Annotated in this window: 34 protein-coding genes and 5 tRNA genes; 29 read left to right on the top strand and 10 right to left on the bottom strand. The window is 61.5% G+C overall.

Annotated elements, in window-relative coordinates:
• Positions 1-29 precede the first annotated feature (29 nt).
• The 6 genes from cas2 to TQ39_RS16405 form a co-directional block, all read right to left on the bottom strand.
• A complete protein-coding gene (gene cas2, locus TQ39_RS16380) occupies positions 30-350 on the bottom strand; it encodes a CRISPR-associated endonuclease Cas2 (RefSeq protein ID WP_082052317.1) in 321 nt (106 codons plus the stop codon).
• A complete protein-coding gene (gene cas1, locus TQ39_RS16385) occupies positions 343-1,239 on the bottom strand; it encodes a type II CRISPR-associated endonuclease Cas1 (RefSeq protein WP_050006337.1) in 897 nt (298 codons plus the stop codon). The genes cas2 and cas1 overlap by 8 nt, the downstream gene beginning before the upstream one ends.
• Positions 1,240-1,261: 22 nt before the next feature.
• Positions 1,262-4,516: a type II CRISPR RNA-guided endonuclease Cas9 gene (gene cas9, locus TQ39_RS16390; RefSeq protein ID WP_050006338.1), complete on the bottom strand. Its 3,255-nt coding sequence runs from the start codon at positions 4,514-4,516 to the stop codon at positions 1,262-1,264.
• Positions 4,517-4,958: 442 nt separating this feature from the next.
• Positions 4,959-5,034: transfer RNA gene (locus TQ39_RS16395), tRNA-Gln, on the bottom strand.
• Between the two features lie 51 nt (positions 5,035-5,085).
• Positions 5,086-5,161, bottom strand: a tRNA-His gene (locus TQ39_RS16400).
• A 6-nt stretch (positions 5,162-5,167) separates the two neighbouring features.
• Positions 5,168-5,244 (bottom strand) — tRNA-Arg (locus TQ39_RS16405).
• 184 nt (positions 5,245-5,428) lie between these two features.
• Between TQ39_RS16405 and TQ39_RS16410 the strand changes: the two genes are divergently transcribed.
• The 16 genes from TQ39_RS16410 (at position 5,429) to trxA (ending at position 26,784) form a co-directional block, all read left to right on the top strand.
• Positions 5,429-6,247, top strand: coding sequence for a transketolase (locus tag TQ39_RS16410; protein ID WP_050006339.1), 819 nt, complete (start codon positions 5,429-5,431; stop codon positions 6,245-6,247).
• Positions 6,240-7,172 (top strand): transketolase family protein, encoded by a 933-nt coding sequence (locus TQ39_RS16415; protein ID WP_009324330.1) that lies wholly within the window; start codon positions 6,240-6,242, stop codon positions 7,170-7,172. The genes TQ39_RS16410 and TQ39_RS16415 overlap by 8 nt, the downstream gene beginning before the upstream one ends.
• An 885-nt stretch (positions 7,173-8,057) precedes the next feature.
• Positions 8,058-8,501 carry a division/cell wall cluster transcriptional repressor MraZ gene (gene mraZ / locus TQ39_RS16430; RefSeq protein ID WP_242853528.1) on the top strand — a complete coding sequence of 148 codons (444 nt, stop codon included), beginning with the start codon at positions 8,058-8,060 and terminating at the stop codon, positions 8,499-8,501.
• 3 nt (positions 8,502-8,504) lie between these two features.
• On the top strand, positions 8,505-9,428 hold the full coding sequence (gene rsmH / locus TQ39_RS16435; protein WP_009324334.1) for a 16S rRNA (cytosine(1402)-N(4))-methyltransferase RsmH: 924 nt from the start codon (positions 8,505-8,507) through the stop codon (positions 9,426-9,428).
• 231 nt (positions 9,429-9,659) lie between these two features.
• On the top strand, positions 9,660-10,133 hold the full coding sequence (locus tag TQ39_RS16440) for a cell division protein FtsL (RefSeq protein WP_009324335.1): 474 nt from the start codon (positions 9,660-9,662) through the stop codon (positions 10,131-10,133).
• Positions 10,134-10,278: 145 nt separating this feature from the next.
• Entirely contained in the window at positions 10,279-12,627 is a 2,349-nt protein-coding gene (locus TQ39_RS16445) for a penicillin-binding transpeptidase domain-containing protein (RefSeq protein ID WP_050006341.1), read from the top strand.
• 55 nt (positions 12,628-12,682) lie between these two features.
• Positions 12,683-14,131, top strand: a complete 1,449-nt coding sequence (locus TQ39_RS16450; RefSeq protein WP_050006342.1) for a UDP-N-acetylmuramoyl-L-alanyl-D-glutamate--2,6-diaminopimelate ligase — start codon at positions 12,683-12,685, stop codon at positions 14,129-14,131.
• 38 nt (positions 14,132-14,169) lie between these two features.
• Entirely contained in the window at positions 14,170-15,540 is a 1,371-nt protein-coding gene (locus tag TQ39_RS16455; protein ID WP_009324338.1) for a UDP-N-acetylmuramoyl-tripeptide--D-alanyl-D-alanine ligase, read from the top strand.
• Between the two features lie 271 nt (positions 15,541-15,811).
• Entirely contained in the window at positions 15,812-16,825 is a 1,014-nt protein-coding gene (mraY, locus tag TQ39_RS16465) for a phospho-N-acetylmuramoyl-pentapeptide-transferase (RefSeq protein ID WP_009324339.1), read from the top strand.
• Positions 16,826-16,891: 66 nt separating this feature from the next.
• Entirely contained in the window at positions 16,892-18,058 is a 1,167-nt protein-coding gene (gene ftsW / locus TQ39_RS16470) for a putative lipid II flippase FtsW (RefSeq protein ID WP_050006344.1), read from the top strand.
• Positions 18,059-18,186: 128 nt separating this feature from the next.
• Positions 18,187-19,311: an undecaprenyldiphospho-muramoylpentapeptide beta-N-acetylglucosaminyltransferase gene (gene murG, locus TQ39_RS16475; protein WP_009324341.1), complete on the top strand. Its 1,125-nt coding sequence runs from the start codon at positions 18,187-18,189 to the stop codon at positions 19,309-19,311.
• A gap of 92 nt (positions 19,312-19,403) precedes the next feature.
• Positions 19,404-20,711 carry a UDP-N-acetylglucosamine 1-carboxyvinyltransferase gene (gene murA, locus TQ39_RS16480; protein WP_050006345.1) on the top strand — a complete coding sequence of 436 codons (1,308 nt, stop codon included), beginning with the start codon at positions 19,404-19,406 and terminating at the stop codon, positions 20,709-20,711.
• Positions 20,712-20,858: 147 nt separating this feature from the next.
• On the top strand, positions 20,859-22,277 hold the full coding sequence (locus TQ39_RS16485) for an FtsQ-type POTRA domain-containing protein (protein WP_156146379.1): 1,419 nt from the start codon (positions 20,859-20,861) through the stop codon (positions 22,275-22,277).
• A 131-nt stretch (positions 22,278-22,408) separates the two neighbouring features.
• Positions 22,409-23,587: a cell division protein FtsZ gene (gene ftsZ, locus TQ39_RS16490; protein ID WP_050006347.1), complete on the top strand. Its 1,179-nt coding sequence runs from the start codon at positions 22,409-22,411 to the stop codon at positions 23,585-23,587.
• 96 nt (positions 23,588-23,683) lie between these two features.
• Positions 23,684-25,960: a coiled-coil domain-containing protein gene (locus tag TQ39_RS16495; protein WP_050006348.1), complete on the top strand. Its 2,277-nt coding sequence runs from the start codon at positions 23,684-23,686 to the stop codon at positions 25,958-25,960.
• Positions 25,961-26,475: 515 nt separating this feature from the next.
• Complete coding sequence (trxA, locus tag TQ39_RS16505; protein WP_009324346.1) at positions 26,476-26,784, top strand: thioredoxin; 309 nt, start codon at positions 26,476-26,478, stop codon at positions 26,782-26,784.
• 125 nt (positions 26,785-26,909) lie between these two features.
• On the opposite strand, the gene TQ39_RS16510 is transcribed toward trxA, so the two are convergent.
• Positions 26,910-27,494 carry a hypothetical protein gene (locus TQ39_RS16510; protein ID WP_009324347.1) on the bottom strand — a complete coding sequence of 195 codons (585 nt, stop codon included), beginning with the start codon at positions 27,492-27,494 and terminating at the stop codon, positions 26,910-26,912.
• A 4-nt stretch (positions 27,495-27,498) separates the two neighbouring features.
• Complete coding sequence (locus TQ39_RS16515) at positions 27,499-27,720, bottom strand: YdbC family protein (protein WP_009324348.1); 222 nt, start codon at positions 27,718-27,720, stop codon at positions 27,499-27,501.
• A gap of 233 nt (positions 27,721-27,953) precedes the next feature.
• On the opposite strand from TQ39_RS16515, the gene TQ39_RS16520 reads away from it, so the two are divergent.
• From TQ39_RS16520 to TQ39_RS16535, 4 genes are all read left to right on the top strand, one after another.
• Positions 27,954-28,625, top strand: coding sequence for a helix-turn-helix transcriptional regulator (locus tag TQ39_RS16520; protein ID WP_009324349.1), 672 nt, complete (start codon positions 27,954-27,956; stop codon positions 28,623-28,625).
• Positions 28,626-28,964: 339 nt separating this feature from the next.
• On the top strand, positions 28,965-29,339 hold the full coding sequence (locus tag TQ39_RS16525; RefSeq protein WP_050006350.1) for a RidA family protein: 375 nt from the start codon (positions 28,965-28,967) through the stop codon (positions 29,337-29,339).
• A 42-nt stretch (positions 29,340-29,381) separates the two neighbouring features.
• Positions 29,382-30,605, top strand: coding sequence for a pyridoxal phosphate-dependent aminotransferase (locus TQ39_RS16530; protein WP_050006351.1), 1,224 nt, complete (start codon positions 29,382-29,384; stop codon positions 30,603-30,605).
• Between the two features lie 58 nt (positions 30,606-30,663).
• Positions 30,664-32,100, top strand: a complete 1,437-nt coding sequence (locus TQ39_RS16535; RefSeq protein ID WP_009324352.1) for a Na+/H+ antiporter NhaC family protein — start codon at positions 30,664-30,666, stop codon at positions 32,098-32,100.
• A 249-nt stretch (positions 32,101-32,349) separates the two neighbouring features.
• Here TQ39_RS16535 and TQ39_RS16540 read toward each other — a convergent pair.
• A tRNA-Pro gene (locus TQ39_RS16540) sits at positions 32,350-32,425 on the bottom strand.
• Positions 32,426-32,453: 28 nt separating this feature from the next.
• Positions 32,454-32,527 (bottom strand) — tRNA-Gln (locus tag TQ39_RS16545).
• Between the two features lie 347 nt (positions 32,528-32,874).
• Between TQ39_RS16545 and TQ39_RS16550 the strand changes: the two genes are divergently transcribed.
• The 9 genes from TQ39_RS16550 (at position 32,875) to TQ39_RS16590 (ending at position 41,754) form a co-directional block, all read left to right on the top strand.
• Positions 32,875-33,801, top strand: coding sequence for an AEC family transporter (locus tag TQ39_RS16550; protein WP_050006352.1), 927 nt, complete (start codon positions 32,875-32,877; stop codon positions 33,799-33,801).
• An 88-nt stretch (positions 33,802-33,889) separates the two neighbouring features.
• On the top strand, positions 33,890-34,132 hold the full coding sequence (locus tag TQ39_RS16555; RefSeq protein ID WP_040910165.1) for a GlsB/YeaQ/YmgE family stress response membrane protein: 243 nt from the start codon (positions 33,890-33,892) through the stop codon (positions 34,130-34,132).
• Between the two features lie 50 nt (positions 34,133-34,182).
• On the top strand, positions 34,183-35,259 hold the full coding sequence (locus TQ39_RS16560; RefSeq protein ID WP_009324355.1) for a 6-phosphofructokinase: 1,077 nt from the start codon (positions 34,183-34,185) through the stop codon (positions 35,257-35,259).
• Positions 35,260-35,622: 363 nt separating this feature from the next.
• Positions 35,623-38,244 carry a valine--tRNA ligase gene (locus TQ39_RS16565; RefSeq protein WP_050006353.1) on the top strand — a complete coding sequence of 874 codons (2,622 nt, stop codon included), beginning with the start codon at positions 35,623-35,625 and terminating at the stop codon, positions 38,242-38,244.
• 33 nt (positions 38,245-38,277) lie between these two features.
• Positions 38,278-38,787 carry a GNAT family N-acetyltransferase gene (locus TQ39_RS16570; RefSeq protein ID WP_050006354.1) on the top strand — a complete coding sequence of 170 codons (510 nt, stop codon included), beginning with the start codon at positions 38,278-38,280 and terminating at the stop codon, positions 38,785-38,787.
• Positions 38,788-38,875: 88 nt separating this feature from the next.
• A complete protein-coding gene (locus TQ39_RS16575) occupies positions 38,876-40,144 on the top strand; it encodes a bifunctional folylpolyglutamate synthase/dihydrofolate synthase (RefSeq protein ID WP_009324358.1) in 1,269 nt (422 codons plus the stop codon).
• A 133-nt stretch (positions 40,145-40,277) separates the two neighbouring features.
• Positions 40,278-40,577: an anti-sigma factor antagonist gene (locus TQ39_RS16580; RefSeq protein WP_009324359.1), complete on the top strand. Its 300-nt coding sequence runs from the start codon at positions 40,278-40,280 to the stop codon at positions 40,575-40,577.
• Between the two features lie 28 nt (positions 40,578-40,605).
• On the top strand, positions 40,606-41,034 hold the full coding sequence (spoIIAB, locus tag TQ39_RS16585; RefSeq protein WP_009324360.1) for an anti-sigma F factor: 429 nt from the start codon (positions 40,606-40,608) through the stop codon (positions 41,032-41,034).
• A gap of 39 nt (positions 41,035-41,073) precedes the next feature.
• Complete coding sequence (locus tag TQ39_RS16590) at positions 41,074-41,754, top strand: sigma-70 family RNA polymerase sigma factor (protein ID WP_009324361.1); 681 nt, start codon at positions 41,074-41,076, stop codon at positions 41,752-41,754.
• Positions 41,755-41,896 lie beyond the last annotated feature (142 nt).

The following is a 41,896-nucleotide window of genomic DNA, read 5'->3' on the forward strand; positions in this document are numbered from 1 at the left end:
CTAGAGCGCTTTTTGTTCTTTCCGAAAAATCAAAACAGCGTAAGCTGTTCACATGCAAAGGGTGTGTCCGCCGGGGAAAATGGGCCGAGCAATATCTCAATCGACTGATACTGCTTTTCCGTTACCACCAACAGGCGCACAGCGCCATTGGCCGGCAGCTGCCCTGTCAGCCGCGCCCGGTGTTTTGTCACGGCATCGTTGCCGTTGCATACGCGGGCGTAAACCGAGTATTGAAGCATGTGATACCCATCCTTTATCAAAAAGTTGCGAAAAGCAGTGGCTTCCCGCCGCTGCTTTTTTGTTTGGACGGGCAGGTCAAAAAATACAAGCATTCTCATAAATCTACTCATAACCGTGGGGCTGCCATGCCAGCAGCTTCGGCAGCGCCAAAGCGCCGCCCTTTTCCATGCCGGTGCGCAGGCTTTGCACCAGCCGTTCCATGGCGTAAGCCACGCTGTGGTGCTGTCCGCCGGAAAGAATGTCAGCGTTCATCAGCCCGAACAGCGCGTGCTTGAGCGCGGGGGCGAGCGTGCTTGCCTCGTCCACATTGGCGGCTACATATAAATCCACAACCGGGCGGAACGGCTCCATAAGGTCGTCCGCCAGATTGTATTGGTTCAGCTGGCTGCAATGGTGCAGCCCCTCCCACGGCAAAAGCCCGTAAACTGCGGCGCAGCGGGCGGCATAGCCGCGCAGGATGGCATAGCCGTAATTGAGCGCGGCGTTGCGGCCATCGTCGGCGCTGCGGGTAAAGCCTGTGCCGAACAGGGCGGGGAAGTAATACGCGGCGGCTGCTGCCTCCAGATTGTCCTTATCGCCGCTTGTCACGGCGCGTGCGCGGGAATGCAAAAAGGCCGCTTCTTGTGTTTTGCCGCACAGCGCCAGACATTCCGCCTGGTTGCCGATTTTGGCGGTGACGAGCTGCTGCCAGAAGCGTTTTTTGGCGGGCAGCGTCAGCGAAAGCTGCGCGCGTGCCGCGGCAAGCTGGCGGCTGTGCTGCGCGTATGGCAGCAGCACGCCGCAGGGTAAATGCTTTTCGTCGCACACGAACACCGCCGTTCCGTTTTGCGCCAAAGCGGAGAGCGCGGCAGCCGAAAACGTGGCGCGGCGGCTTTCCAGCATCAGCGCGCTGATGTCCTCGATGGGCACGGTGTGGCGCTCGTCCGTTTCCACAACAAGCTGTTCGCTGCGCGTGCTGATGTGCGCGGGATTGCTGACGATCACGCATCGGTAGGACATAACCGCCTCCTTTTTTGATGAATCAGCGGAATTTCTGCCGCGTTTCCTTGTGAACGGGGAAGACGTTGCCCAGAACATCTACCTGGTATTTGTGGAAAGTTTTCAGTGTTTTGACGCCAAGGCTTGGGATGCCATAGGCATTGTCGTGCGTGCGGATGGTGATAGAAGCTGTAGAAATGCTTCCGCCCACAAAATATACAAATGCGCTCGTTTGCGTCCGCGTTTTCTCCAGCGTGCTGTCCGCATTCTGCAAAGTAAACTTCAGCCCGCTTTTATGCTCCACATACACAAGGTCATTTGGATACAGCGAAAAAATAAAATCCTCCTCGCGCATTTCTTTCCACTCGCTGTACGGCTTGCCTTGCACTACTGCCCGATTGGGCAACTCCGGTTTCAGCGTGTCCGCCGTATACACCGGCACCCAGTAATACCCGTCCCCGGGTACAAGGAACACATCGACGCGCACCATCGTGTCGTTGCTGGCCGCGCCGCCGTGCACAGGTACGGTGAGCGTGGCTTTTTCGGTTGTCTTCACCTTGCGCACCAGCGGGCCGGGCGTGCCGTCCGCTTTCGGCTTGTAAAACGGTTCCGCAAAGGCCTTTTTACTGTCGCCGCCAAAGCGGCGCAGCTGCGCCTTGAGCGCCTCGTACAGCAGCGTATCGCTGGAGGGCATATAGTAGTCTTTGATTTCTCCGTCTTTGTCCAGTTTCAGCTCTGTCAGGGCCTTGCGCACCGTCAAGAGGCCTTCGTCTGCCGCGGCGGCGCCCTTGATGGTTTCCTTGTGGCCCGGGCCGGTCACCTTGCGGCGCGGCATGCGGGAAACAAACACCGGGCGGATATGCTCTGTGCCATATTCGCAGTAAAATTCCGGGTTGATGTCCAGAAGATGTTCGCCGGGCTGCTCGGAGAGCCGTACGATCAGCTCGTCGCGGAAGCGCGGCCAGGGCGCGGGAAAGCGCTCCTTTGTGCGGGCGTGCTGCGAACCGGCGCCGTCGGCGTCCTGAAGATATTCGCCCTCAATGTGCCCGTAATAGCCGGAGATCCGGCGGATCATGCCGTCTGTTGTGCAGGCGATGACGGCGGCGTCCAGCGCGTGGTGCAAATCGCCGTCCGCGCGCACCTTGGAAAGCCCCCAGCGTTTGCGCAGATGCGACGTTACCGCGCCGCTGACGGCGAAAACGCGCTTTTTGCCAAGCGCTTCGGACTGCGCAAATGCAAGATGGTCGGAAATGTAGTTGTACAAAAAGCGCGCCATGTGCTGTGTGTCCTGCAGATTGCGCTGCCGGAAGCCCTCGGCTTCGTCCCCGGAGAGCTTTTCGCGCAAAAGATTCTGTCGCTTGCGGTAGTCGCGCACGCTGCTGTTTGTCCAGACGATAAAGTCTTCGCGCCGTTTGCCCTGCAGGTATTGCAGCGGCAGACGGTTGCCCTTTTGCCGGTTTTCGGAGGAAAGCACCAGCACCTTGTTGCTGCGCCGGTCGTCAAAGCTGAGGCTGTACGGCACAATGTGGTCCACGTCCACATAGCCCGGCTCAAACAGCCGTTCCACGTCCAGCCGCCGGAGCGAATAGGCGCACACGCCGTCCTGCTCTTTCCAGAGGCGGTATTTCACAAGGTCCTGCCCGGTGGGGGAGAGCAGGTGGAACGTATCGCGCAGCTCCTGCATCAGGCGTTCGTTCTGCGCGGCGTTTTCGCGCATGGAGCGGTCCATCTCCTGTCGTTCGCCGAAAGTTTTGCTCAGCTCGCGCGCAAGCTCAATGCGCACCCATGCGGGGCTTGCGTCCATCTCGCGGATGATGCCGTTCACCACTTTGATCGTCTGCGCAACGGCGCGGCGTACCACAGGGCTTGTGATCTGCTCCATTTCCGGAGCGGCGGCAGGCAATGTAAAGGCGCGCTCACCTGCGCCGTGGCCCTTGAAATCGTACCCGGCGGCACTGCAGGCCTGGTCGTAGGTCAGCCCCTGCTCCAGATGCGGGATCAATTTTCTGCAGGCCTTCAGTGAAAGGTGGCCGAATTTTGAAAAGCCCGTAAGGCCCGCCAGCGCGTCGATCTCGGGTGCTTGGAAACCGGCCTCCGTCAGCTTTGCGCGCAGCGTATCCTCATTTTTGTAAAGGGAAAGCGCGGTGGCGGCCGCGTCGCGTTGGGAAATGCTCAGGGAGGAAATACGGCCCTTTACAACGCCGTCCAGCGCCTTGCGCATTTTGTGGTATGCGGGCAGGCAGGCGAACTTTTCCTTTTTTTCGCTCTCTTCAAGCGTTTCGTTTGCCCGGCAGCGCACGCCGTTGAATTGCACCGTTTCCGGGAGCGCCAGCTCCTTGCGAATGCGGGCAAGGCTCACGTCCGGGGTTTTGTGCGCCAGCGAGAGAAGCTGTTGCCGCTGCTGCTGCGTCAGTGGGCGCGTTTCGCCGTTTTCTACAAGGCGGATGTGGTTGATTTTTTGCAGCAGTGAAAAATATTCAAACGAATACGCGGCTTTTGCGGCGCGCGGCTCATCCGGCTCGAACGTGCAGCGGCCCACCATTTTTTCCACCTGGTTGCCGCCGTAGGGGCTGTTGCCGCCCGGCCCTTCATCGAACGAACGCTGGCGCAGAAGGATGGAAAGGTATTCTGCCTGCAGCTCCGGCGTGGCCCAAGCGCAGCCCAGCTCACGCTGGCGCTGGAACAGCAGCGAGGCTTCCTCTGCCACCATGTCCCGCCCAACCGTGGAAAGGTATTCGTCAGCCTTGTTGCGTTTGTGAAGGGCGAAGGCCTCGTGCCGGTACAGCATTTCGCCCACGGTGCGCCAGCCGCCCTGGGCCATGCGCCGGCGGTTTTCGTTCACGGCGGCAAGAAGCCGCCCGTCCTCGCCGTCCGAGGCGGTTCGGCGGTTGCTTTTAAACCCGCGGCGCTGGGCAAGGTGCAGCAAAATGCGCGAAAATTCGGCCTTGCCGACCGGTTCGTCCAACGCGCGCGTGCGCAGCGCATAGATGTCTTCCAGGCCGCCCGCTTCAAACATGTGCGCGAGCGCTTCCCGGGTGGAAAGGCCGCTGCGTTCCAGCAGGGCGTAAACGTCCGCCCGGCGCAGCGCCTTGCGGCGCAGACGGCGGCGCATCCCGCGCGCCATGCGCCGCGGCGCGGCAAGGCTTTCGCCCGTCTTGGGCTGCTCGGCCTTGTCGAAAATGCGTACACCCAAACGGTGCAGTCCAACAGGTTCACCCGTGCCGTTCAAACCGACGACGGCCCAGCCGACAGACGCCACGCCGATGTCCAGCCCGATGCCATACAATGTGTTTTTCATATTACCGCCTCTTTCACCAGCATTTGCATGAAAAGGTCCTGCTTTTTACGCTTCCATTTATATCATGACCGAATTACGTTGCAGCCGTCAATCAGCACAGTGGATAAAAATATCCGTGTTTTTTGGGCAAAAAAGATGACGCCCCGCTGAAAGCGAGGCGTCAGAGCTTTACGGTGCTAAGACCTTATCATAGCAACCATAACAGTTCTTGGTATGGTATAAGAACTGGTTTCAGTATAGCAGTTGTTTGCGGGAATGTAAAGCCTTCGACACGAAAATTTTTTGCCGGTTGTGCTTACAAGGAGGCGCCGCGCGCCAAGGCGCGCCTTGGAAAAGCCGGGCCGCCTTGGCGGATGAAAAAACAAGAAGGCGGCGCAGCGGGCGTATGAGCCGCCAATGCCAAAAGACCGCAAAGAATCAACGTTCTTTGCGGTCTTTTGGCTGGTTGGGCCAGCTGGATTCGAACCAGCGGAATGCGGGAGTCAAAGTCCCGTGCCTTACCACTTGGCGATGGCCCATTATTGCAGAACGGCAAATCCGCATGCGAATTTGCCGTTCCTGATTTTAAATGGGGTGGGAGATGGGACTCGAACCCACGACAACCAGAACCACAATCTGGCGCTCTACCAACTGAACTACACCCACCATATTTGGTGCGCCCAAAGGGACTCGAACCCCTGGCCCACTGCTTAGAAGGCAGTTGCTCTATCCACCTGAGCTATGGGCGCAAATGTAAGCCACGATCGGGACACTGCTTGGATATTTTACAATAAGACGACCGGAGTTGTCAAGGGTATTTTTGAAGAAAAAGCATATTTCATGAAAAAATCTTCAACCGCTTGACGGCATGGGCCGTGACGCGATAAACTGTTAGGCGGAACCGTGTGAAAATAAAGAACGGAGGATCAGAAAATGGAACTTGCATTGCAACAGGAAAAAGCAAAGCAGCTGCGGGCCGACATCGTGAAGATGACGTATCTCGCAAAATCCGGCCATCCGGGCGGCTCGCTGTCTTGCGTGGAGATGCTGATGGCGCTCTATTATAATATAATGAAGGTGGACCCCTCCAACCCGGGCTGGGAAGAACGGGACCGCTTCGTGCTCAGTAAGGGCCATGCCTGCCCCGCGCTGTATGCCGTTCTGGCGGACAAGGGGTATTTCCCGCGGGAGGACCTCTGGACGCTGCGCAAGTTCCACAGCCATCTGCAGGGCCATCCCGATATGCGCAAGACCCCGGGTGTGGACGCCAACACCGGCTCGCTGGGCCAGGGCGTTTCCATTGCCGGCGGCATGGCGCTTGCCGCAAAGTATAAGGGCGAGAGCCACCGCGTGTTCGTCATCACCGGCGACGGCGAGAGCCAGGAGGGCCTGGTGTGGGAGGCCGCCATGTCCGCCGCCCACTATAAGCTGGACAACCTTACCGTTCTGCTGGACCACAACGGCCTGCAGATCGACGGCACCAATGACGAAGTGATGGGCGTGGGCGATATGATGGCCAAATACGAGGCTTTCGGCTTCGTGTGCGTAAAAGTGGACGGCCACGACATCGGCGCCGTTGTGGAGGCGGTGAACACGCCGCACCCGGGCAAGCCGCTGTTTGTCTGCTGCGAAACGCACAAGGGCCACGGCGTGTCCTTCATGGAAGACCAGGTGGGCTGGCACGGCAAGGCGCCGAACAAGGAGCAGTATGAGCAAGCGATGAAAGAACTGGGGGTATCCGACAATGGCTGAGAGCAAATCCCTGCGTATTGCCTACGGCGAGGCGCTGGCCGAGCTGGGCGCGGAGAACGACAAGATCGTCGTGCTGGACGCGGACCTTTCCAACGCCACCATGACCAACCGCTTTTCCGCGGTGTATCCGGACCGCTTTTTTGATTTCGGCATCGCCGAGGCCAACATGGCCTGCGCGGCCGCGGGCTTTGCCCACGAGGGGCTGATCCCCTTCATCAGCACGTTCGCGCTGTTCGGCGCGGGCCGCGCTTACGAGCAGATCCGCAATTCCATCGCGTATGTGAACGCCAATGTGAAGTTCGGCTTTTCCCATTCCGGCCTGTGCGTGGGCGAGGACGGCGGCAGCCACCAGAGCATAGAGGACATCGCCCTGATGCGCGTGATGCCCAATATGACGATCTTCGTGCCCTGCGACGCCGTTGAGGTGCGCAAGGCCGTGCGCGCGGCCGCGGCCATCGAAGGCCCGGTGTATATCCGCGTGGCGCGCCCGGTGTGCGAATGCTTCACCGACGAGAGCACGCCCTTTGTGCCCGGAAAGGCGAACATCATGCGCGAGGGCGGCGACGTGGCCATCATCGCCATGGGCCTGATGGTGGCCGAGGCGCTGAAGGCCGCCGACCTGCTGGCGGCGGAGGGCATCCGGGCCACTGTGGTGAACATGCACACGGTGAAGCCGCTGGACGAGGATGCGGTTTTGTCCGTGGCTGAAAAATGCGGCGCCGTTGTGACGGCCGAGGAGCATTCCGTCATCGGCGGGCTGGGCTCCGCGGTGGCCGAGGTGCTGGCGGGCAGGTCCGGCGCCAAATTCGCGCGCGTGGGCATCGAGGACCGGTTCGGCCAGTCCGGCACGCCCGCGGAGCTGTTTGCAGACTACGGCCTGACAGCGGAGAACATTGCCGAAAACGCCCGCCGCCTGGTGAAGTAAGCGCGAAAAAACAGGTTGACTTTGTTTCCGTTTATTCGGCTTTTTCGCTGGATTCTTACAAAAAAATTACAGTTTGCCATTCTTTCCCGCAAAACCCTTAAATTTACAAATATTTTTCCTGAAAACTGCAACATTTTGGCCCTCTGCGTCGTATACTAAGCAGAGGGCACAAAAAGCAGTGTCCCGGATTGAAGCGTGGACGGCGGCGCCAAAGGCGCAGCCGACGGAAAATATGCGGAAAGGGCGTGTGGAATTTATGACGACTTCGATCACTTCTTTTATGGACAACCTCAAACAGATTTTTGGGCTGGTTTATTCAGACACGCCCACCGAATCCTACGAGGAAAGCGAAGAGTACGAGGACTGAGCTTTGTGCGAAAGCGCAGCCGGCCTTTATAAAAGCGTCCCGGGCGGTTTTGCCGCCAACCTCTGAGGGACACCGGACGCTTTGTGCTGCGCAGCCGGTTTCCGGTTTCCCTCAGTTCTCCTTTCCGTCCGGCGCACAAAAGGGCAATTTCGCGCACTTCGCACACAAAATTGCCTTTTGTACGGTAGAGGTATTTGCCCGCCCGGCGCACGTCCGGACGGGCAAACGTTTTTTATCTTTTTCGACAGGCTGGGGCGGGCACCTTTTCAGGTGCCCGCCTTTTTTGCGTTTGTCCGTTTGCACGCCGGCAAAACGCCCGCCAACGTGTCTTTCGCGCGCCCGTGCGGAGAAACGCTGCGGTTCCCAAAGAAGATACGCCCGGAGACGTGTTTCGACACGGTCAAAAACGGTTCGGCGTCGAAAACTTTCACAGAAAAAGGGTTGATTTTTACAGGGACGCCCCTTATAATTGAAACAGAAGTGGGGTAAAGTGGGTAAAAGTGGGGAAACTCCCCCATGTGCCGGGAAGGTGGTGGCTGGAAATGCTGATCGGCGAGTACAGCTATGCCATCGACGACAAGGGGAGGCTCAATTTCCCGCCCAAATTCCGCGAGGCCATGGGCGGCACTTTCATCGTCACCCGCTGGCTGGACGACTGTCTGGTGGCGTTTCCGGAAGACGAATGGGAGCGCATTTCCGCACTTCTGTCCGAAAAAAGCATGGTGAAATCCCGTGACGTGCAGCGCTTTCTGTACGCCACCGCCGTGGAGGCGTCGCCGGACAAGCAGGGGCGCATCCTGCTGCCCGCCAACCTGCGCCAGCATGCGAAGCTGGAAAAGGACGTTACGGTCATCGGCGTGGGCCGCCATGCCGAGATATGGAACACGCAGGCCTGGCAGCAGATGAACGAGCGCCTGCGCAGCGGGCCCATCGCCGCCGCCATGGAAGAATTGGAGTTTTAAGCCATGAGTTTTCATCACATCCCTGTCCTCCTCGCGGAATGCATCGACGGCCTTGCCATCCGGCCGGACGGCATTTATCTCGACGGCACCGCGGGCGGGGCAGGGCATTCAAAAGAGATCGCCGCGCGCCTCACGACCGGCCGCCTCATCGCGCTGGACCAGGACCCCGACGCCGTGGCCGCCGCGTCGCAGCGCCTGGAAGGGCTGCCCGCCACGGTGGTGCAGAGCAATTTCCGCTATGCGGACCGGGCGCTGGCCCAGCTTGGCGTGGACGGGCTGGACGGCGTGCTGCTGGACCTGGGGGTTTCCTCACACCAGCTGGACGAGGTCTCGCGCGGCTTTTCGTATCAGGGCGACGCGCCGCTGGACATGCGCATGAGCCAGAGCGGCCCCACGGCCGCCGACCTTGTGAACACCGCCTCCCGCGCGGAATTGTGCCGTATCCTCAAGGAATACGGCGAGGAGCCGTATGCCTGGCAGATCGCCGGGAAGATCGAAAGCGCCCGCGCCGCCGCGCCCATTGAAACGACGGCGCAGCTGGTGCAGGCCGTCGCCTCGGCGCTGCCGCCCGCGGTGCGCCGCAAGGACAAAAACCCCGCGCGCCGCACCTTCCAGGCGCTGCGCATCGCCGTGAACGGTGAGCTGGACGCACTGAGCGAAGGGCTGGACGTGCTGTTTGCCGCACTGAAGCCGGGCGGGCGCATGTGCGTCATCACGTTCCATTCCCTGGAGGACAGGCTCGTCAAGCAGCGGTTCCGCCAGTGGGCCACGGCCTGCACCTGCCCGCCGGAGTTCCCGGTGTGCGTATGCGGCGGGAAGGCCAGGGCAAAGCTCATTACCAAAAAGCCCGTTGAGGCAGCCGCCGGGGAACAGGCGGAAAACCGCCGTGCGCGCAGCGCAAAGCTGCGCATACTGGAAAAGCTGTAACGCGGCCGGGGCCGCATTGCATATTTGAGGCAACGCCGCACAATTCACGGCTGAAGCCTTAAGCGCCGCCTCGCTTGCAGATTTTTCGGCAGCCGTCACAAAAATGCTCGCGAATACACAAAGTATTCGCTGCGCTTTTTGTTTAACCTGCCAAAAAACCGGCCGGCGCGATTCGACGCTTAGAATTGTACGGTATTGCCTTGAAACAAAAAAGAAAGGAGAGAGGACGCCATGCAGACGAATGCAGCGTACGACCTTGAGCGGTTCGCTCCGCGGGAGCAAAAGCCGCGTCTGCGCGTGGCCGGGCAGCCAAAGCCCAAACGGGGGCTGGCGCGGTACAATTTAAAATGGATCAAAGCCGTGGCGTTCGCTTCCGTGTTTCTGGCGCTGGTTTGCAGCGTGCTGTACTCGCAGGTGCAGTCCACTGAGCTTTCGGCCCAGATCCGCACGCAGGAGGACACCCTGGCCGACCTTCAGAGCGAATATACATACCTGTCCAATGAGATGGAAATGAAAACAAACCTTTCGGCGGTGCAGGAATATGCAACGAATACGCTGAAAATGGTAAAGATGGACCGCTCACAGGTGACGTATGTGACCACCGGGCAGGAGAACAAGGTGGAGCGCTCGGACACCGGGCTGGCCCGCCTGGCGGGCGAGATATCGCAGACGGTGGCCAGCTTTATGGAATACCTCACGCCCTGAATCAATAAGTATTATCACCGCCTTTCTTCCTCTGCCGAGCCGTTCGTGCGGGAAAAGCCGGTGATAATTCTTTTTATGCCCGCGTTCGACCGTTTGCGCGGCTGGCCCGCGCCCCTTGACAACAGCGATATCCCGGGAGGCAGAGATGAAAAAACAGCCGGAACACAATCGAAAGAACGTACCGCCGCAGGACACGGCGAAGGCGCCCAAGAGCGCGGTGTCCCGCAGCATGCGCACGCGCGCCATCGTGCTGGCCGCGCTGTTCGTGCTGGTGGGCTTTGGGGCCGTTGTATACAACCTGTACCAGCTTCAAATCGTGCAGCACGACGAACTGGCCGCCCGCGCCGAAAACCAGCAGCTTGCGGACGAGACCATCACGCCCAACCGCGGCGTTATCTACGATTCCGATATGAAGGTGCTGGCCCGCAGCAACAAGGTGTGGACGGTGGTCGCCTCGCCCCGGGACATGGCCAAAAGCGGCACGAATATCAACGACGTTGCCGTAAAGCTGGCCGAGCTGCTGGAGCTGGACGCCCAGAGTATTTTGGAAAAGCTTCAGAAGAGCGAAAGCAACTATCAGCTCATCAAGCGGCAGATCGAAAAGCCGGTGGCGGACGCCATCACGGCCTGGATCACCGAGTATAACGCATCGGACAAGGGAAAAGATACTCCTGTCGCGGGCATCAGCCTGGTGCAGGACGCGAAGCGTTATTATCCCTACCAGACGCTGGCCTCCACGATCATCGGCTTTGTGAACGCGGACGGCGACGGCGTGCTGGGCATCGAGAGCTATTACAACGATACGCTCAAGGGCACCGCCGGGCGCGTGGTGGGCATGAAGAACGCCTGGGGGTACGATTTGCCAAACGGCACCTACGAGGCGGCCTATGACGCCGAGGACGGCAACGGCCTGGTGCTGACGCTGAACGCCAGCATCCAGAGCACATTGGAAAAATACCTGCAGAACGCCGTGGACCAGTATCATGTGGAAAACCGTGCGGTGGGCATCGTGATGGACGTGAACACGGGGGCGATCCTGGCCATGGCGACGATGCCGGACTACAACCTGCAGGACCCTTACACCATTGCGGACGAGGCGCTGGCGGCACAGATCGCGGCCATTGCGGATGAAAACGAACGGGCGGACGCGAAATATACCGCGCAGTGGGCGCAATGGCGCAACAAGGCGGTGGCCGACCTGTACTACCCCGGCTCGGTGTTCAAGGTCATCACGGCTTCGGCCGCGCTGGACTCCGGCGCGGCGAACCTGAACACCTCGTACACCTGCAAGGGCTCCATCACCGTGGCGGGCCGCACCATGCGGTGCGCGCACACCAACCACGGCACGCTGGACTTCTTCGGCGGCCTGGACGGCTCGTGCAACCCCTACTATGTCACGCTGGGGCAGATGATGGGGGCGGAGACGTTCTGCAATTATATGCAGGCCTTCGGCTTCTACGAGAAAACGGGCGTCGACATGGACGACGAGGGAACGACACAGTACGTCCCGCTGGAAAGAATGGGGCCCGTGGAGCTGGCCTCCTCCGCCTTCGGCCAGACGACGTCCACCACGCCCATCCAGATGATCACAGCAGCCTGCGCCGTCATCAACGGCGGATATCTGGTACAGCCGCACGTGGTGAAGCAGGTGCTGGACGCGGACGGGAATATCGTTGAAAACGTGGAGCCGGAAGTGAAGCGGCAGGTGCTCTCGGCCGAGACCAGCGCCACCATGCGCGAGCTGCTGACGAGAAGCGTAAATATGACGGCTGCGGACGGCAAGACGCTGATCGGCGGCAACAAGACGGGCTACGTGGCCGGCTATAAGGCGGGCGGCAAATCCGGCACCAGCCAGCGCAAGCAGGCGCTGTCGGACGAAGAGCAGACCTATTATTCCTCTTACTGGGGCTTCGCGCCCGGGGACGACCCGCAGATCGCGGTGCTGGTGATGCTGGACACGCCGCACGACGAACAGGGAACCTATTACGGCGGCCGTCTGGCCGCGCCCGTGGTGCAAAGTGTGCTGGACGAGGCGCTCCAGACGCTGGGGGTGCCCAAGGAGTACACCGAGGCGGAGCTGGCAAAGGTGGAGACGGCGGTGCCCAACGTGGTGGGCTCCAGTGTGAACGCCGCCGCCGGCAAGCTGCGCGAATCCGGCTTCAATGTGGACATCGAGCGCGCCACAGGCGATACCGTTCTGTATCAGTACCCGGCGGCGGGCACCATCGTGCCGCGCCAGTCCACGATCATCCTGTATTCGGAGGACCGCTCCGAGAGCGGCGGCGACCTTGTCACGGTGCCGAACCTGACGGATATGAGCTACGACGCGGCGTGCGCCACGCTGAAATCGCTGGGTCTGAACGTCAGCGAAAAGGGCGTGACGGGCGGCGGCAGCACCATCGTGGTCACAGAGCAGGACATTGCGGCCGATACGCAGGTGGAGATCGGGTCTGTCATCGAGGTGACGTTCCACGATACCACCGTTCTGGATTAACAGGCCGCGTCAGGGCGGCGGGCCGCGCGGCGCGGCACGAAAGGGGAGTGCATCCATGGAGTTACAGGTATTGTTCAGCGGCGTGCCGTATACCGGCACGCTGCCGCAGGGCGAGGCGGTGCTCGTTACGCAGGATTCCCGCCGGGCCTGCCCGGGCGCGGTGTTCGTGTGCGCCAGGGGCATGACGACCGACGGGCACGACCACGCGCGCAAGGCGCTGGAGGCGGGCGCCGTGTGCATCGTCACCGAGCGTCCGCTGGGCCTGCCCGGCGAGGTGCAGGTGGCCTCCGGCCGCAAGGCATACGCGCAGCTGTGCCAGAATTTTTTCGGCCGTCCCGCCGAAAAGCTGCGGCTGGTGGCCGTCACGGGCACCAACGGAAAAACCACCGTCACCACGCTCATCAAGCAGACGCTGGAGCAGGCGGGCTGCAAAGCGGGGCTCATTGGCACCATCCACACCGAGATCGACGCCATGGACGTGCCCGCAAAATATACCACGCCCGAGCCGTGGGACCTGAACGCGCTGTTCAGCCGCATGGTGCTGGCGGGCTGCACGTTCGCGGTAATGGAAGCCAGCAGCCAGGCGCTGGACCAGCTGCGGCTGTGGGGCCTTACCTTTGAGGTGGGCGTGTTCACGAACCTGACGCAGGATCATCTGGATTATCACAAGACCTTTGAAAACTATTTCGCCGCGAAGAAAAGCCTGTTCAGCCAGGTGAAGCACATGGTGGTGAACCTGGACGACAGCTACGGCCGCCGCCTGCTGGACGAGGTGCAGGGGCCGGAGCGCATCACCTTTTCCGCAGGCGACGACGCGGCGGATTACACCGCCCGCAACATCCGGCTCTCGGCCTCGGGCGTGAAGTTCGAGATGGTGGGCCGCGGCTTCATCCAGCGCATCGATTTCCCCATGCCCGGGGATTACTCGGTGCACAACGCGCTGGCGGCGGCCGCCGCGGCCATTGCGCTGGGCATCCCCGCGCGGGACGCCGCGGCCGCGCTTTCGGCCTCCCGCGGGGTGCGCGGCCGGTGCGAGGTGCTGTATCACGGCGCGTTCACCATCCTGTGCGACTATGCCCACACGGGCGACGCCATTGAAAAGGTGCTCGCGGGCGTTGCGCCTTTCGTGGAGGGGCGGCTGGTGGTGCTGTATGGCTGCGCGGGCGAGCGCGATGCAAAAAAACGCCCGCTGATGAGCGAAGCCGTGGTGAAATATGCTGATTTTGCAGTTTTAACGTCGGATAATCCCCGCAAGGAAGATCCTTGTGCTATAATAAAGGACGCCGAGCCGGTGCTGGCCGCTTCGGGCAAGCCGTACATCGTGGAGGTGGAGCGGCGCACGGCTGTGAACCGGGCGCTGGATATGCTGCGCCCGGGCGATGTGCTGGCGCTGTGCGGAAAGGGCCACGAGGATTACCAGGTCATCGACGGGGTGACCCTTTACCTGGACGAACACAGGATCGTCCGCGAGTGGCTGGAGCGCAAAGGGCTGGACAAAGCCTGACGCCGCCCGGCGAGTATTCAGAGCATGGAGGATTGTATATGCAGCCTGTTTTGTCGAGTGTGCTGCTGCGGGGGCTGGGCGCCCTGGCAGGGGACCCGGAGATCGCGTCGGTGGTGACGGACAGCCGGGAGGCCGGGCCGGGGAGCCTGTTCGTGTGCATCCGGGGCGAGCGCGTGGACGGCCACGATTACGCGCTCCGGGCGCTGGAGGCCGGAGCGGCGGGCGTTGTGGTGCAGCGCCCGGTGCCGGGCGTGCCGCCGGAGAAATGCGTGCAGGTGCCGGACGCGCTGGATGCGATGATCCGGCTGGGCGCGAACTACCGCGCGCTGTACAGCCCGCTGCTGGCGGGCGTGACGGGCAGCGTGGGCAAAACGACGACAAAAGAGTTCTGTTACGCGGTATTTTCGGCTTTCGGCAAAACGCTCAGGACACAGGGGAACCAGAACAACGAGATCGGCATGCCGAACACGCTGTTCCGCCTGGACAAAAGCGTGGAGTACGCCGTGGTGGAGATGGGCATGCAGGGCCTGGGCGAGATCCGGAAGCTGACGCTGGCGGCAAAGCCTGCGGGCGCTGTCATCACCTGCATCGGGCGCTCCCATCTGGAGCAGCTGGGCACGCGGGAAAATATCCTCAGGGCAAAGCTGGAGATCTGCGAGGGGCTGCCGCAGGGCGCGCCGCTGGTGGTGAACGGCGACGACGATTATCTGCCCGGCGCGGCCGTCCGGCCGGACCTTGAGAAGGTGCTGTTCGCCGTTGAAAACCCGGACGCGGACGTGCGGGCGCTGGATATCGTTTCCGGGGCGGAGGGCACGCGGTTCACCATCGCGGACAAGGCGCACGGAAGCCTGCCCGCGTATATCCCGGCCATGGGCCTGCACAATGTGCGCAACGCGCTTTCGGCTTATGCGCTGGCCACGCGCCTGGGCCTTGCACCGGCCGCTGCGGCCGCGGCGCTGGCGAATTATCAAACGACGGGCCACCGCCAGCATGTGGTGGAGCACGGCGGCGTGACGGTCATCGAGGACTGCTACAACGCGAACCCCGACAGCATGCGCGCCGCGCTGCTGACGCTGAAGGAATATCCTGTCCGGGGACGGAGGGTCGCGGTGCTGGGCGATATGTTCGAGCTGGGCGCCATCACCCGGCAGGCTCACGCCGAGGTGGGCGCGCTGGCGGCGCGCTGCGGTGTGGACCTGCTGCTGACCGTGGGCGGGGCCATGCGGACCGGCCGCGACAGCGCCGCCGCACTGGGCGCGAACGCGGTGCATTGCAGGGACAAGGACGAAGCGCTGGCCCGCCTTACGGCGTACTGCCGCCCGGGCGACGCGGTTTTGGTGAAGGCCAGCCACGGCATGGCGTTCGAGACGATTCTGGACGGGTTTTACAAAGCCGTGCCCAGGGATTAAAGGCAGCACCGCACAATTCATGGCTGACGCCTTAAGTGTCGCCCCGCTTGCATATTTTCCGGCAGTTGTCACAAAAAGCCTCGCAAATGCGCAAAGTATTCGCTGCGTTTTTTGTTTAAACTGCCAAAAAAATCTGCCGGCGCGATTCAACACCTGGGATTGTGCGGCATTGCCTGAAAATAAAAGAAAGCCGGGTGCCCAGCGGAAAGACCGTGCGCATCGGGCCGGGACGCGGCGCGGCCGCGCAAAAATTACCGGGAGCGTGTAAATTATGGAAAAATATGCCCTTATGGCGGCGGCCTTCGGCGCGCTGGCGATCACAGCGGCCTCCGGCCTGCTGATCATCCCCGCGCTGCGCAGGCTTCACTTCGGCCAGACCATCAAGGAGATCGGCCCCACCTGGCACCAGGGCAAAAACGGCACGCCTACCATGGGCGGTTTGACGTTTTACCTGGGTGTCCTTGTGGGCGTGGTGCTGGGCTATACGGTTCTGGCGCTCAGCGTGCCCAGCCTGCTGGGGGGCTGGCTTTCCGGCACCAGCGTCTCGCTGTTCATCGGCGTGCTGACGGCTTACGCCTTCGGCCTGGTGGGCTTTGTGGACGACTATATCAAGGTGGTGAAAAAGCGCAACCTGGGCCTGATGGCGCGCTATAAGATCGTGGCGCAGGTGCTCATCACCGGGGCGTACCTTTCCTCGCTGTATCTCAACGGAACGCTGTCCACCATCGTGACGCTGCCGCTGCTGGGCGCGGTGGACTTCGGCTGGTTCTTTTACGTCCTCTCGTTCCTCCTCATCATCGGCATGGTGAACGCCGTCAACCTGACGGACGGCATCGACGGGCTGGCGTCCAGCGTCACCTTTGTTGTAATGATGGGCTTCATGTTTATCGCCAGCCTTTTGGGAAACACTACCATGGCGCTGTTTGCCGCGGCCGTGGCGGGCGGCTGCGCGGGCTTCCTTGCGTGGAACTTTTACCCGGCCAAAACGTTTATGGGCGATACGGGCAGTATGTTCCTGGGGGGCGCGGTGGTGGCCGTGGCTTACGGCATCGGCCGGCCGGAGCTGCTCCTTTTCATGGGTGTTATCTACCTGATCGAGGCGTTCAGCGTGATGCTGCAGGTAACATATTTCAAGCTGACCCACGGCAAGCGTATTTTTAAAATGAGCCCCATCCACCACCACTTTGAAATGTGCGGGTGGAGCGAGGTGAAGATCGTCTCCGTGTTCAGCTTCATCACGCTGGTGGGCGTGGTGCTGGGCGGTATTTTTGTCTACGTATCCTGATTCCCCAATAAGCAGCCTGTGCCGATGCGGCCGGCGCGGGCAATTTTGTATCTTCGGAGGTTCCCGATGCCAGAAGCAGCCAAAAAGTTAAAACGCAAGTCCGAGGCCCGCATCCGGCTGCTCAGCCAGCCGCCGCTGGACTGGCCGCTGGCCATCATCGTGCTGACGCTGGTGGTGTTCGGGCTGGTGATGCTGTTCAGCGCCAGCTATGCCACGGCGTATTACCGCTTCAAGGGCGACAGCTTCCACTTCATCCGCCAGCAGGCGCTGTTCGCCGCGGTGGGCGTGGTCGTGATGTTCGTCGCGTCCCACGTGGATTACCACATCTTCCACAAATTTGCGTGGCCCATCATGGCCGTCACGGTCGTACTGCTCATCGTCGTGCTCTTCATGCCGGAGCTGAACGGCGCGAAGCGGTGGATATTCCTGCCCATCGGCGGCAATCTGCAGCCCTCGGAGGTGGCGAAGTTCGCGGTCATCGTGCTGTTCGCGCACATCATTTCCATCAACCATAAGCGCATGAAGACCTTTGCCTACGGCGTGCTGCCCTTCGTCGTCATCCTCGGCGTGATCGCGGGGCTGATGCTGCTGGAGCCGCATCTTTCGGGCACGGTGCTCATTTTGGGCATCGGGGGACTGATGATGTTTGTGGGCGGCACGGGGCTTGTGTGGTTCGGCCTTGCCATCGCGGGCGTTGTGGCGGGCGTGGCGGGCGCCGTTGTGCTGGTGCCGGACCTTGTGCCCTACGCCATGAGCCGCATCGAAAGCTGGCAGAACCCGTGGCTGGACGCCCAGGGCGACGGCCACCAGATCATCCAGAGCATGTACGCCATCGGCTCGGGCGGGCTGACGGGCCTTGGCATCGGCAACTCCAAGCAGAAACACCTGTACCTGCCCGAGCCGCAGAACGACTTTATTTTCTCCGTCATCTGTGAAGAGCTGGGCTTTATCGGCGCGCTGCTGGTGATTTTCCTTTTTGTGGCGCTTTTGCTGCGGGGCATTTATGTGGCGTGGCACGCAAAAGACAAATTCGGCTCCATGCTGGTGGTGGGCGTTATCGTGCAGGTGACGCTGCAGGCGGTGCTGAATATCGCCGTGGTGACGAAGACCATTCCGAACACGGGCATCAGCCTGCCGTTTTTTTCCTACGGAGGCACGTCCCTGCTGATGCTGCTGGGCGAGATGGGCGTTGTGCTTTCGGTCTCCCGCCAGGGCGGCGCGGAGAAGGTATAGCGGCGCGCGGCAGGGCCGCGCGTCTGCATTTTTATTTTTTGAGCGGGGGGCAGACCGCCGGTGAAAAGTTTTCCGGCGCGGCCCGGCGCCTGGAACCGTGCGGTATTGCGCGAAAGCAGGAGGTACCTATGCGTGTATTGATCGCCGCCGGCGGCACAGCCGGACACATCAACCCGGCGCTCGCCATTGCGGGCGCGCTGAAAAAACGCCATCCGGACGCGGAGATACACTTCGCCGGACGGCAGAAGGGAATGGAGTACGGCCTTGTCTCCAAGGCGGGTTATGCGTTCCATCCCATCGAGGTGAACGGCATCCAGCGCCGCCTGACGCCGAAGAACATCGCGCGGAACCTGGTTGCCCTTTGGCACCTGGCGCTGAGCGGCCCGCGCGCCGGCGCCATCCTGCGGGAGGTAAAGCCGGACCTTGTCATCGGTGCGGGCGGGTACGTCAGCGGGCCGGTGGTGCAGGCCGCGGCCCGCAGGGGCATCCGCACGGCCATTCACGAGCAGAACGCTTTCCCCGGCGTGACCAACAAGATCCTGGCAAAGCAGGTGGACCTGGTGTTCGCGGCCATGCCCGACGCCGTGCAGCGTCTGGGCGCGCCGGACAAGACGGTCGTTACGGGCAACCCGGTGCGGGAGGAGATGTTCCGGCAGGACCGTCCCGCCGCACGCCGCGCGCTGGGCGCGAAGGAGGGGCAGGCCGTCATCATCTCCTTCGGCGGCAGCCTGGGCGCGCAGGTGCTGGGCGAACGCGTGGCCGATTTGGCAAAATGGGAGATCGCGCAGCGTGATTTCCTTCATGTGCATGCGACGGGCAGCATTGAAAAAGCGGATTTTGCAGCCCTTGCCGCGCGGCTGGGCATCGACCACAGCCCGAAGTTCATCATCCGGGAGTACATCGACAACATGCCGGAGATGCTGGCCGCGGCGGACCTGGTCATCAGCCGGGCGGGCGCGCTGACGCTGGCGGAGATCGCGGCCGTGGGGCGCGCCTCGGTGCTCATCCCGTCGCCCAACGTGGCGGAAAACCACCAGTACCACAACGCCATGCAGCTGCAGAAGCTGGGCGCGGCCGTTGTGGTTGAGGAAAAGGAGCTGACGGGCGAGAAGCTCATCGGCATCGTCGACAAGCTGACGAAGGACCCTGCGGAATTGATGCTCATGGGGGCGAAAGCGCGTGCGCTGGCCCAGCCGGATTCGCTGGATAAGATCTGCGAAAATCTGGACCAATTGATGAAAACCACAGCGTAAACGGCGCGCTTTTAACACAAACGGCCCTGTTTGCATAGGATGGGTTACAGTCTGGGACACTGGGCTCCATTCTACGAAACGGGGTGCGGGATATGGAAATTTTGACGATCAGCGGAGGCAGCGGCCTTTTTGGAGAGGTGCGGATACCCGGCGCAAAGAACAGTGTGCTGCCCATCATGGCGGCGTCGGTGCTGTGCCGCGGCACGGTGACGCTCACGGACGTGCCGCATCTGTCCGACGTGGAGGCTTCGGCGCGCATCCTGCAAAGCGTGGGCTGCAAGGTCCTGCTGGAGAATGGGCGCGCCGTCATTACGCCGCCGGAATTTCCGGGCAGCGCAGTGCCGGAGCCGCTGATGCGCGCGATGCGCTCCTCGCTGTTCTATCTGGCGCCGCTGCTGGCCCGCACGGGCCGCGCGGACATCTATACGCCCGGCGGCTGCCGCCTGGGCGCGCGGCCCATTGATATGCATCTTTCCGGCCTTGAGAAGATGGGGGCGCATATCACGGAGAAGGACGGCGGCGCGCTGGAGGTCACTGCCCCGGACGGCCTTGCGGGCGCGGATATCTGCCTGCGCTTCCCCAGTGTGGGCGCCACCGAGACGCTTCTCATGGCGGCGGCCGCAGCCAGAGGAGAGACGGTGCTGCGCGGCGCGGCCGTGGAGCCGGAGGTGACGGATCTGGTGCGCTTTTTGCAGGGCGCGGGCGCGGATATCACAGGCGTCGGCACGCGGGTGCTGCACATCCGCGGCCGGGAGCTGCTGATGGGCACGCAGCATGCCGTCTGCCCGGACCGCATTACCGCGGCCACCGTGCTGTGCGCTGTGGCGGGCTGCGGCGGCGAGGTGCTGCTCACCAATACCTGCAACGCCCATCTGGCCGAGGTGCTGCGCATCCTGCGCAGGGCCGGATGCATGGTGTCGGTCTCGGGGGACAGCTCTGTGGCGCTGGCAAGCTCGGGCGCTCTGCGCGCCGCGGGAGGGTGGGATACGGGCGTGTATCCATCGTTCCCAACGGACGCGGCACCCCTGATGGCGGCGGCGCTGCTGCGGGCGCAGGGGGAAAGCCGTGTGACGGACACGATTTTTGAAAACCGTTTTGCCTGCGCCGAAGGCTTTTTGCGGCTGGGTGCCAGCGTGAATGTTTGCGGCCGGACGCTGCATGTCCACGGCATGGACCTGCTGAACGGAGCGGACGTGGAAGCGCCCGACCTGCGCGGCGGGGCGGCGCTGGTCATCGCCGCGCTGCAGGCACAGGGCAGCACCCGCGTCATGGGCGCGGAGCATATCAGCCGCGGCTACGAGGACATTGCGGCGCTGCTTGCACCGCTGGGGGCGCGCATCACGCGCAGCTGGGGTGAACCGTGCGGGCGCGGTTGCCGGAATGCCGGGACCGTGCTATGATAATAGAAAACTCCGGGCCGGGGGAGAAGGGCCGGCCGGTCCGCATCCGCACGGCCGTGCGGCGGCAGGGGCAGGTGAAACAAAAAGAGCTCCCGCTGCATGCGGCGCCGGGCCGCAAAGACGTTGATGAGAAAGGAGTGGCGCGTTTTGGCACGCAGCACGCCGCCGCAGAAACCCGTTTATCCAAAAAACGAACCGCAGCCGCGCCGCCAGGCGCCGCAGCGGCCCGTGTATACATACGATGCGGATGTGCCCAGGCAGCCGCGCAAGCCCGCGGGCGGGCGAGTCGTGTACGATTATAACAAATCGGCAGGGGCGTCCTCCGGCGTGCCCGCCGGTTCCCCGGCCCGTCCTGCGGCTCCGTTCGTGAATACGGCGCCGCAGGCCCCGCAGCAGGGGCGGGGAACCGCGCCGGCCGCCGGAAACAACGCGGGCATTCCGGAGCCGCGGCAGCCTCGCGACGGGGGCTCGCAGGCCCGCGGCCGGGAGGAAATATACGGCCGGCCGCCGCGTTCCCAGGCACAGGCCGAGGCACAACGGCGCCCGCAGCAGGACGTGCGCCGTACGCCTCAGCGGGAAGAGCCGCGCTGGCGCGCTCTGCCGGAACAGGAGGCGGAGCTGAAGCCGCGCCCGGGCGTGTACGACCAGAGCGCGGACAGGCCCCGCCAACCCCGCGCAAACAGCGCTTCGCCCGGCCCGGCCCGCACGCCGGGCGGGCCGCCGCCGGGGAAAAGCGGAAAGGCCCGGAAAAAGCGGAGGAAAAAGCGTCCGCCCCGCCCCCTCACACCGGGCGAAGCGCGCCGCCGCCGCGTCCGGCGCGGCATTCTGGCGGGCGTGCTGATCGCCGTGCTGCTGGCGGCCGGGTTCCTGATCTCGGCGGCCGTGCTGTTTAAGATCGAGACAGTCACCGTCGAATCTCCCGACGGGCAGCTGGCCTACGACGACAGCCAGATCGTCGCGGCTTTCGGCCAGCCGGCGGGGGAAAACCTGTTCGGGTTCAATACGGCGGAGGCGCAGCAGGCCATCGCCGCGGCGCTGCCGTATCTGGAGAGCGTGGAGATCAAGCGCCGCCTGCCGGACACCGTGGTCATCACAGCTACGCCCGCGGTGGAGACCTACACCGTGGAGAGCGCGGCGGGCTGGGCGGTTCTGAGCCAAAGCTACAAGGTGCTGCGTGTGGATGCCGAGGCGCCCGCGGGGCTTGTGCGCATCGACGGCGCGCAGGCCGACGCGCCCGCGCCGGGCCAGCCGGTGAAGTTTACCGAGGAGGACAAGCTGTCCGTCCTGCAGACCGTGCTTTCCAAGGCGCAGGCGCAGGGGCTTGGCCCCATCAGCGAGGTGGACCTGACGAACACGCTGGAACTGAGCTTTCTGTATCAGGACCGCATCCGCATCGTGCTGGGCACCACCAACGACCTGGATTATAAAATCAAATGGGCGTGGGAAATGGTGACCCCCGGCCAGACCAGCGACAGCCTGGGCGAGGAAGAGCGGGGCACTCTGGACGTGAGCTCCCGCGGGGAGGACGGCCTTGGCCGCGCCCGCTGGCGCGCGGGCGTGCTGTGAGAGCACCGGGCGTAACCGACTATATATACTTTATTTTTACATAATCTTGGAATGGCTATTGAAATCAAATCTGAAATCTGGTATCCTAATACTTAGTGTATAGTACAAAATTGTCTTTAGGGGGAATTCTCGTGGCATTTATCCTCGATGAAGAACTGCAGAATATAACGAACATCAAGGTCATCGGCGTGGGCGGCGGCGGCGGAAACGCTGTCAACCGCATGGTGCAAAGCGGCCTGCGCGGTGTTGAATTTATCAGCATGAATACCGATCAGCAGGCGCTGTTTGCCTCCAAAGCCACACAGAAGGTGCAGCTTGGCGCGAAGCTGACGAAGGGACGCGGCGCGGGCGCCGACCCCGAGATCGGCCAGCGCAGCGCGGAGGAGAGCCGCGACGAGATCGCCACCGCCCTCAAGGGCGCGCAGATGGCCTTCATCACCGCCGGTATGGGCGGCGGCACGGGCACGGGCGCCGCGCCTGTGGTGGCCGAAGTGGCCAAGGAGCTTGGCATTCTTACCGTGGGCATCGTCACGAAGCCCTTTGCCTTTGAAGGCAAGCGCAAAATGAACATGGCCGAGATCGGCATCGCCGGCCTGCTGGAGCGTGTGGATTCCCTCATCGTCATCCCCAACGAGCGCCTGAAGCTCATCAGCCAGGAAAAGATCACGCTGCTGAACGCTTTTGAAGCGGCCGACAATGTGCTGCGCCAGGGCGTGGAGAGCATCTCCTCGCTGATCAATGTGGCGGCCTTCATCAACCTGGACTTCGCGGACGTGCGCAGCATCATGAAGGACGCGGGTTACGCGCACATGGGCGTTGGTTCCGCCAAGGGCGTGAACAAGGCGGAGGACGCGGCCAACGCGGCCATTTCCAGCCCGCTTTTGGAGACGAGCATCTCCGGCGCGCGCGGCGTTATCATCAACATCACCTCCTCGCCGGACATCGGCCTGGACGATGTGGAAAAGGCCGCCAGCCTCATCACCAATTCCGCACACCCCGAAGCGAACATCATCTGGGGCGCCGCGTTCGACGAGAACCTGAAGGATGAGATGAGCATTACCGTCATCGCCACAGGCTTTGACGCGGGCCTTGTGGGCAGCGACCCCATGGACGTGCCGCAGAATGCGGCCACGTTCGGCGGCAAGGTGCAGGTAGCGTTCAAGAACGATACTGCGCCCGTGGCCCCGGCGCAGCCGGTGCAGCCCGTTGCTCCCACGCAGCCGGTGCAGCCCGCCCCCGCGGTGGAGGAAGACGACAACAGCTATTTCGACGATATCCTCGGCCTGCTGAACAACCGCGGAAACAACTGAGCAACCTTGGGAAAAGCGGGGCGTTAAGCCCCGCTTTTTTGGCTGAATGGCGCTGCGTGCGCCCCGGCCGCAGCACAGACGAAAGGAGGCGCGCGTGTGCAGACACTGGAGGAAAAACAGCAGGACGGCATGACGGGCGCCGGCCCGGAGACGGAATTTCATACCGAGCTTTTCGGCTTTAACCGGGTGGAGGTGCTGTCTTACATCGAGCGCATCTCCGCGGCAAACGCGGAGAAAGCGCGGGCGCTGGAGGACACCATCGCCGCGCTCCAAAAAGACCTGACAGGCGTGCGCCGGCAGGGAAGCACACTGGCGCAGAAGGCAAAGCAGGTATTCAACGAGCTGGAGAACCAGAAAAAACGTGCGGAGGACGCGGTGGCAGAGGCTGCCGCGCTGCGCACAGAGGTGGACAAGGCCAACGACGAGATCGCCGCGGTGCGCAGCCGCCTCTTTGCCCGGGAGCAGGAAAACGCCGCGCTGAAAAGCGACAATGCGCGGCTGAGCGAAACGGTGGACGATCTGACGCGCGCTTTGACACGCCGCGGCGCGCCGCTGCCGACCGGGCAGAACGCGTCCGCTTCGGGAAGCAGCGGCGACCAGGCCCTGCTGCAGCAGGCGCAGCTCAAGGCGCGGGACATTCTGCGCGCGGCTGACGCTCAGGCGACGGCGCACATTGAAAAGGCGAAAGAGGACGCCGCAGCCATTGTGGCCCAAGCAAAGGTGGAAAAGAGTAAAGCGAAGGCGGGGCTGGCGGAGTCCGCCGACGGCATTGCGGCCAGCATCGCTGTGCTGAAGGCGCAGCTTGCGGCGGTGGACGCCAAGATACTGGCGGCGACGGGCGATCTGCAGAAAGCCACCGACGGCATCACCGCCGCGCTGGGCAATACCGAGCGCAGCCTGTCCTCGCTTGGCGCGCAGGTGGAGCGTTTCCCTGAAAATGCGCCCGCCGCACAGCCGCAGCCGGCCCAACCGGCAGCGCCCCCAGCGCCGCAGGAGCCCGCTCCGGCCCGTGAATACGCTGTGCAGGAGCATGCGGCGTACCCTGTACGGGAGGGGCGGAGCGTTCGGGACGGGGCGGTTCCCGCTTTTGCGCCGGACAGCGAATACGACCGATATGTGCGCGCCCGCAGGGAAGAAGACGCCTATTACAGCGCTCTGCGCCGCGTGCGCTATGAAGATGAACTGCGCGACCGTTTTTATGAAGAGGAACGGCTTCGTCAGGAGGCCCTGCGCCGCATACGCTACGATGAAGCGCTGCGGGAACAGGAGTACGCGCGCCGCTGCGGCCCGGACCATCGCGCGCCTTATGCGGCCGCGCCGGAGGGCGGTTATCCTTTGTATGCATCCCGGAGGGACGACCGGTTTGACCGAGCGCCCGCCCTGGGGCGTGACGGAGGAGCGGCCGTTGTGCAGGCGAGAGAGGCGGATCTCCCGCAGACAGCGGCCGCCGGACGGCACGCTGCAGTCCAGCAGCCCATGGCGCCCATGCCGTCCTCTGTGCCGCCCGCGGCAGAGGAACCGCAGCAGGAGCTGCAGCCGCCGGCCTTTGAAGCCTCCCGCCCACGCTACCGCGCAACGAATGGCAGGCCGCTGCCGGGGCGCAACGTAACGCCTCAGGGAGACAGGCCCGCCGTCCTGGAGGAGCAATACGACGCGGTCCAGCACGCGGCTCGCGGCGGTGCGCCGGGCAATGCGCCTTATGATATTCCGGAAGCGCCGGCGCAGCCCGTGGTGCAGAAGGTGGAGATCCCGCAGGTGCCGCCGAAGGAGCCGCCGGAATCCGGCTCACAGATCCCGTTTGGAAAACCGCATGCACCGCGTGCCATGCCGTTTGCCCCGTTTGACCCCTATACGCCCCATACCGCGCCCTATATCGAACCGGACGCGGAGGCGGCCCGCATTTTGAACACGCCGCCGCCCCCGCCGCCGCGTGGGACGGAGGCGAAACAGCCCTATGTGCCGCAGCCCACGCCGATCGCGCCCAGCGTTCCGTTGTCGGGACCCTATGCCAGGCCGTCCGCCGCGGCGGTGGCGGGCACGCCGCAGGCGCAGCCTGCGCCCGCGCGCACCGAAGAGCCTGTGATCATCCCTTATTCCGCGCCCATCCCTCCGATGGGAAGTAAGGCGGATGCGGGAGAAGCGGCCGCTGCTTCAGCGGCCCGGAAGGGGGAGGCTTCCCCGGCGGCGCCTGTATCCGGGCAGAAGAAGCCGGAAATGCAGCGCGCGCAGGAGCCTTCTGCACCGTCTGTGGGAGCTGCCGCGAAACCTCCGGTGTTCACTGCGCCGCGCGGCCAGCAAAAGCAGGGGTCCGCGCTGTCGGACGACCTGCTGGCCAATTTGAACGCGCTGCTCAACGGAGGGCAGGAACCGTAAGGCCGTCCGGGCCGAAGCCTTAAAATAAGGGCAACACCGCACAATTCTAAGTGTCGAATCGCGCCGGCAGATTTTTTGGCAGGTTAAACAAAAATGCTCGCGAATACTTTGTGTATTCGCGAGCATTTTTGTGACAGTTGCCGGAAAATCTGCAAGCGAGGTGACGCTTAAGGCATCAGCCGTGAATTGTGCGGTGTTGCCTAAGACCGCATCTGCCGCGCGCAGCCGCATATCTTTCGGCGGCGCGTACGCAGGTGCGGTTTATTTTACGTTCGAGGGGCTCCTTCAACAACAAAAGCAGCCGGGGCTGTTTTCCGGCCGCATAAACAGATGCGCCGCCGTGACTATTTCCATAGGGGCCGGCGCAAACTATGAAAAGAGCCGTGCCTGGGAACAGAAATAGGACTTGCATATTTTATACTAAAATGGTATAGTATTATTAAGGAAAAAGAAACCAATCCCGCCGGCGGTGAAAGCGCCGCACAGCGGGCGATAACACAAAAGGAGATAAGATTATGGCGGTAAATGTGAAAACACAGGATTTTGAAGAACAGGTGGCAAAGGCTTCCGGCCCGGTGCTGGTGGATTTCTGGGCGAGCTGGTGCGGTCCGTGCCGTATGCTGGCGCCGGTCATCGACCAGCTTGCGGCAGAGCAGACGGATGTAAAGGTCTGCAAGGTGAACATCGACGAAGAACCGGGCCTTGCCCAGCGCTTCGGCGTTATGAGCATCCCGACGGTGGTGCTGTTTGAAAACGGCCAGGAAAAAAACCGCAGCGTGGGCCTTGTGCCCAAGGAAAAGCTGCTGGCGCTGCTGGGACGCTGATTGGTCTGAGGAATCCGGAGGATAAGACAGCCTTCAGGATGGTTTTCATGTTTTGAGGCAGTAAAAAGGCCGCGTGCCCTTTCACAAGGGCACGCGGCCTTTTGGGATTCATAAGGCAACAGGGCTCAGCGGCGGTTGACGCTGCTGGTGCCCTTCTCTACCAGGTAAGTGGCCTCCAGGTCTGCCAGATGAAGCTTGACAGCCAGCGGGTATTCGTCGAACGCATTGCTGATGGCGTAGCTGCCGCCGCGCACCGCGTCGTCGAAGCCGCCCATGTGCCAGCGGATGGCGATGGCCTCCACGGGCTTCAGGCGGATGAAACGCTCGATGAGATAAACACTCTTCTCCCCGTGACCGAACGGAAAAGCGTCCTGCACGCTGTAAGAGGGAACCTTTTCCCATTGTCCGGTGGCGTCGTTCTTTACGTTGCGGAACCCCGATTTGTAGTAATTGGCCTTGCACAGGTCGTGCAGCAGAGAAACGAGGGTGAAACTCTCCTTGTTGTCCTCTTCCGTGTAAAAGCGGGACATCAGCACGTTATACACGTTGATGCTGTGCATCACAAGGCCGCATTCGCACGCGCCGTGAAAACGCGTGGAGGCCGGAGCCGTATAAAAATCCGTGGTCGCCAGCCAGTCCAGCAGCTGCTGCGCGCCGGGGCGGGAGACATTTTCGGAAAAAATACGGATAAACTCTGCTTTGTAATCCATACCGTCAGATCTCAAGATCGTTCAGGATGCCCTTCAGAATGGCCAGCTCGTCGTGGGTGAGGCTGATGCCCTTGCCCATTTTGCTGTTGTCGGGCGCCCAGTCGCGGATGTCGTATTTGGGCTCGCGGTCGTTCCAGCTCACCATATTGAGCTGCCGTTCCCAGCCGTTGGGGCTCTGGGACAGCACCGCGATGCGTTCTGTGATCTCATATTTGAATTCTGCCATAAAACTGATACTCCTCTGAAATGAAAATGTATGCCAGTGCACGAGTAGCCTCGCGCTCGGCCTGCGACACTGTTAATGATAGCGGATACGGGGCGCAAATGCAAGGTTTAAAAAAAACTTCGTGCTGCGCCCGCTTGCACAACAGCCGCGCGCTTGGTAAAATAGGAACAGCATCACCCCTGCGCGGCGCATGGCGGTGGGGGTGATACATTTTGATTTTAGGAGGGAGCCCCGTGTCTGAATACAATGTGCCCTTCACAGACGAGGACCACCGCATCCTCAGCTCCTGTGTTACGCTGGTGGAAGGCCTTGCGGACTATCTGGGCGGCGGATATGAGATCGTGCTGCACAGCCTCGAGGATGTGGAGCACTCGGTGGTGAAGATCATCAACGGCCACCACACGGGCCGCACGACGGGCGCGCCCATCACGGATCTCGCGCTCTCCATGCTCTCGCGGATAGAGAACGAGAACCGGCCGGGCTATATCTCCTATTTTTCCAGGAACAAAAAGGGAGAGCCGCTCAAGGCTGCCACCATCGCCATCCGCGGCGTGGGCGGGCGTATCATCGGGCTGCTGTGCATCAATTTTTACCTCAACACGCCGCTTTCGCATCTTCTGGATTCGCTGTGCGCTCCCGCACAGCAGAGCCCTGCGGTGACGGAGACCTTCGCTGAGAACACGCGGGAGCTGGTGGTGCAGTCTGTGGAGCAGGCGCGCGCACAGGTGATGGCGGACGGAAGCATTCTGCCGTCAAACAAGAACCGGGAGATCGTGGCGCTTTTGCACCGCTGGAATATCTTTAAGATAAAGGATTCCGTCCCGCTCACGGCCCAGGCGCTGGATATTTCGCCCAATACGGTGTACCTGCACCTGCGCAACGTCCGCCAGGAGGAGGACGCTTAGAGCAAGGCTTTTTATTGCGGAGCAAAAATAGCCGCAGGCTGTTTTTTCGGCCCTGCGTCCCTTCAGATATTTTTTATTGCTGTGCAATAAAAAATATCTATGCAAATTTCCGTTTGAATGAAAAATAATTTAGTGTTATACTGATAAACAACATAGTCAAAGACGGCGTGCGCTCCCGGAGCGCACGCCGTCTTTTATTGGGCGGTATTACCGATAAAATGAAATAAAATTTAGTTAATCGTTCAATTGAATAAAAAATATTTTAGTGCTAACATGGAAGCAGAAAAATGCTGCGGGCTTCGGGCGCGCGGCCAAAAGCGAAGAAAGGAAGAAAAGCATATGGAAAAAATTCACACGGAAAAGGCCCCGGCCGCAATCGGCCCTTATTCGCAGGCGATGAAGCAGGGGGGGCTGGTGTTCACCTCCGGCCAGATCCCGCTGGACCCGGCGACGGGCGCCGTCGTGGGGGAAGATATCACAGCGCAGGCAAAGCAGGTGCTTGAAAACCTCAAGGCCGTGCTGGAAGCATCCGGTGCGGCGCTGGATACAGTGCTCAAGACGACATGCTTTCTGGCGGATATGGCGGACTTCGCGCCCTTCAACGAGCTGTATGCGGCCTATTTCACAGGCTGCCCGGCACGCTCCTGCGTGGCGGTGAAACAGCTGCCCAAAGGTGTGCTCGTAGAAGTGGAGGCCATTGCGGCGGTGCGCTGAAAGACAAAACGATCTATATAAGAGCGAAAGGAGAGGCAAGCGATGGATATCAAGGCAAAAATGAACGGGCGCTTCCGCGACCTGCAGGGCGGCCTGTTCCTGGAAGTGACGAAGGCAGACGTGGGCGAGGGCGCCGGCAACTTTATGAAGGCAGGCGGCGACATCATGGCCTGGGCGGACCCCTTCTTCCCGGACCCGGCCATCCCGGAGTCTGTGAAAAAGGCGATGCACGAGGCGATCGACGGGGGGTTCCCGGCCCATTACGGCATGCCCATCGGCATCTACGAGCTGCGCGAGGCGCTGGCGGAGCATATCTCGGAGCGGACGGGCCTTTCCATCGACCCCAGCCGCAATGTCATCGTGACGCCGGGCTCGGACAGCGGGCTTTTGTACGCCATGATGCCGTTCATCTCGGAGGGGGACGAGGTGATGGTGCCGGACCCCAGCTATCCCAGCAATTTCCTCAACCCGAAGCTGCTGGGCGGCAAGACGGTGCCCGTGCCGCTGTACCCCGAGGACAATTACCAGGTGCGCATCGAGGAATTTGAAAAACGCCTCACGCCGCGCACGAAGATGGTGCTGCTCACGCACCCCAACAATCCCACCACTACGGTGTACCGGCGCGAGAGCATCGAGGCGCTGTGCCGCTTCATCATCGACAACGATCTGGTGCTGGTGTGCGACCAGGCGTTTGAAGACCACATCTACGACGGCATCGAATTCGTGGCGCCGTGCACGCTGCCCGGCATGTGGGAGCGCACGCTCACAGTATGCTCCATTTCCAAGGGCATCGGGCTGTCCGGCTTCCGCATCGGCTATATCTATGCGTGCGACAAGATCATGGATGTGCTGTACGGCGGCGCGGTGAACGTGCTGGGCGCAGCGTGCACCCTCAGCTCGCTGGGCGCCATCGCGGCCATCAAGGACAAGGAGCATATGCGAAGCAATTATGAGCGCCTCGAGCGCCGCCGCCGTCTGGCATACGACATCCTCTCCACAGCACCCGGCGTGGAGATGAAGATGAGCGAGAGCGGCATCCTGTCCTGGCTCAATATCAGCCGGCTGGGCACGAGCGCCGAGGTGGCCGATTACATCATGGAGCATGCGAAAATCATGGTGAACCAGGGCACGCCCTACGGCGCGCAGGGCGAGGGCTGGCTGCGCATCGTGACGGCCTGCTTCGCCAGCGATGAGGATGCGGTCGTGCGCTTTGAGCGCATCAAGGTAGCGCTCACACGGCTGGCGAAGGAAAAGGGCATTGCATAGGCAAGGGCCGGCCGCAGGGCCGGAAGGGTATCAAATGTAAGGAAAGGAAGGAAGACCATTGAAAGACGAAAACAACAAGCTTGAATTCAGAGGCGGCATGTTTATGTCGCTGGTGCCGGTGGCGATCTTCTTCGCCTTCTGCATCATCCTGTTCGTGGTGTTCAAGGCGTTCAACATGGAGGCGCTGGCCATGGGCGGCTTCGTGGCGCTCCTCATCGGCGGCATATTCTGCAAGAGCTACACGAAATTCTGGGATTCTGCCATCCGCGGCATCTCCTCCATCTCCTCGGTTTCCGTTATCGTTATCTTTTTCGTCATCGGCATGTTCTCCGCGCTGATGAAGGAGAGCGGCCTGTCCGGTGGGTTCGTATGGCTGGCGAACTCCGTGGGCATCCAGGGCGGCCTGTTCGTGGCGTTTGTGTTCTTTGCAACCTGTATCGTTTCCACGGCAACCGGCTCGTCCATCGGCACCATGTTCACAGCATTCCCCATCTTCTATCCCGCGGGCATCATCCTGGGCGGCAGCCCCATGTTCCTGGCGGGCGCCATCGTCTCGGGCGCCATTTTCGGTGACAACCTCGCCCCCATCTCGGACACGACCATCGCCAGCGCCTCTACGCAGCAGTTCCGCGACGGGCGTCCAGCCGATGTGGGCGGTTGTGTGAAAACGCGCTTTAAGTATTCCATCGTGGCGGGCAGCATCGCGCTGGTGCTCTTTGCCATCCTGGGCGGCATCGGCGGCACATACGAGGGCGGCGCGATTGAGGCGCTTTCAAACCCCGTCAGCCTCGTTATGCTCATCCCGGTCGTCGTGATGCTCGTTGTGGCCACGAAATCGCGCAACATCTTCCTTGGCATTCTGGTGGGCCTCTCGCTGGGCCTTGTGACGGGCCTTGCCTGCGGGCTTTTCCCGCCCTCCGCCGTCTTTGCAAACGACCCGGAGAACAGCGCCGCCACAGGCTTCCTTGTAACGGGCGTTGCCGGCATGCTGGGCACGGTTGGCCTCGTGATCTCGGTGTTCGGCATCATGGGCGTCCTTACAGATGCGGGCATGCTGGGCTATCTTGTTGAGAAGATCCTGGGCAGCAAGCTGGCCCGCACGCCGCGCGGCGCCGAGGTGGCGAGCGTTATTGGCATCTCGCTCACCACGCTCATCTTCGGCGGCGTGACCAGCGCATCCATCCTCACGTTTGGCCCGGTGCTGAACGAGGTGGGCAAGGCGAAGGGCATCCACCCCTACCGCCGCGCGAATCTGCTGGATGCAGTTGCCAACAGCCTGCCGGCCATCGTGCCGTTCCTTTCCGTGTTCGTGTTCATTGGCTCCGCTCTCACGGGCCTGTCGCCTGTGGCTGTGGCCGGCGGCACGCTTTACGGCTTCACGCTGTTCGCCGTTATGGTGGTGGCGGTAGCCACGGGTTGGGGCCGCGACTTCGAGGGCAAGAACGGCGAGGCTGTGAAGCAGCCTGTTGAGGAGACGGCACAGAGCAGCAAGTGATTCATGCTCTGTGGCTCATTCGCCCAATGAAACCACAAAAAACTCACTGAAAATGAAAGACCGCCGCGGAGCTGCTCCGCGGCGGTCTTTTTATTGTAAGGGAAATGGAAGAGGGATCGTCTGTATCCGGCCTGCAAGGGAGCCTCAATAAAGTGTAAACGGCAGGAAAGACGGAGAAGGAACAACGCATAGGATGCGAAAAAACCGCACCACTAAGCCGTTTTTGGCTGTCTGGTGCGGTTTTCCGAATGGTCGGAGTATTGAGATTTGAACTCAAGGCCTCTGCGTCCCGAACGCAGCGCGCTACCAACTGCGCTATACCCCGAAAGAAAACGGCAGCAGATGCTGCCGTTTGGTTGCGGAAGAAGGATTCGAACCCTCACAATGCGAGTCAGAGTCGCAGGTGCTACCATTACACAATTCCGCATTGCATTCACGGCGTATCGCCGAAGTGCTTTATTATTATACGAAGAAATTCGCCCGATGTCAACACCTTTTTTTAAGAAAATCCACACGAAATAAAATCCCCTTGCGCAAGATTTGCCGTGTACCCGGCTTTGGGCGCGTGGTATAATAACCTCAAGCCCGCCGCTTGCGCGGCCGCGCGCACTTCGTGCGCTGATGCGCTTTCGCGCACGGGCTTGAGAACATTGAACCATGCAAAACCGCAGCAGGTGCGGTTTTGTTGAGGCCGCTTCGCGGCGTCATGGTATACTGAAAAAACAGCAAAGGCGCCTGCGCGCAGGCGCCTGAACGGGATTGGGGCATCGGTATATGGACCTGTGGGCCAGCCTTTCCAACAGCGGGGTCTATCTGGCTGTGTTGGCGGGAGGATATTTGTTAAAAAGAGCGGGGCTGTTCCGCGTGCAGGACGCGCGGTTCCTCTCTGCGGTCATTATGAACATCACGCTGCCGGCCGCTATCGTCAAGGGCTTTGCAGGCGTGGAGCTGAGCGGCGTGCTGCTGCTCACGTTCGTGTTTTCCTTTTTGGTGAGCCTGATGCTGGTTTGCACGGGTGCGGTGCTTTCCCGCGGGCGTCCGGCAGTGGAACGGGGAACGACGATCCTGAACACCAACACATTCAACTGCGGAAATTTTGCCATCCCGTTTTTATCGGGCGTGGTGAGCTCGGAATCCTTTGCCGCTATGTGCATGTTTGACGTGGGCGCTGCGATTTTTACGTATGGGCCCAACGCGGCCGTGGCCCAGCGCGCCATGGGCGGCGGGAAGGGCAGGGGCGCGGGGCTCGGTTCAGTGTTGAAAAAGCTTTTCACCACGCCCACTTTTCTTGTGTATGTGGCGATGGTCGCCCTGAGCCTGCTGCACTGGGAGCTGCCGGGTTTTGTGATGAACGTGGCCGTGATGGCGGGCAATGCAAACTCCTTTCTTGCCATGCTGTGCATCGGCATTCTGTTTGAGGTGCGGTTCCCGCGGGAAGGCCGCGCCACGGTGGCCCGGGTCCTGGCCGGGCGGTACACGGTGTGCGCACTGGCGGCTGTGGTTTTGTGGCTTTGGCTGCCGGTTCCGCGGGAAGTGGCACGCACGCTGGTGGTGATGCTGTTTGCGCCGGTGGCGAGCTGCGCCCCGATGATCACCATTGAAAACGGCTGCGACGGCACGGTGGCTGCCGTCATCAATTCCATCAGCATGGTGCTGAGCATCACCATCATGACGCTGCTGCTGGCGGTGCTGCCGGTTTGACAACCGGGTGGGAAAATCCTATACTGAAAACAGAAACAAAATCGGCAGGGGCGCCGCATGGATGCGCCTTTGGAAGGGGAAGATAAAAATGCTCTGGGCAATTCTTTCAACGCTGCTCGTCGGCGCGGTGGCCGGCTGGCTGGCAAGCAAAATAATGGGCGGCGGCGGGAGCCTTGTGCGGAACATCGCCGTCGGCGTCATCGGTTCGTGTGTGGGCGGGCTGCTGTTCGGCCTGCTGGGCTTTTCGGCGCACAGCCTGTTTGCGAACATCATTGTTTCGGTGGTGGGGGCGTGCGTGTTCCTGTTCGTGGCGCGCAGGCTGACAAAATAACGCGCCGCCCGGCGGCGGGCGTGAACGGTTGAGAGAAAGAAGGTTTTTCGATGAAAAAACGTGTGGGTATCCTTACCTCCGGCGGGGACTGTCCCGGCCTGAACGCCACCATCCGCGGCGCGGCCAAGGCGCTGTACCAGCGTTTCGGCGATGAGGTGGAGATCGTCGGCATTCAGAACGGCTACGACGGCCTCATCAAGGGCGAATGGCGCGAAATGCAGCAGTATGAATTTTCCGGCATTTTGACGGTGGGCGGCACGATCCTTGGCACCAAGCGCACGCCGTTTAAAATGATGACCGTCGTGGAGGACGACAAGGTCGACAAAGTCGCCGCCATGAAAAAAACGTATAAGGATGCGAAGCTGGACTGCCTGCTGTGCCTGGGCGGAAACGGCACGCATAAAACGGCCAACCTGCTCAGCGAGGAGGGCCTGAACATCATCGGCCTGCCCAAGACCATCGACAACGATATTTACGGCACCGACGTGACCTTCGGCTTCCACACGGCTGTGGATATTGCCACGGAAGTCATCGACCGCATCCATACAACGGCCTCCAGCCACCGCCGCTGCATGGTCATCGAGATCATGGGCAACAAAGCGGGATGGCTGACGCTGTATTCCGGCATCGCCGGCGGCGCGGATATCATCCTCATCCCCGAGCTGCCTTACAATATCGAGAATGTTTGCGCCGCCATCCAGAAGCGCAGCGAGCAGGGCAAGACGTTTTCCATCCTGGCTGTGGCGGAGGGCGTATACGATGTGGGCGAAGCGGCCATGAAGAAAAAGGAGCGGGCGGCGGCGCGGGCCGCTGCGGGCGAGCGCACGGCCACGAACCGCATTGCAAGGCAGATCGAGGAAGCGACGGGCTTTGAGACCCGGGTATGCGTGCCCGGACACATGCAGCGCGGCGGCAGCCCTTCGGCATACGACCGTGTTCTGGCCACCGAGTTCGGCACCTATGCGGCAAAGCTGGTGGAGGCCGACCACTACGGCGTGGCCGTCGCCATGAAGAACAATATCGTGACGGAGAACGCGCTCAAGGACATTGCGGGCAAGACGAAGCTGGTGCCCGAGACCTGCGACATGCTCACGGTGGCGCGCCGCATGGGCGTGAGCCTCGGGTGAAAGGCGCCGCCCGTTGACAAACCGCGCAAAAGCGGCTATAATCCATCATAGGTAAATGCTGTGAAAAAGAGTGCGTTCCGCAGAACGGGCCGCTGTGCCGCGGGCACAGGCCGGGCCGGGACGTCCGTGAAAGAGAGCCGGGGCAGGTGGGAGCCGGTGCGGGCGGGCGGAGCGCTGTCGCTTTGGAGCAGGGGCGGGGAACAGCAGTAGCCGCTCTCGTTGGCCCGCGTTAAGGGCGTTCAAGTGGCTTGCCGCGCAGGCGGCGGGCAATTTGGGTGGTACCGCGGTATCTTGATGCCGTCCCATGCACATTTGTGTGGGGCGGCATTTTTGTTTGCATTCCGCCCCGAAAGGAGTACAAGGATGAAAGAACTGGAGAAAATTTACGACCCTTCGTCCGTGGAGGACAAGCATTACAAAAAATGGGTGGATGCAGGCTATTTCCACGCGGAGCGCGACCCGGACAAAAGGCCCTATACCATTGTGATGCCGCCGCCCAATATCACGGGGCAGCTGCACATGGGCCACGCCATGGACGAGACCTGGCAGGATATCCTCATCCGCTACAAGCGCATGCAGGGCTATGCCGCTCTGTGGGTGCCGGGCACGGACCATGCGTCCATTGCCACAGAGGCGAAGATCGTGGCGAAGATGAAGGAAGAGGGCCTCACGAAGCAGGACCTCGGCCGCGACAGGTTTTTGGAGCGCGCTTGGGACTGGAAAAAGCAGTACGGCGGGCGCATCGTGGAGCAGCTGAAAAAGCTGGGCTGTTCCTGCGACTGGCAGCGTGAGCGTTTCACCATGGACGAGGGCTGCAGCAAGGCTGTTTTGAAGGTTTTCAAAAAGCTGTACGACGACGGCCTCATCTACCGGGGGGAGCGCATCATCAACTGGTGCCCCCACTGCAAAACGTCCATCTCCGACGCGGAGGTGGAGTACGAGGAGCAGGACGGCTTTTTCTGGCATCTGAAATATCCGGTGGCGGGCGGCGATGAATTCGTGGAGCTTGCCACTACCCGCCCCGAGACCATGCTGGGAGATACGGCCATCGCCGTGCACCCGGACGACGAACGCTACACCCATCTGCACGGCAAAAAGGTTATTTTGCCGCTGGTGGGGAAGGAGATCCCCGTTGTCTGCGACACGTATGTGGACCGGGAATTCGGCACGGGCGTGGTGAAGATCACTCCCGCGCATGACCCCAACGACTTCGAGGTGGGCGTGCGCCACGGCCTGCCCGTCGTCAAGGTGCTGACGGACGACGCGCACATGACGCAGGACTGCGGAAAATATGCGGGCATGGACCGTTACGAGGCGCGCAAGGCCATTGTGGCAGACCTGGAAGCCGGCGGATATCTGGCTTCCATCGAGCCGCACAAGCACAATGTGGGCACCTGTTACCGCTGCGGCACCACCGTGGAGCCCATGGTGAGCAAGCAGTGGTTCGTGAAGATGGTGCCTCTGGCGGGCCCGGCCATCGAGGCCGTGCGCGACGGGCGTATCCGGTTCGTGCCCGAGCGTTTCGACAAGCCCTATTACAACTGGATGGAGAACACGCGCGACTGGTGCATCAGCCGCCAGCTCTGGTGGGGCCACCGCATCCCAGCCTATTACTGCGATGACTGCGGCGAGATCAGCGTTTCGGCCACGCCGCTCACCGTGTGCCCCAAGTGCGGCAAGCCCGTGCGCCAGGACGAGGACACGCTGGACACCTGGTTTTCCAGCGCCCTGTGGCCGTTCTCCACGCTGGGATGGCCGGAAGAGACCGAGGACCTTAAATATTTTTACCCAACCAATACGCTGGTCACGGGATATGACATCATCACGTTCTGGGTCAGCCGCATGATCTTCTCCGGGCTGACGTATACGGACAAAGCCCCTTTCGATACCGTGCTCATCCACGGCCTGGTGCGCGACGCGCAGGGCCGCAAGATGTCCAAATCTTTGGGCAACGGCATCGACCCGCTGGAAATCATCGACCAGTACGGCGCGGACGCGCTGCGCCTGACGCTGGTGGTGGGCTCCACGCCGGGCAACGACATGCGCTTCTCGGACGAAAAGGTAAAGGCCAGCCGCAACTTTGCCAACAAGCTGTGGAACGCCGCGCGCTTTGTGATGATGAACCTGCCGGAGGACTTCCGGCCCGGCCTGCCCGCCTCGCTGACGATGGCGGACAAATGGGTGCTTTCGCAGCTGAACACGCTGGTGAAGAACGTCACGGAAAACCTTGACAAGTTCGAACTGGGCCTTGCGGCGCAGAAAGTGCAGGACTTCATCTGGGACGTGTACTGCGACTGGTATATCGAGATTGCAAAGCTGCGCCTGAACAGCGAGGACGCGGCCGAGGCGGACAGCGCGCGCCAGATTTTGGTGAGTGTGCTGGTGCAGGCGCTTAAGTTGCTTCACCCGTTCATGCCGTTCATCACAGAGGAAATTTACACGGCGCTGCCCGGCGCGTCTGAGACACTGATGCTGGAAAAATGGCCCGGGTATGAACCGCAGATGAACTATGCGGAAGAAGAAGCGGGCTTTGAAAAGGTGATGGACCTCATCAAAGCCGTGCGCACGCTGCGCGCGGACATGGGCGTGCATCCGGCAAAACGGACGTCGCTCATCATCGAGACGGCGGACAAAACGCCTTTTGAGGACGGGGCTGCGTATCTTGCCAAATTCGCTTTTGCAAACGAGGTATCCTTTACGGAAAAATACACCGGCGACACCAAGGGTGTGGCGCAGGTGGTGACGCACGCGGCCCGCGCGTTTATCCCGATGATGGAGCTGATCGACCGGGAAAAGGAGCAGGCACGGCTGGCCAAGGAAAAGGCCCAGTGCGAGAAGGAAATCGCGTCTATGGCCGCGAAGCTGTCAAACGAGGGCTTTGTGAACAAGGCGCCCGCGCACATCGTCGAGGACATGCGTCAAAAGCACGCTGCGGCGGCGGAGAAGCTGGCGAAGATCGAGGAATCCATCCGAAACCTGGGCTGAGCTGCATTGGCTGTTTGGAGAGGGGAAAGAAAAATGAGCGGAGAGTTAACGATTCGCCCTGCCCACAGTGAGGATGCGGCCGCGATACTGGCGTATCTGCGGCAAATCGGCGCAGAAAGCGACAATCTGACGTTTGGCCCCGAGGGACTGCCCATCACGGAGGAGCAAGAACGGCAATATCTCCGGCAGGTGGAGAACGACCCCGACGCGCTGATGCTCGTGGCGCAAGAGGCGGACGAGATCGTGGCGCTGTGCGGGCTTTCGAGGCCACGGCGGCCGCGCATGAGCCATCGCGCGCAGATTGACGCCAGCGTGCGCAAAAGCCACTGGAACCATGGGATAGCCACGCGCATGCTTACGGAGCTGTTGGAGACGGGCGTGCGCGCCGGCGTAACAGCGTTCACGCTGGAGGTGCGCGCGGATAACGCGGCGGCCGTTCATGTGTATGAAAAGCTGGGCTTTCGCACGGTGGGGCGGCTGGAACGGTTCTTTCGCATCAACGGCCAATACCACGCCGCCTTGTTGATGGAGCTGGACGCATAGGCCCCGGTATAATGTAAAGATACAGGGCGGGCGGCGGCGGTTGCCGTTGCCCGCCCTCTGCTGTGGGCTTTGAAGGAGGGTGGATGCTATGGATTATGAACAGGCGCTGGAATGGGTACACAGCCTGCCGCGGCTGGCCGCGCATCCGGGCGTGGAAAATACGCGGCGGCTGCTGGAAAAGCTGGGGAATCCGGAAAAAAGCCTCCGGTTCGTGCATGTTGCGGGAACCAACGGCAAGGGCAGCGCAACGGTAATGCTGGCTTCTGTGCTGCACAGGGCGGGATACCGCGTGGGCGCCAGCGTCAGCCCCTATGTGCTGGAATTTCGCGAACGTTTTCTGCTGGACGGAGAAATGATTTCCCGGGAAACGCTGGCGCAGATCCTGACAGAGGTGCGCGCGGCTGCTGAAGGGCTGCGCGCGGAGGGCTGGGACAGCCTGGTGGAGTTCGACGCGGTGACGGCGGCCACGCTGCTGTGGTTTGCGCGGGAGCGCTGTGACATCGTCTGTCTGGAAGTGGGCCTTGGCGGGCGGCTGGATTCCACCAATGCGGTGGAAAACACGTTGGTGGCCTGTATCATGTGCATCGGAAGGGACCACACCGAACTGCTGGGCGACACTTATGCGGCCATTGCCGGGGAAAAGTGCGGTATCCTCAAAAACAACTGCACGGTGATAAGCTACCCCGCGCAGCCGCAGGAGGCCATGGATGAGATCACGCTGCGGGCGGCAAAAGCGCATTGCCCTCTTGTGGCGCCCGACCTGCAGGACCTTCATATCTATAAAGCCCCGGCTTTCGAGAACCGGGTCAACTACGGCGGGTACGACCTTGTCGTACCGTTCCCGGGCGTTCATCAGGCCTATAACGCCGCCGTGGTGGTAGAGGCTGCGTTGGCGCTGTGCGAAAAAGGCTTTGACATTTCGGACGAGGCGATTTTGGGCGGAATTGCGGGCGCGCGTTTTCCGGCGCGTATCGAAGTATTGTCCCGCAGGCCTCTGGTGGTGCTGGACGGCGCGCATAACCCGGACGGTGCGCGGGCGCTGGCGGCGACGCTGCGCGGCGCAGGGCTTTCGGGGCTGACGGCGGTGATCGGCATTCTGGACGGCAAACAGCCGGAGGAGATGCTCTCCGCGCTCGCCCCGTGTTTCGCCCGCGTGTATACCGTCCGGCCCGACAGCCCGCGCGCGCTGTCCGCCGAGGCGCTGGCGGCGCTGGCAAAGCGGCATTTCCCGCAGGTGACGGCCTGTGACAGCGTGGAACAGGCGCTGCGCCTGGCGCGGGGGGACGCGCCGGAGGGGCTTGTGGTGTGCGGCAGCCTGTATCTTGCCGCACAGGCGCGGGGGCTGCTCACAAAGTAAAACAGGGCGACGCAAATCAACAAAAAATACAAGGCATACGGTCTATGATAAATGCATAGACTGTATGCCTTTCTTTTTGCGTGCCATTGCGGCACGCGGCTTCAATATTCAGAAAACGGGAGACAAAACGGGTATGACACAAGTAACACTCAAGCAAGACGGAAAAACACTTACGGCGCTGCTTTCGGGCGAGATCGACCATCACTGGGCGGCCATCCTGCGCGAAAAAATCGACGAGCGGGCCGCGGCGGCCGCGCCTGCCATCCTCATCCTTGATTTTTCGGCGGTCACTTTTATGGATTCCTCGGGCATCGGGCTGATCCTGGGCCGCCACAAGCTCGTCAGCGCCATGGGCGGCGTGGTGGTGGTACAGAAAGCGCCGAAGGATATCAAGCGCATGCTGTCCATCGCGGGCATCGAATCCAAAGACTAAGGCCGCGCGCCAAAAGGAGTTATAACAAATGAAAGCACTGAATACGGTAAAGATCACATTCCCCAGCCGCAGCGTGAACGAGGGCTTTGCCCGCAGCGCGCTCTCGGCATTTGCCGCGCAGGCGGACCCTACGCTGGACGAGCTGGCCGACGTTAAGACGGCTGTATCCGAGGCTGTAACGAACTGCATCGTGCACGCCTATGCAAACACCATTGGTCCGATCACGCTGACGGCCGCATTGTATGAGGACGGCACGCTGCGCGTGGCGGTGGCGGACAAGGGGTGCGGTATCCCGGATGTCTCCAAGGCAATGGAGCCGCTGTTCACTACGGGCGGCGCCGAACGCGCGGGCCTGGGCTTTGCGGTGATGGAAAGCTTTATGGACTCCGTCAAGGTGCGCTCTGCCCCGGGCAAAGGCACGCGCGTTACGCTGAGCAAGCGCCTGGGCACTCGTTGAGCCGCTCTTTATACATATTATATAGAGAGTAGGGAAGTTATGCCGCCAACACCGGTCGTGCTCGGCCCGCGCGCCGAATTCATTGAAAAGAATCTGGGGCTTGTTCATTCCTGTGCCGGCCGTTTCAAAGGGCGGGGGATTGAATACGACGATTTGTTCTCCGCCGGCTGCATGGGGCTCGTCAAAGCATACGACGGCTTTGACGGTTCCCGCGGCCTTTGTTTTTCCACTTACGCAGTGCCTGTGATTTTAGGCGAGATCAAAAAACTGTTCCGGGACGGCGGGACCGTGAAGGTGAGCCGCTCGTTGAAGGAGCTGAGCTTGAAGATCAGCGCGGTGCGGGAGCGCTGCGTAAAGGAAACAGGGCAGGAACCGACTGTTTCACAGCTGGCCGAACGCCTCGATGTAACGCCTGAACAAGTGGCGGACGCAATGAGCGCCGCGATGCCCGCACTGTCTCTTACGCCGGTGAGCGACGAAGACGGCAGCAGGGAGTTCGATATCCCGGAGGAGAGCTGCGAGGAAACCGTATCCGACTTGCTGAGCCTGAAAAGTGTGTTGGGCACGCTGACAAAGGAGGAGCGCACGCTCATCTACCTGCGCTTTTTCAAGAACAAAACCCAAAGTGAAACAGCGCGGGTGCTGCATACCACGCAGGTACAGATATCCCGTAAGGAACGGAAGATCCTTGCCGCCATGCGGGAACAATTGACAGATTAGAAAAGAGGAAAGGAAAAATAAAAGTTTTTTGGAAAAACTTGTTGACATTCGCAAATAAGTATGATAATATAACTAAGCTGTCCCGAGGGGGACGGAGCGGACCTGAGAGAAGAGAAGAAGCCGAAAGAAAGGTCAGAAAAAA

The sequence above is a fragment of the Ruthenibacterium lactatiformans genome (assembly GCF_000949455.1).
Lineage (GTDB): Bacteria > Bacillota > Clostridia > Oscillospirales > Ruminococcaceae > Ruthenibacterium > Ruthenibacterium lactatiformans.

What these genes read in the sequence shown, in the direction of transcription:
- mraY (WP_009324339.1), top strand. Translation starts at nt 15,812, where the DNA reads ATGGAAAAATATGCCCTTATGGCGGCGGCCTTCGGCGCGCTGGCGATC.
- TQ39_RS16560 (WP_009324355.1), top strand. Translation starts at nt 34,183, where the DNA reads ATGAAAAAACGTGTGGGTATCCTTACCTCCGGCGGGGACTGTCCCGGC.
- TQ39_RS16415 (WP_009324330.1), top strand. Translation starts at nt 6,240, where the DNA reads ATGGCTGAGAGCAAATCCCTGCGTATTGCCTACGGCGAGGCGCTGGCC.
- ftsW (WP_050006344.1), top strand. Translation starts at nt 16,892, where the DNA reads ATGCCAGAAGCAGCCAAAAAGTTAAAACGCAAGTCCGAGGCCCGCATC.
- TQ39_RS16570 (WP_050006354.1), top strand. Translation starts at nt 38,278, where the DNA reads ATGAGCGGAGAGTTAACGATTCGCCCTGCCCACAGTGAGGATGCGGCC.
- TQ39_RS16525 (WP_050006350.1), top strand. Translation starts at nt 28,965, where the DNA reads ATGGAAAAAATTCACACGGAAAAGGCCCCGGCCGCAATCGGCCCTTAT.
- TQ39_RS16440 (WP_009324335.1), top strand. Translation starts at nt 9,660, where the DNA reads ATGCAGACGAATGCAGCGTACGACCTTGAGCGGTTCGCTCCGCGGGAG.
- TQ39_RS16530 (WP_050006351.1), top strand. Translation starts at nt 29,382, where the DNA reads ATGGATATCAAGGCAAAAATGAACGGGCGCTTCCGCGACCTGCAGGGC.
- trxA (WP_009324346.1), top strand. Translation starts at nt 26,476, where the DNA reads ATGGCGGTAAATGTGAAAACACAGGATTTTGAAGAACAGGTGGCAAAG.
- TQ39_RS16445 (WP_050006341.1), top strand. Translation starts at nt 10,279, where the DNA reads ATGAAAAAACAGCCGGAACACAATCGAAAGAACGTACCGCCGCAGGAC.
- cas9 (WP_050006338.1), bottom strand. Translation starts at nt 4,516, where the DNA reads ATGAAAAACACATTGTATGGCATCGGGCTGGACATCGGCGTGGCGTCT.
- TQ39_RS16590 (WP_009324361.1), top strand. Translation starts at nt 41,074, where the DNA reads ATGCCGCCAACACCGGTCGTGCTCGGCCCGCGCGCCGAATTCATTGAA.
- TQ39_RS16565 (WP_050006353.1), top strand. Translation starts at nt 35,623, where the DNA reads ATGAAAGAACTGGAGAAAATTTACGACCCTTCGTCCGTGGAGGACAAG.
- TQ39_RS16550 (WP_050006352.1), top strand. Translation starts at nt 32,875, where the DNA reads ATGGACCTGTGGGCCAGCCTTTCCAACAGCGGGGTCTATCTGGCTGTG.
- TQ39_RS16515 (WP_009324348.1), bottom strand. Translation starts at nt 27,720, where the DNA reads ATGGCAGAATTCAAATATGAGATCACAGAACGCATCGCGGTGCTGTCC.
- TQ39_RS16555 (WP_040910165.1), top strand. Translation starts at nt 33,890, where the DNA reads ATGCTCTGGGCAATTCTTTCAACGCTGCTCGTCGGCGCGGTGGCCGGC.
- TQ39_RS16580 (WP_009324359.1), top strand. Translation starts at nt 40,278, where the DNA reads ATGACACAAGTAACACTCAAGCAAGACGGAAAAACACTTACGGCGCTG.
- murA (WP_050006345.1), top strand. Translation starts at nt 19,404, where the DNA reads ATGGAAATTTTGACGATCAGCGGAGGCAGCGGCCTTTTTGGAGAGGTG.
- rsmH (WP_009324334.1), top strand. Translation starts at nt 8,505, where the DNA reads ATGAGTTTTCATCACATCCCTGTCCTCCTCGCGGAATGCATCGACGGC.
- murG (WP_009324341.1), top strand. Translation starts at nt 18,187, where the DNA reads ATGCGTGTATTGATCGCCGCCGGCGGCACAGCCGGACACATCAACCCG.
- spoIIAB (WP_009324360.1), top strand. Translation starts at nt 40,606, where the DNA reads ATGAAAGCACTGAATACGGTAAAGATCACATTCCCCAGCCGCAGCGTG.
- TQ39_RS16575 (WP_009324358.1), top strand. Translation starts at nt 38,876, where the DNA reads ATGGATTATGAACAGGCGCTGGAATGGGTACACAGCCTGCCGCGGCTG.
- TQ39_RS16510 (WP_009324347.1), bottom strand. Translation starts at nt 27,494, where the DNA reads ATGGATTACAAAGCAGAGTTTATCCGTATTTTTTCCGAAAATGTCTCC.
- TQ39_RS16450 (WP_050006342.1), top strand. Translation starts at nt 12,683, where the DNA reads ATGGAGTTACAGGTATTGTTCAGCGGCGTGCCGTATACCGGCACGCTG.
- cas2 (WP_082052317.1), bottom strand. Translation starts at nt 350, where the DNA reads ATGAGTAGATTTATGAGAATGCTTGTATTTTTTGACCTGCCCGTCCAA.
- TQ39_RS16455 (WP_009324338.1), top strand. Translation starts at nt 14,170, where the DNA reads ATGCAGCCTGTTTTGTCGAGTGTGCTGCTGCGGGGGCTGGGCGCCCTG.
- cas1 (WP_050006337.1), bottom strand. Translation starts at nt 1,239, where the DNA reads ATGTCCTACCGATGCGTGATCGTCAGCAATCCCGCGCACATCAGCACG.
- TQ39_RS16410 (WP_050006339.1), top strand. Translation starts at nt 5,429, where the DNA reads ATGGAACTTGCATTGCAACAGGAAAAAGCAAAGCAGCTGCGGGCCGAC.